Here is a 44104-nt window from a genome sequence, read left to right as displayed (position 1 = left end):
GTACCGCCGCGAAGACGGCGACCACGGCTTCGAGACCGACCGAGCCTACTGCGAGGCTGCAGCGACCTTCGTCCAGCCGATGCGCGCGGACATCTGCAACGACCGTCACAGCCTCAACCACACCACGGACTGTGACCTCTATCCGGAGGCCGAAAACGAGTGAGCTACGAGACGTACCCCGCGGGCGAACCCGTCACCGTCACCGCAGCCCTGACAGGCGGCGTCCACGGCGAGGAGGTGAACCCGGCCATCCCGGAGACGCCCACCGAAATCGGCGCGGCTGCCGCCGCGGCCGAAGCTGCCGGGGCGAGTACCGTCCACTTACACGCCCGGCAGAACGACGGCGAGCGCGCCTTCTCCACCGACCGGTTCCAGGACGTCACCGACGCGGTTCGCCACCGGACCGAAGACGTAATCACCCAACACTCGACTGGTGGAACGGGTGCGTCGACGGCGACTCGTGCCCAGCCACTTCGGACCGATCCGCTGCCGGAGATGGCGAGCCTCGATACGGGCCCACTGAACCGCTACGATCACCTCACCAGTGAAACCACTCGCGCGACCGTCGCGACGCTTCACGAGGAGATGCAGGACCGTGGAATCAAACCCGAACTGGAACTGTTCAAAAGCCGGCACGTCAACGAGACCCACCGGTTGCTGGAGCGGCGCAACCTCGACGAGCCGCTCTGCGCGACGCTGATAGTCGGCTCGGGGACGCTCACCCGACCACGTCCGCGGACCTTTCTGACTGCCATCGACGATCTGCCCGAGGGGACGCTGTTCAACACACTCGGGTTCGGCCCCCACCGGCTCGCCTTCCCAACCATGGGCGTCCTCTTCGGCGGCCACGTCCGCGTCGGCCTCGAGGACAACGGCTACTACGAGCGCGGGCGACTCGTCAAGCGGGTCGCCGACACCGCCGAGACGCCGGACCGGCCGGTCGCGACGACCGACCAGACCCGAGCGATTCTCGACTTCTAGTCGAGCAGGGCCGCAACCATCCCGTCCAGCCGTTCCAGTTCGTCGGCGTTGACGCCGTGACCCATGCCGTCGTAGATTCTGTTCGTCACGTCGCCGCCGAGTTCGTCCAGAACCTCGGCGGTCGCGTGGACGCGCTCCTCGGGGATGTGCGGGTCCACGTCGCTACAGCCGAGGAAGACCGGGGTCCCGCCGAGGTCGTCGCCGACCGAGAGGTAATCGTCCGGGTCGACGGTCTCACCGATCAGACCACCGGAGAGGACCGCCAGCCCACCGTAACGGCGAGGGGTGCGCGCGACGAACTCGCTGGAGAGACAGCCACCCTGCGAGAAGCCGACGAGCAGGACCCGCTCGTGTGGAATCCCGGCATTGACGGCCGTCTCGGCGGCGGCTTCGACCACCTCCAGCCCCGAGGAGCGGCCGGGTTCGTTGCGTTCGACGGGTGCGAGAAAGGAGTTAGGATACCAGGTACTGCGGGCGGCCTGCGGAGCCAGCAGGGCGACGCCCTCGCGGTGGACCTCCCGGCCGAGTTGCTGGACGATACTCTCGGCGCTCGCGCCGCGGCCGTGAGTCAGAACGACGGCGGCCCCGGCGTTGTCGAGGTCGGTGCCGGCGGTGACCAGCGGCTGGTCCTGATGTGGCCCACTCATCGCTCGGTCTCCGCCGGGGCGGGTGCCTCGATGTCGGCGAGATTGGTCGCGATGGTCTCGCGGTCCGGTTCGAGCCACGGCGGGAGCTTCAGACCACTCCCGAGTTCGTCGACCGACTCGTCGCGGGTGAAGCCCGGCGGGTCGGTCGCAACCTCAACGAGGACGCCGCCGGACTCCCGGAAGTAGATCGAGTGAAAGTACTGACGGTTCTTCTGTTCGGTGACGCGCTGGTCCTGTTCAAGTAGTTTCGCACGCCAGTCCATCTGGGTCTCCGTGTCCGGGGCGCGCAGGGCGACGTGATGCACGGTGCCGGCACCTTGGCGGCCGCGGTCGCCCGCCGGACGGTCGAGAACGTCGACCGCGGTCGCGCGTTCGCCGTCCGCCTCGTATCGGGTGCGCTGGCCCGCCTCGGCGACGTGCTCGAAACCCATCGATTCGAGGAGCGCTCCCGTGGCGTCGGGGGACAGGGAGTCGAGCGTCACGCCGTGGAAGCCGCGAATGGCGTGTTCCGCCGGAACCGGCCCGTCGGCCCACGGCTCGATATCGCTCTCGCCGGTGACCAGTTCCAGTGGCTGGCCGTCGCGGTCCTCGAAGGGAACGACGGTTTCGCCAAATCGCTCGACTGGCGCTTCGACCGCGAGCCCGTCACTCTCGAGATGGTCGACCCAGAACTCAACCGACCCGTCGGGAATCACGAACGCGGTGGCACTGGCCTGACCGCGACCGACGCTGCCGGGCTGGCCGCCCTCGAACGGAAAGAAGGTGAGGACCGTGCCGGGCGTGCCGACCGCGTCGCCGTAGTAGAGGTGGTAGGTGCGCGTGTCGTCGAAATTCACTGTTCGCTTCACCAGCCGGAGGCCGAGGACGCCGGTGTAGAAGTCGACGTTGGCCTGTGGGTCGCTCGCGATCGCTGTGACGTGGTGAACGCCAGGTGTCTGCATGGGCATGTCGTGGACTCCTGAGATACGAACACGTAGGTGACCCGCACTTATAGGCGCTCTCTGGCCGTGGTGATATCAGGTGACACCGACGTCACCGGTAGACGCCGTCAGACCGGCTGGCTATCGGCGCCGGCGGCTGTTGCCGGGTTCGGCCCTCACCCGTCGTCGCCAGCGCAGTCCAGCAGGTCGCCGAAGATGTCGGTGTCCACCGCCGACTCGTAGACCAGACCGGTAATCATCCCGCCAGTGTAAGAGGCGGCCTCGTCGAGGCCGTTCGTGGCGTGGTTGACCTTGTGGCAGTGGACGAGGTAGATACCGGGGCCTGCGCCGGCCCCGAACTCGACAGCGTGTCGCTCTGCCGGCGCGAGGTTGGTAATGTCCGCGTCGTAGCGTGCGGCCTCCGGAGCCTTCGAGCCGTCCTTCCCAACCACCTGGAACCGGTGGTTGTGGACGTGCATCGGGTGGGAGATGAACCTGCCGGCGTTCACCAGGTGGAGCCGGACCGTATCACCCTGACTGACGAGCGGCGGCGAGCCGTCCTCGGGGTGAACGGTTCGCGGTGCGGACCGCCCGTTGATGATGAACACGTCAGGCCTGCGCCGGTGCGGGCTGTCGTTCACGTCCTCGCCGTCGCACATCCGCGAGAGCTGGGAGTCCCAACTCCTCGTCGTGAGGAAGTACTCCCGGTCGAATCCCTCGCACTCGTCTAGGTCGACGCGGAACGTCCCGTACATCCTCATCTCGACGTGTTAGTGGGCCTGATAGTGGCAGTGATAGACGTGCGTCCCGGGCACGTTTACCGAAATCTCGTACGTGTTGGTCTCACCGGGGTCGACGGTGATGCCCGTCCTCGTCGGGACACCGTCGTCCTCCCAGGTCTTCCGGACCGCGCGGAAGTAGACGGTGTGCAGGCGCTTCCGGTTGGTGTTGTACAACCTCACTCCGATGATGTCGCCCCCCTGTGCGCGCAGGACGGGGCACAGGACGCTCGGATGACCGTCGCCGGCCTGAAACGCCCACACCCGCGGCAGTTCGATGATGGGGGCCACGATCGAGTCGCCGCCATGAACTGGGAGCCGCGCCGGCTGTGTCTCCAGCGTGACCTGATCGTCCTGTTCTGCGAGGTCAACCATCGCGGGCGGGGCCGTCGCTGGCAGCGAGGACTGGTTCGACTGAGCAGTCTGGGTTGTCTCCGGCGTCCCGGCAGCGTTCCCCGCTCGCGGGGCGCCCCGACACCCGGCCAACGCGACCGTCGTCGCCCCACCGATTGCTGTCACGAAGTCACGACGCGAGAACCGCGTTCCCGGCGCACTCGTATCCTGCTGTTGAAACGTCGGATATATACCCCGCGTGGAGATTCCCGTGCCCCGTGAATCAAATCGAACATGTTTGGCCCGTGAATATCGATGCGGTCGCGACTGGCGACCGAACCACGCCGACCAGGCGCGTTCCCGCGACGTACGTCCCCTCGTCGTGTGTGACTGGCCCGACTCCCCTCCCTGACGGCGACCCGAAACCGGCTTTTCGGTCCAGCGTACCGCATCCAACCCCGCCACGGCCCGAGGCCGCAACGGCGGCGGGGACACGGTATCGCCCACACCCCCGACCAAAAGTTATTTGTCACTCTCTTACATCAAGTTGGACAAGCTCGCTTGGTGTAGTCAAAGCGAAGTTGTAATAGCACCCATGACACAGGACACACTCGTACTCGTCGGGCAGGAGGGGACACACGTCAGGGAGACGCTGGCGACCCACGCGGACCGGATCGTGCGCAGGGGCGCGGTCGACGCGGCCCACGCTGTCACGTACGCCGAGGAACCGGGTCGGGAACTCCGCGAGCGGTTTCGGTCCCTCCCGGCGGGTACTCTCTACGTACTGCCGGCGTCGCTGGCCCACAGTCGCGAGACGACGGACGTACTGCCGCGAACGTTCCCCGCGTTCGACGGGACGATCCGATACTGTGAACCCATCGGGCAGAGTCCGGCGATTACCCGGTTGGTGACGGAACGAGCGACCGCGCTGGTCGAGGCCGACGACGACGCCACGCTCGTTCTCGTCGGTCAGGGAAGCAGTTCCCAACCTTACCACCGGCAGATGGTCGAGTATCACACCACCCGGATCGCCGAGCGGACCGACTACGCCGCCGTCGAACCCACCTATCTTCTCCAGAATCCCGCCGTCGAGTGCGTCCGGTACGCCGTCGGGACCGAACAATCGGTCGCAGTTCCGCTTTTTTTCACTGCGAACGCGACGACTGACCGCCGGATACCCACGAAACTCGAACTCGACCGGGGAGGGATGGCCTACGCCGACCCGCTCGGCGACCATCCGCTGGTCACCGACGCAATCGAAGGCGAGGTCACTCGCCAGCGTGCGCTGGCGACCGCCGAGGACGCGCAACCGGCCTCCTTCGAGGACGCGCTAGTCCAGGGTGCACGTTCGCTCGCCGCCGACGGTGAAGGCCCGCTCTAACCCCTAAGCACCCGGCGCTTGCGTCCGTTGCGTATCGTGAGCGGCCGACTGGTAACGGTAGGATTAGGGGTGGACTTGCTAACACTCTTGAATCGTGGCCGTCTCAATTACCGTATACGTGTATTTTTCGCAAACCGGCACCAAGCAAGATGCTCCCGTCGCCGAACCGCCCGCACCCGCGCTCGCGACGGGTGCGCCGTGAACCCGAGCCGTGTCGACTCGCTCGTTGACCTGACGTACGGCCTGCTGATCGCCCTCTCGGTAGCACTGATCGTGGTCGCCGACAGCGCCGTCGGTCTGGCGTTTGGCTTCGGTGTCCTCATCTCCTATCTCATTCACGTCGTCTGGAAGATGGCCCGGTTCGACCCGGACTGGATGACCACCGCGGTCAGAGAGAGCGTTCAAGAGACCGTCGACGAGACGATGGAGGAAGCTGTCGACGAGACGGTCGAAGCCAGGGTCGACGAGACGATGGAGAACACCGTTGGTAAGACTGTCGGCGAGACGGTCGAAGAAACCGTCGGTGACACTGTCGAGGAGAAAGTCGGTGACACTGTCGAGGAGACTGTTGGCGAGGCAGTCGAGGAGAAAGTCGGTGACACTGTCGGGGAGACCGTCGGCGAGGCAGTCGAAGAAACCGTCGGTGAGGCGGTCGAAGAGAAAGTCGACGAAGCGGTCGAAAAGAGGGTTGACCAAGCGGTCGAGGAGTCCGTCGAAGAGACGCTTGAAAAACAGTTGGACGGTAACGAGACTGACGGGGCCGACGAAACGATGGACGGAGACGAGGCCAACGGGGACGGAGCGAACTGATGGTCGGGCTACTGCTCGTGGTCGGTGTCCTCGTGGCGATGTTCGTCGCGTACAACATCGGCGGCTCCACGACGGGGCCGGCGTTCGGGCCAGCCGTCGGCGCGGACGCGCTCTCGAAGACGGGGGCTGCAGCTCTGATGGGTCTGTTTTTTTTCCTCGGTGCCTGGACCATCGGCCGGAACGTCGTGACGAAGCTCGGGACGGAACTGGTGGTCGAACCTGGTGTGTTCACCCTCGAAACGTCGATTGCGGTGCTGTTTTTCATCGGCATCGCGCTACTGGTGGGGAACGTCTTCGGTGTGCCGGCGTCCACGTCGATGACCGCCGTTGGCGCAATCGCTGGCCTGGCTCTGGCCGGCGACGTGCTAAACCTCGCCGTCATGGGAGAAATCGTCACGTGGTGGGTCGTCTCGCCGATCATCGGCTTCTGGGTGTCGCTAATTATCGGGCGTTACTTTTACGCGCGGCTCAATCGGGTGGTCGCGATGGAGCGAAGCGAGGGGCCACTGCTCGACGTCGACCGCTCGGGACCGGTCCCGATACCGCACCTCCACCGGACGACCAACCGGCGGGAACTGGTCGGGACGCTCACCGTCGTCGCAATCGGCTGTCTGATGGCGTTTAGCTCCGGGACCTCGAACATCGCCAACGCTATCGCACCGCTGGTCGGGAGCGGTGAACTGGCGATGGACCCGGCGATCATCCTCGGCGGGATTGCCGTGGCGATCGGTGCGTTCACCATCGCCCGGCGAACGCTCGAGACGATGGGCAGCGACATCACAGAACTCCCGCTGACGGCCGCAATCGTCGTCGCGTCGGTCAGTTCGGCACTCGTCGTGTTCCTCTCGACGCTCGGCATTCCCGCCAGTTTCGTCATCATCGCTACGATGTCGATCGTCGGACTCGGGTGGGGCCGAGCGACCCGGCCGGTGACCGTCCCCCAGGCAGTCAGGTCGGACAAAGCACCGCCGGTCACCGTCGACGCGCTGGCCGCAGACGAGGTCGGTGACGAACTCCCTGCTATCGGCGAGGAGGACCCCGAAGACATCCCGCGGCCGGGAGACCTGTTCAACCCTGCGACGACCGCCCGGGTCGTCCTGATGCAAAACGTGGTCCCCGCCATCGCGACGGTCGGGGCGTACCTCACGTTTCGATTCGTCCCGATCTTTGGGTTTTGAACTGCCGTCTGCCGGCGCCCTCTACTCAGGTTCGACGCACGACCAGCACCGACAGGTCCGAGAAGACCGTCTCCTCGGGGCCGTCACCACCGGCGTGATTCGCCAGTGACCCGAGCGTCGTCTCCGTGATCGACTCGTCGTCGTGCGTTAGCCGCTCGTAGACAAGTGCCGGCAGGTGCGGCGCCGCGCCGGCCTCGAGCAGGTCGGCAGCCACGTCGCCAGGCATCAGGTCGTACGGTCGTGGCAGGACGAGCAAGTGGCGGTCCCCGACCGCACTCCGGAGTCGAGTGCGGTCGGCCGACAGGTCGCCGCTCTTGTGAAGGGTCACGAACTCACTGTCTTCCATCGGCGTCCGAGCGTGCGAGGCCGCTATCTGGAGCGCGGAGATTCCGGGGACGACTCGCACTGGTCCCGCCCCGGCCGCGTCGACGGCCCGCTCGACCTTGCCGAGGAACTGGTAGCCCGAGTGATTCGGGTCACCCATCAGGGCCGCAGTTCCGCGGTCGCCGTCCGCCACACGCTCGGCGAAGCGGGCCAGCGCCTCGCCTTCGTCGCGGTAGCCACAGGTCAGCAGGTCCGCATCCGTCAGATCGGCCACGAACTCCACGACCGTCTCGAACCCGACCACCACGTCGGCCTCGCCGATCGCACGGCGTCCGCGTGGTGTCAGGAACTCGGTGTTTCCCGGACCGATGCCGACGGCGTGAACTGGGGTCTCCGACTCGACTGCCTCGGCTCCGTTCGCGGCGAACGTGGCCGGGTCGGGGCCCGAATCCAGATCGTACTCGTCGTTTTCGGTGTCGCTCATCGGTCGAGATCACCCCCGGGCAACTCGTCGTTCCGGTAATCGCTGGCGACGTGGACGAGTTCGTTCGTGAGTCCGGCCGCGAGCCCGCTCCCGCCGCGGCGACCGACGCTCGTGATGGCGGGTACGCCGTGTTCGGCCGCGACCGCCCGGAGTCGCTTTCGGCTCTCTGCGGCCTTGACGAAGCCGACCGGTGTCGCGACGACCGCTGCCGGTCGGGTGCCGTCTTCGATACAGTCGGACAGGGCCAGCGCCGCCGTCGGAGCGTTCCCGACGACGGCGATTGCGCCGTCGTACACACCCTCGCTGTCGAGTTCGAGGACGGAGGCGGCCGTGCGGGTCATCCCGGTCTCAGCGGCGAGGTCGGCCCCGTTGCCGATAGCCTTTCTGACCGGACAGTCGTGACCGCGGCCGGTGATCCCAGCTTTCACCATCGTGATGTCGGTGACGACCGGGCGCTCGTCCAGCACTGCTCGCGCGCCAGCGACGACGGGTTCGTCGTCGGTCGCTCCGGTGAACCGGACGAGGTGCTGGAACTCTGGGTCGCCGGTGGCGTGGACCGATTTCTGTCGCATCCGGTCCGCGAGTGTCTCGTCGGGCACCAGTTCCCGCACCCGGTCCATCGACGTCTCGGCGATCTCCATGGCGTTCTCGGTCGTCGCACCGAGGTCTGCGTACTCGTCGAACTCGGAGCCATCAGTCGTCATCACCGATCACCTCCTCGTGCTCGCGGGCTCCCTCCGCGCTCGCTCTCGCCTCCAGGTCCCCGTCGACTTCGAGATTCAGGTCCCGGAGACGGTCTTCGGTTGCCTCGTCGGCGTTCCAGAGGCCGCGCTCGATGGCCTCGAGCAGCGTGTCGGTGATCGAGTCGAGCGCCCACGGATTCACGTCTTTCAGCCACTCTTGACGGCCCTCGTCGAAGGCGAACTTCTCGGCCACGTCCGCCCAGAGGTGGTCGGAGACGACGCCGGTGGTCGCGTCCCAGCCCAACACCACGTCGACGGTGCTCGAGAGGTCACCAGCGCCCTTGTAGCCGTGTTCTTCCATGGATTCGATCCACTCCGGATTCAGGACGCGTGCGCGCATCGCCTTCCGGACTTTCTCCTCGTTGGTGTACACGTCCACGTTGTCGGGGTCGGCCGAGTCGCCGACGTACGATGCCGGTTCTTCGCCGCTTGTCTCGGCGACGGCAGTGATGAACCCGCCGTGGAAGGCGTACCAGTCCGAGGAGTCGAACTCGTCCTGCTCGGCCGTGTCCTCGATCTTGACCGTCGCGTCGACGTTGCCGAGGCGACGCTCGAAGGCGTTGTGAGCCTCGCTGACCCTGCCACGCGAACCCATCGCGTAGCCGCCCCACTGGACGTACACGTCGGCGAGGTCCGCGCGGTCGTCCCAGTTGCCCTCGTCGACGGCCTTGTTCGTCCCCGCGCCGTAGCCGCCAGGTCGGGTCGTGAACACGCGGTGTGTAGCCGCGTCGCGGGCCTCGCTCGCGTCGAGTCCCTCCGATTCCAGTTCTTCAGCCTCCTGCTCGACGTGTTTTTTTACGTAGTTTCTGTCGTGCGGTTCGTCCAGGTCGACGACGGCGTCGACGGCGTCGTGGATGACGCCGGCCGCGGCGGGGAAGGCGTCCCGGAACAATCCGGAGACGCGTGTCGTCACGTCGATTCGTGGTCGTCCGAGTTCGTCGAGCGGGATCGGTTCGACGCCGTCGACGCGGCCGGCGTCGGTCCAGACCGGTTCGACGCCCATCAGGGCCAGCACCTGCGCGATAGTCTCGCCCCGGGTCCGGACGGTGGGGGTCCCCCACACGACGACGCCGATCTCCTCGGGATACTCGCCCTCGTCCACTGCGTGACGCTCGGCCACGCCGTCGGCCACTTCGCGGCCCACGTCCCAGGCGCTCTTTGCCGGGACCTTCCGGGGGTCGAGCGTGTAGAAGTTCCGCGCGGTCGGGAGCAGGTCGACGCCGCCCCGTGTGGGCGCACCCGACCCGCCGGGTCGGACGTATTCGCCAGCCAGTGCCTCGACGGTCCGGGGAATCTCCTCACTCGCACCAGCCACCCGAGGCGCGGCCTCCTCACAGATGAACGTGAGTGCCTCTCGCAGGTCCTGGTGTGCACCCGAGTCGGCACGGGCGTCCCCGAGCGGGTCGATGTCGACGACGAGCAGGTTCATGTTAACCTCGCTGTCGCCGGCGTCGAGTTCGCTTTCGGGCACGTCGAACTCGTGGTCGGCGAGCGTCCCCACGAGGTCGAGACTCGTCTCGTACACCTCGTCGGCCGCCTGCGCGTAGGTCATGCCCAGGTCCTCGTCGTACGTGCCGGGTTCGTCGAGCATTCGCTGGTAGTCGACGCCCAGCACGCCCGCGACGGCTTCCCGGAGGCTCGGCCCGCCTGGATTGTCCAGCCGCGTGAGCGCGACCAGATACTCCGTCAGACGGTCGTCCTCTGGCGGTTCGCCCATCGTGTGCAGGCCGAGCCGAATCTGGGTCGTCTTCACGTCCGTGAGGTACTCGTGGATGCGCTCGACGAGAGCGTCAATACCGACGTCGTCGCCCGCAACCGCCCCCGCGGCGAGGGTCGAACCGGCCTCGTCGGGGCCGCGAACGTCCGCTTTCTCGTCGATTTCGCCGGCGACCCCGAGTTCGACGGCCAGGTCGAGGTCGTCGACGGTCTCGCGGATTCGCTCCGCGAGCTGTTCGCCGTCGTCCGTGCGTGCGTCTTCCATCCCGGCTTCTCGGTACCGGTCCGCCAGCTCCTCCAGGTCGGCCAGGTCGTCGTACGTTCCCGCGTTGCTCATTACCGGCGTGAGGTAGTCCACGACGGCCGCGTATGAGCGGCGTTTCGCCTGTGTCCCCTCGCCGGGGTTGTTGATGATGTACGGATAGATGTTAGGGAGAGCGTCGATCAACTGGTCGGGCGCGCTCTCGCCGTCGAGACCGACGGTCTTGCCGGGGAGCCACTCCAGACTGCCGTGCGTGCCGAGATGGACGACTGCGTCGGCGGTGAACTCGCGTTTCAGCCACTCGTAGAAGGCCACGTAGTCGTGTGGCGGCTCGAGGTCCGAGTCGTGGTACACCTTCGAGGGGTCCATGCCGAACCCGCGCGGGGGCTGGACGGTGACGAGGACGTTCCCGAACTCGACGCCCGGGATAGCGAAGGGTCGGTCTGGTGCTTCGCCCCACTCGTCCACCACGTTCTCGCGGAACCGCTCGTCCAACTCGTCGAACCAGTCGGTGTACCGGTCGGGTGCGACAGTATCGACGGACAGTTCCCGTACGTCGTCCGGCGCGACCCAGCGGTCGTCCAGCGTCAGCTGTGCAGTGAGGTCGTCGATCAGCGACTGGCCGCTCTCGGGGGTCTTCCCGCCGAGGTCGTAGTCCCTGGCCTGCAACTCGTCGAGCAGATTCACCGTACTCTCGGGACTGTCCAGCCCGAAGGCGGTGCCGATACCGTCGTCGCTGGGCGGGTAGTTGTGGAGGACGACGGCAACCCGCTTGTCCTCGTTGGGCGTGTGGCGAAGTTCGGCCCAGTTGACCGCCAACCGGGCGGCGTGGTCCACCCGGTCGTCAATGGGGAAGTGCTGTTTCGGGACACTCCCGATACCGGCGTCGTCGTCGGTTCGCTCTTTGCCGCTGATCGGGTGCGTGATGACGTTGCCGTCGAACTCCGGGAGCGCGACCGAGAGGGCGAGTTCGAAGCCCATGACCCCGGTATCGCTCGACTCGTACCGCGAACGCGAGCGCATCGTCGTCACCGTCTGGAGGACGGGGACGCCCAGTCGGTCGAGGAACACGTCCGCCGCCGAGTCGCCCTCGTCACTGGCACTGCGGCCGCGTTCGTCCATCGACAGCGAGAACATGAACGAGGAGAGAACGGCGTCGACGACCGGGTCGCCGCCGGCGTCCAGCAGCCACTCCTCGGTGACGCGCTCGGCGTCCCACTGGCCCTCGGCGTCGGTCGCGGGTTCACAGAAGATCGGCAGGGCGTTAGCTCCCTGTCGCTCGACGGCCCGAACCTGTGCGTCGACGTAGCGGGTGTTTTCGTGTGTCCAGTGAGACTCGTAGAACCAGATGGCGACGGTCGGCGCGTTCGGGTCGAAGGTCTCGACCAGTTCCTCGTAGCTCACTGCCGGGTAGTCGGGATGATAGACGCCTTCGGTCGGGAGCGCCACAGGGTCGTCGTAGGCCGGGTCGACCGCCGGGTCGTAGGTGGCGGCCAGGTAGCGCAGACAGTTCGCGACGTTCGCCGTCCCGCCTCGTTCCAGATACGCACAGACCTGCTCGCGCTCCGCGCCGGCGACCGTCGTGTCCTCGGCGGCGAAAGCGTCGCCAGTCGATTCGATTATCAGGGGGACGCCCGCCTCGGCGAGGCGTTCGCGGGCGTGGTCGTACCCCGGCATGCTGTCCTGACCGCCGTGCAACCAGAACACGACCGCCGTCGCGTCGGTCAGTTCGTCGACGAACGCGTCCACGTCACCCACGCCGTCGAGGTCTCCGTCCGAGCGCACGACCAGTTCCGTCTCGACCTCCGTGGCCGCGCGCTGGACCGCGCCTAGTTCGTTCTCCGTCGCAGTGTACAGTCCGATTTTCGGCATAACGTTGTTAAACCTCTGTTTACTTAACGCAAGTATGGTTGATTACGGCGACGGCAAAAAAGCTTCGCAGGCTCGGGTCGAACACGGGGTGAGCCGTCCGGCGTTCGGCGAGGTCGTCGGACAGTCGGCGTTCAAGCAGGCTTTACTCGTCGTCGCGGCGAACGACGACCTCGATGGGCTGCTCGTGACCGGTGAAAAAGGGACGGCCAAGTCGACGGCCGTCCGTGCACTGGCGGACCTGCTGCCCGACCAGCGCGCAGTCGCCGACTGCCCGTACGGCTGTCCGCCCGACGACCGAGACCGACAGTGCCAGGACTGCCGAAGCCGGGACGAGCCGCCGGTCGAACGGCGTCCGGTCCCTCTCGTCACGCTGCCGCTGGGCGCGACCCGGGACCGGGTGGTCGGGACGCTCTCGGTCGAGGACGCCCTCGACGGCAAGTCGGAGTTCGAGCCGGGACTGCTGGCGCGAGCCAACCGCGGCATTCTCTACGTCGACGAGGTAAATCTGCTCGACGACCACTTAGTGGACGTGTTGCTGGACGCGGCGGCGAGCGGCATCAACCGCGTCGAACGCGACGGCGTGAGCGTCACCCACCCCGCCGAGTTCACGCTCGTCGGGACGATGAATCCGGAGGAGGGCGACCTCAGGCCGCAGTTGCGCGACCGCTTTGCTCTCCAGGCGACGGTGACGGCTTGTCGGGAGCTCGACGACCGCGTGGCGATCATCCGCCAGGCACTCGGCGAGTCCGTAGGGTCCGACCCGGACGACAGCCCGGAAACCCGTCTCCACCGGGCGCTGGACGGACTGTCGGACGTGGTACTACCCGAGGAGTTCGCCACCGATATCGCCGAGCTGTGCCGTGACGCGGGCATCGACGGCCACCGGGGTGATATCGCGACCGCGCGTGCAGCACGGGCACTGGCGGCGCTAGAGGGCCGTGCGCGAGTAATCGAGTCCGACGTGCGCCGGGCGGCCGAACTGGCGCTGCCGCACCGGCTCCAGTCCCGGCCTTTCGAGGACGCCCCGGACCCCGAGGACGTACTCGACGACCACTTCGAGGACGAGACCGGCGGCGACGACCCTGGTGGAGACCAGAACGAGCGAGACGACGGGAGCACCGACACGGAGTCGGCCCCCGACGAGCGAGACGGTGGTGACGCAGACGACGAGGGCCAAGCCGACGAGAGGGACGACGGTGGTGACGCTGGCTCGGACTCCGACGGGCCCGAGTCGACCGACCGTGACGACGGTGACCGGTCCGACGAGCGGGGCGATGGCGACCGGTCCGACGGCTCGGACGACCGAGGCGAACCAGACTCCCGACCGACACCGACTGCAGACAGCGGTACGGGCGACCACGGGCACAGCGACGACGGCACGCAGCGTGCACCCGACCCGGACGAGGAACCCGAGGAGGACGCCCGACCGGCCACACCTTTACTCCCCGGTCAGCAACGGGCGGAGGTCGGTGACGCCGCCGCGCCGGACCTGTCGACAGCCGACCCACTCGGCCGAGACGGGGGGCAGGGTGGAGGGTCGCGTGCACAGTCGACACCGCGACCGGACGCCGAGGGGGCACGCGTGCGGACGAAACGGACCGAGGCGGCCGATTCGGTCGACGCGACGGCATCGGTCCGCGCGGCGGCGCGGCGGGGCGGTTCCGCGGTGGAATCGCGGGACCTTCGACAGTCGGTCCGCGCCGGTGACACGGGGGCGCTGGTTCTGTTCGTCGTGGACGCAAGCGCGTCGATGCGGGGCGCGATGCGGACGGCGAAAGGCACGGTGCTGGAACTGTTACAGGACGCCTACGAAGCCCGCGACGAGGTCGGGTTCGTCGCCGTGGCCGGCGACGAGGCCGACGTGGTACTCCCGCCGACCGACAGCGTGACGCGCGCGGCCCGCCACCTCAAAGACCTTCCAACGGGTGACCGGACGCCGCTGCCAGACGGGCTCAGGACCGCCGGTAGAGTGGTCGAACGTGCCGACCCGGACGCCGCAGTCGTCGTACTGGTCACCGACGGCAGAGCCAACGTCGCGGCGGGAAGTCCGACGGCTCAGACCCGCGCGGCCGCCCGGGAGCTGGCGACGCTTGACGCCAAGACGGTCGTAGTCGACGCCGGCGACGGCGGGCGCGCCGAAGTGACCGACCTCGTCTGCGACGCCCTCGACGCCGACCGCGTCCCCCTGTCGGCGCTGTCGGCCGACCGCGTCACCGCCGCCGTCGACCACAACTGAGGTTTGGCGCACTCGAAAGCTTTACAACTTAGCTTGTTGTCTTACAACTGTAGTTTACTATGGCGACAGCGAACACCGTTCACGAACGCATCGAATCGGCTCGGCCGGCGTTGACGACACCGCGGGTCGCGCTCGGGCTGACACTGCTCGCGATTCTTGGCTTCACGCTCCTGTTCGTCCAGGAGCCGTTGGTCCACGACTCGCTACACAACGCTCGGCACGCGGCCGGCATCACCTGCCACTGATGCTCCAGACGTATCTGGTGCGTGGATTGAAAGCCGGACTGGTCGCTGGCATCGCCCTCGGCCTGTTCGTGGCAGTCTTGGCGAATCCGATGATCGCTGCGGCGGAGGGCCTCGCCGGCGAACACGGTAGCCACGACGCCAGCGGCGGTTCCGACCACCACGCGGATGGGGGTGGACACGGACACGACGAGCACGGGAACGCCTCGGGCGTTCTCGGCGTTGTTTCCGCGTCCCTGCTCAGCGTCGGCGGCGGCGTGTTCTGGGGACTCCTGCTGGGCGTCGTCACCTTCGGACTCGCGTTCTACGTCCTCGAACCGGCGATTCCGGGCACCGGTGCCACGAAACACGCGCTCGCGGCGGCAGGTGGGTTCGTCACCGTCTCCGGTGCGCCGTGGCTCGTCTTGCCACCGCAGCCACCGGGCGTCGAGCAGGCGCTCTCGACGGACGCGCGTCTTAGCCTCTACGCCGGAATGATGCTCGCCGGACTGACTGCCTGTCTACTCGCCGGGTACGCGTACACCCGCCTCCGCGACCGCGGCCGGGTCCGCGCCCTCGTCGGCGCGGCAGTGCCGTGTTGCCTGCTCGTCGGTCTCGCGCTCGTTTTGCCGACGAACTCGACGACGCAGGCACTCCCGGCCGCGTTCGTCGCGGCTTTCCGGGCGCAGGTACTCTTCGGCCAGGTCGTGGTCTGGACACTGCTCGCAGCAACGCACGCCTGGCTCTCCGCGGGCGAGGATACCACCGCGACGCACGGGCCGACCAGCGCGGCCCCATCCGACCCACACCCCTCGTCCGACTGAGTGGCCTGGCCTGCCGACTCTTCTGTTCACGCTCCACAAAACTGTCCGCACAGCTGGTCACACGTCCAACTCGTCGAGACAATCGAAACCGAAGCCGCAGTTGTGTTCGACACCGGGAGCGGTCCCGATTACGCTCGCTGGTGGCTCAGTAGGCGGTAGGCACCCCGCTCCTCGGTCTCGTCGTGGTACGCGACCGGTTCCTCGACAGCGACCACGGTTTCGCCGTCGAGCGCCGCAGCCGTGATCACGCCGTCGGCGTCGACGCTCGACGCTGTGCCGTCGGCTACGTCGAACACACGGAGACCATGACGCTCTGCATCGCGCTCCCGAAAGTGCTGGGCGCTCGGGACGGCCACCCGGTCACCCGCCGTGCCGATACCGGCCGCGAATCCGCCGACACTGGCCCGCCACGACCGTTCACCGTCGGGCGTGACGCCGACCGCCGTGTGCTCGTTCGGGTGACGCGCGTCGGTCTCGCGTCCGTCCTCCGGGTAACTGTTCCCGGTCACGAACACCGCGCCCGCTGCCGTGGCGTGGACGTGGTTTGGGTACGCGTAGACACGCTCGCCGGCGACCGTCCGCGGGGTCGCCAGCGGAACGCGCCAGCGGTTGCTCCCGTCGTCGTTCAACCGGTAACCGCAGTAATCACCGTGACTCGCGACGGCGACGCCATCGGCCAGCAGGGAGACGTCCCCGACGCGTCGCCCGCCGTCGGTCCCGGGGTCCCAGGTCAGGCGCTCGTTCCCCGACTCACGGTCCAGCACCACCAGTCCACGCTGGTGATTTCCGGGACAGCGGTTGTACGCGACCGCCACGCGGTCGCCCCGCACTGCGAGGCTGATCGGCGAGGCGTCGGCCCGGTAGCGCCAGTCGACGGCGCCGTCGGGGCCAACGGCGTAGACGACACTGTGGAACTCCCTGCTACCATCGTCCGTGCGCTCGTACCGCCGAGCCGCGACGTAGAATCGGTCCGCGCCCGCGACCACGTCCGCGACGAACGGCAGGAGAAACCGGGTCTCGTCCTGAGGCTCGCCGACGTCGTTAGCCGTCTCGTAACGCCACAGCAGCTCCCCCGACCTCAGGTCGTGACAGCGGACCGCGCCGGCCGCGCCGCGCTCGCCGACGATAGCTGTGCCCTCGAAGGTACCGATGGACACGACGCTACCGTCGTCGGACGCGGAACCGTCGGCGGTCCACCGCTCGGTCAGCGTCCGGTCGAACGCGCGGAGGCGACCGTCGGCCGTCCCGGCGAGAACGACGTCGCCGGTGACCGCCACAGCGGACCGACGACCGAGTTGGCGCGATCCGGCGGGGGTGATCTCTCCGAGCGATGCGGTCGGTCGGCCACGGCTACTCATCGACCGGGAACGCTTCGTGGAGGTGATGATGGGCCTCACCGAACCCGTCGAGGACGCTCTCTGCCTGCTGAGTCAGCCGATGGATCGCTCGCTCCGCGTCACGGACGGCTACGAGTCGCCCTCTAGCGTAGTCGTACTCGGGGTCGTCGGAGTCCATCCGCGCGATCTCCTCTTCGAGGTCTACGAGGGCGGCGTCCAGGTGTCGTTCGATCTCCGGTAACGTCTCGGCGTTCGCGAGGGCTTCGATTGGACCCTCCATACTGCCCGCTAACTCCTGTTTCGCGTGTTCACGCGTGCTTTCGTCGCCGATACCGAGTGCCGTCATGACGCCCAGTCGCAGGGCTTCGAGTTCGTCACAGCTCATAATGTCTGGTCTACGAGGTCGGACACGATGCGGTCCCGGTCGAGATGGGACGAGACGATGCGGTCGGCGTCGTCCTCGTCGGCGCCGCCGTACCAGACGCCGTCCGGATAGACGGCAACCATCGGCCCCTCACCACAGCGGCCGAGGCAGGACGACCGGGTGACCCGGGCGTCGCACTCCTCGGAGTCCCGGACGGCCTGGCGGAGGCTCTCGAGTACGGCTGGCGCACCGTCGGCTGCACAGGTCTGGTTCGTACAGACCGCGACGTGCTTTTCAGGGGCGTCGTGGGTGTGTGGGTCGTCGTCCACGTCCTCGCGGTCGGCGTGCGTCTCCTGATGTGTCAATGCGCGTAACATGGCCCGCGCGCCGCCCACGTCTTCCTCGTACCCGTCGAGCTCCACCTTGTACTTGCAGGTGTCACAGGACATCTCGACACTCCCGCTTCGGGCCTCCTGCCACCGATCGCCCAGCACGTCGAGCAGTCGCGAGTCCGTTCCGAGGGGGTCACCCGCCGCCGCGTCGACGTATGGGTACTCCTCGTCGAACTCGTCGGCGTGGTCGCGGATGCGCTGGGTGAGGACGCCGTCCCCGAGCATGTAGGGGACGACGACGACGGCGTCGGGGCGACGCTTGGCCACCGTGTGCAGCGACTCGTCCAGTAACGGTTCGGTCACACCGATGAACGAGGCCTCGACCCGCGAGAACGCCCGCCCCTCGTCGAGCAGGCGGGCGAGTTTGTGTACGTCGCCGTTGGCGTCGGGGTCGCTCGAACCCCGCGCACAGACCACTGCGACCACGTCGTCGGCCTCCCGGTCCACGCCGAGTTCGGCTTCGATGGCCGCTGCGCGGTCGTCAAGCAGGTCCACGATTGCGGGATGAATCCCGAGGTGCGCGCCGTTGTTCACCGTCAGTCCGTCGTGTTCCGCCCGGGCCTGTTGGACGGCCAGTGGCACGTCGTTTTTGACGTGGCTGGCCGCGAACAGGGACAGTGGAACCACCGTGACCGCTGACACCGCACCCGCGAGTCCCGCGATGGCCTCGGGAATCGCCGGTTCCGCGAGTTCGAGAAAGCCCGCATCGACGGGGACGCCCAGTCGCTCTTCGAGGCCGACCGCCAGGTTCCGGACCTGCTCGTTAGACTTCTCGCGCCGGGACCCGTGACCCACCAGCAGCACCGCCTCGTCGTCGAACGGCCGCGTTCCGTCCGCACCTGTGGTGGTTCGGCTCACCGCTGGATGCCCTCCGCCTGTTCGAGGCTCCGCTCTAGTTTCCGCCGCCGCGACGGCGCGAACAGCCCCGTCTCCCCGCTCCCGTCGTAGAGCCACGGGCCGACGGTCGGAACGGCCGCGTCGTCGACGCCGAACCAGTAGCCGCCCGAGGCGGTCTCGGCGACCTCGTCGCAGGGCGCGTCGACGGGCACCCCGTCGAGCAGCCCCTTGATCGTCTCGAGTAGTCGCCGGTCGTCGGCGACGAACGAGAGCCCGACCGTCCCCGCCGAGCTTTTGAAACAGATGGTTCCACAGCCCTCCAGCAGGCCGCGCAGGAGCTGGCGGTCGTGGTCGGCGAACGTGTCGAACCGGTAGCCACCCGGCTGGCCGTCACGGGGCAGCCCGAACGCCGCCGCGGCGCGAGTCGGCAGGTCGCCGAACACCTGCACCGTGTACTCCTCCTCGGTGCGGGTGATCGACGTGTTGTGGGCGTACTCGCGCTCGCGGATGCGTCGGTCGACCTGCTCGGCTCCGGCGATGGACGCGAGTCGTCGGGCTGCGGTCTCGTCGTTGGTCCGGACGGTGACGCTGTCCTCGCCGAGGTCGCCGTCGCCGACGGTCCGCCCCCAGAAGTACGCCGTCTCCGGGTGGCTCGACAACAGGTCCGTCGGCACGCCAGTTTCGACGCTCATGGCTCTCCCCCCTCGGTCGCCGCCGACACGCTGATCGCGTCGACCGGACAGGCCGCGGCGGCCTGTTCGGCGTCGGCGAATCGGTCATCGTCGAACGTGACCGTCACCGTCTCGTCGGCGTCGTGGTGATCCTCGGCGGCATCGATGCCGGCCAGTCCGTCGTCGCGTTCCGTGAACCGGTCGTCCCGGACGAGACAGGCGAAGATCCCGTCACAGGCTGCCCGGTCGAGTGTGACAGTGTACGTCATCAGTAGTCGTATTTAGTCTCGTAACCCCGTGGGGTCACCATCCGGTCGTCCCAGACGTAGGTGTCCTCGTTACCGACGAGAAGGGTCGTGGTCATGTCTATCAGGTCGGTCTCGCCCAGGTCCGGTAACTCTCCGAGGTCGACGATTTCGACCCGTTCGTCCTCGCGGCCGGCAGCGTGGACGACGCCGACCGGTGTCCCGGAATCGCGGTGTTCCAGCAGTATCTCACAGCACTTCTCGAAGTTCTCGCGGCGCTTGCGGCTCCAGGGGTTGTAGATGGCGATTGTGAACCCCTCCTTGGCCGTGGCGTGGAGCCGCGACTCGATGGTCGGCATGTCGGTGAGGTGGTCCGACAGCGAGATGGAGACAGTGTCGTTCACCAGTGGTGCACCCACACGGGCAGCACACGACTGGGCGGCCGGGACGCCGGGCACCACGTCGAAGTCGAGCATCGAGGCTGTCGCACCCTTCGACTCGACGATCTCCAGCGCGAGACCCGCGAGCGCGTAGACGTTCGGGTCGCCGCTGCCGATGATCGCCACGTCGTTGCCGGCGAGCGCCCGGTCGATGGCCTCCTCAGTTCGGGAGACTTCGCCACACATCGGCGTGTCGTAGATGTCCTCTGCCGCCTCGGTGATCTCGTCGGGCAGCAGTTCGACGTAGGTCGTGTAGCCGACGATGTGTTCGGCGTCGGCCAGCGCCGTCTTCGCCCGGTCGGTCATCCCCGCTGGCTGACCGGGACCGAGCCCGACCGCGACCAGCTGGCCGGGGTCGGCGTCGAAGTCGTCGACGGTCGCGCCGACATCCTCCTCCTCGTCGGAACTCGCGCCACAACCGCTGGAGGAACTCGACGATGCGGACGCGCCGCACTTGGACTCGCCCCCGGTTTCCTGGGTGGCAGTCGTCGAGCCGCCGCATTTGGATTCGGTGCTGGCCTCGGCGGCCGCTTCCGGGGCACTCTCCGCTTCGCTCGCGTCGCAGTTCGATTCCGTCTCTGTGCTCGCGTCGGTCGTCGTCGTGTCGTCGGTACTCATGGGTCAGAAATCCTCCACGTCACGCCCGCCACGGGGCGTGACCAGGAACTCGCGGTGGTCGTTCTCCCAGACTTCGGTCTCGTGGGTGCCGATCAGAATGGACGACCCCATTCCGCCGACCTTCTCGTCGTGGTCGGTCACCTCGGCGAGGGTAGTGATGGTGTGTGTCTCGCCGTCCAGGTTGCGGCCGGCGTCGTCGCGGCAGGCGTCGTTGACGATCGCGACGGGCACGTCCTCGGCCCGCTGCTCCCGGACGACGTCGATGGCGCGCTCGTAGTCACGCCAGCAGTTGTAGAGGACGATCACGAACCCCGAAATCGCGGCCGCACGCAGTTTCTCGGCGATCTCCTCCCAGCCGCGCCACTTGTCCGACAGCGACACGGTACAGAAATCGTTCGAGAGCGGTGCGCCGAGGTTGGCCGCCCCGCCCAGCGCCGCCGTGACGCCAGGCACAATCTCGATGGGGATGTCCGTCGCCCCATCCTCCTCGGCCATCGTGAACAGCAGATCGCTCTTGCCGTAGACGTTCGGGTCACCGCCGGAGACGTGGGCGATATCTTCACCCGCGCGGACGCGCTCGAACGCCTCCCGAGCGAGTTCGACCTGTCGCCCCATCGTCGACCGGACGAGCGTCTGGTGGTCGCCGTTCGGACGCTCCAACACTGTGCCGGCCGAGTCGCCCGAGGCCGCACCGCCGTCCGTGGCCGCCGCCACTTCGGCGCTCTCGGGTGGGAGTGTCCCGTCTTTCCGGAGGAACTCCTGGTAGAGGTTCGAGGCGATCACACAGTCGGCTGTTCGAATGACGTTTTTGGCCCGCTGGGTCATCCCGCCTGGCAGGCCCGGCCCGATACCGACGACGTACAGCGTCCCGTGGTCGCCAGGTCCGTCTTCGGCCCGGGTCATCGGCCGATCGCCACCGTTACGGCCTCGTCGTACCGCTCCTTCTCGCGGAGCAGTTCGTGGTCGCGCCCACCCGCGATGGCGCTGGCCTCCGAGATGCCTGGCCAGCCGATCAGTTCCTTCGACCGGGATGGCGACGGGCCCTCGAACTCCACAAGGGTCTCTTTCTCGAAGGAGACGACGCCCAGGTCCAGAGCCGCCGCGGCCTCGAGCAGTCCGTCTTCCCCCTCTTTCCGCGTACCGGTCGCCACGAACTCCACGTCGCCGAGGTCGTAGTCGGTGCCGTCGAGGGCACGTTTCCAGGCTGTCTCGAACTGCTCGCTTTTCGCCCCGGAGACGCTGCCGGTCCCCAGCACCACGCCGTCGTCCCCGTTGCGCTTGAGGACCGTCACGTCGTCGTCGACTAGCACCGCTCGCGGGCCGTCGAGTCGCTCGACCGGTCCCAGCTCGTCGTCGAGCACCGCGAGGTTCGTCGCCACGGTGGAATCGCCGTTGACGACGTGGCTGTCGAGGGCCTTGGCCTGTTTCTCGACGCCCTGCTTGTCCGCGGCCTCCGAAGCCGTCGTCATCGCCGGGACCGCACCCATGGTCGCGAGGTCGTCCGCCACCTGGTTCGCGCCGTGGTGGCCGCCCGTAATCGGGATAGCCCAGGTCAGTTCCTCGTCGACGACGACGATAGCGGGGTCGTCCCACTTGTCGTCGAGTAGTGGTGCTGTTTTTCGCATCGCGATGCCGCTCGCCATCAGTCCGAGGAAACAATCGTACTCGCCCCAGTGTTCGGCGAACACGTCGCCGTGGTACTCGATCAGGTCGATGGTCTCGTAGCGGTCGCCGATCTCCGTGACGATCTCCTCCGCCGTCTCCCACTTGCGCTCGAAGGAGACGATTGCGATCTCCTCGGCAACCTCGCCGTCACTGTCCGGCGTCGAACAGTGGCCGCCACTGTCCGTCGATTCGTCGGAGTCCGTGTCTGTGCTCCCGTCGGCCGTATCGTCCGTGTCCGTACTCATCAGTCGTCTGCCTCCGTTCCGGTGTCTGCGTCCGCGTCGCCGTCGCTCCCACGCGATGCCCAGCCGTCGTAGAGATACGACCGCTCGTAGCCGTCGCCGGCGACCGCTTCGCCGATTATTACCAGCGCCGAGGCGCGATAGCCGGCCGCCTCGACCCGGTCGCCGATACTCTCGATGGTGCCTTCGATCACGTCCTCGTCCGGCCAGGACGCGTGATAGACCACTGCGACGGGCGTTTCGGGGTCTTTCCCCTGTTCCAGCAGTCGGTCCATCGTCTCCGCGACCGCGTGGGTGCCCAGGTAAACACAGGTCGTCACGTCCCCCATCTCGACGAACTCGGCGATGTGGTCCTCGTCTTCGTCGAGCGTCTTCCCCTGGGGCCGGGTGAAGGCGACGTGATTCGAGACCTCGTTGAGCGTCAACTGGGTCCGCAGGGTGGCGCTCGCGGCGAAGGCCGCGGTCACGCCGGGGACGAAGTAGGTCGGCACCCCCTCGTGTTCCAGCGCGTCCATCTGCTCTAAGGCCGCGCCGTAGATGGCGGGGTCGCCGCTGTGGAGTCTGACGACGTTCTCGCCGGCCTCGTGTGCGTCCCGCATGAGCGGAATCAGCTCTTCGAGGTCTTTGCCGATCGATGACACCGTCTCCGCGTCCGCACAGTAGGCGTCCAGCAGTTCGCTGTTGACCAGCGAACCGGCGTGGACCACCAGGTCGGCGGCTTCGACGAGCTCGCGGCCGGCGACGGTGAGCAGTTTCGGGTCTCCCGGGCCGGCACCGATGAACGGGATTCCCGCCTGCTCGTCGCCGGCGCTGTGTTCGTAGACGCGGTGGTCGCGGTCGGCGCGCCCGGCGGTGGCGTCGATGGCGTCCTGTGGGTCGGTCTCAGTCATCCGAACGCACCTCCGGGGACTCGTCGCCGGAGGCGACGCCCTCCGCACGCTCTTTGGTGATCGGACCGCCGCCGTTCCCAGCCTGCCCGAACGTCGCCGTCGCGAGGTCACGCTCCGCGTCGCTTCGGTTCGCGTATGCAAGAGTGTAGTAATCGCGCTCGTCGACCTCGGCGGGGTCGTCGGTCACGACCGTCTCGCCCTGCTGCATGAACAGCCGGCGACCGTACGTTACGTCGTAGCCGGCATCGACGAGCCCCTCGTGGGTCGCGGGCGCGTCCGTCACCTTGAACAGTATCATCCGGTCCGGACCGGTCGGTGACCGACCCTGGTCGGCTTCGCGAAGTGCGAGCCCGGAACCGGCCGGAATCTCGACGCCGAGCGCCGTGGCGAACGCCGTCATCGCACTGACGCCCGGCACGACTTCCAGTTCCACGTCGGGGTGGAACGCCCCGAGCGTTCGCCTGAGATGACCGAACGTCGAGTAGACGTTCGGGTCTCCGAGCGTGACGAAAGCGGCGTCGCCGTCGCGAGCGCGAGGGGCGATCTCTGCGGCGGCCTCCTTCCAGGCCGCCCGGAGTTTCTCCTCGTCGCGAGTCATCGGGAAGTCGAGGTCGCCGATACGTGCCTCGGGAACGTGTTCGGTCGCGACCGTCCGGGAGAGCCGGCCCGGCGAGTAGACCACGTCGACCGTCTCGAGGACGCGCCTGCCACGGACCGTCACGAGGTCGGCCTCGCCCGGCCCGAGACCGATACCGTAGAGCGTCATCGCTGACCTCCCGAAACTCCGCTCGCCTCCCCTACGGAACCACCACTAGACCGCAGGTCTGAGGAGGCCCGCGAGGCGTCGCTTCGTCTACCGCCGTCGGTGGCGACCGCTGTATCGCCCGCACTCCCGACGAGCATGTAGACTGGATTGTCCGAGTCGAAACTCGTCGCGCCGGCGAGTTCGTACCCGTGACTGACCTGGAACTGGACGACCTCGTCCAGCAGGTCCCGGTCGCGGAACGCCTCGGTGGCCGCGCCGGCGACTTCGAGTCGCGAGACGTTCATAATAACGCAGTCGACGCCGGCCGCCGCGGCGTGGTCGAGGACGGCCTCGTAGTTGCGGCTACCACCGAGAAAAAGCGCGTCGGCGTCGTCGGGAAGCCCATCGGGGGCCTCCACCGGACGCAGGTCGACCTCGGCGCTGGTCTCGTTGGCGTCGAGATTCTTGCGAGTCGCCTCGAGGCGGGATTCCTTGCGTTCGACGGCCGTGACGCGCCCGGCCCGCCGAGCCGCCTCGATCGTTACCGCACCGGTACAGGAGCCGACCTCGACGAAGTGATCCGCGTCCGTGAGCCCCAGTTTCGAGAGCAACACGGCCCGGACTTCGGGCTTGGTCGGCCCCGCCTTCGCATCGTGTGGGAGCGCTACGCGAGACATCACCGAATACAACTGGAGTCTCGAATAAAACAATTTTGGTTGTACTAACGAAACCTAGATTTTCAAACGTCGGGAGAACCACTCGATCCGCGAAACGAGCCCGGGAGCATGGCAAAAATACTTGAACTTTCAGGCCACAGCGAGAGTCATGACAGCGGACGAGTCCAGTGACGCGAACGTGCTCCGGAGCAAGCGGGACGCGACGCGCTACCAGATCCTCGTCCAGATCGCCGAACGACAGCCGGCGGTCAGCCAGCAGGAGGTCGCAGACGCCATCGGCATCACCTCTCAAGCGGTCAGCGACTACTTACAGGATCTCATCAAGCAGGGTTTCGTTCAGAAACACGGTCGGGGTCGTTACGAGGTGACCAAAGAGGGCGTCGACTGGCTCATCTCCCACACTAGCCGTCTCGAGGAGTACGTCACACACGTCTCCGAGGAGGTGATCGGTCAGGTCGAGATCGAGACCGCGCTCGCCGCGAGCGAGGTCGAGGAGGGGCAGGCGGTCTCGCTGTCGATGCACGACGGCACCCTCCACGCGACGCCGGGGACCACCGGCTCGGCGACGGCGGTCGCGGTCACCGACGCCACTGCCAACACGGACGTCGGCGTTACCGACTTCGAGGGTGTGCTGGACTACGAACTCGGCAACGTGACCATCGTCTCGCTCCCCCGTGTCGACGACGGTGGGAGTCGCGTCGCCGACACTGACCGCGTGGCCACCCTCGCAGACGACCACGACCTGCTCGCGGTCGCCGGCACCGAGGCGCTGGCCGCCGCCAGCGCCGCAGGCCGCGAACCGGACCTGCGATTCGGGACCGCCAACGCCGTCCGCGAGGCCGCGACTCGCGGATTGGACGTCCTCCTGCTGGTCGTCGAGTCCGACCTCGCGGGCCACACGGACCGGCTCCGCGAGGACAACGTCAGTTACGAGATCGTCGACGCTGCGGAGTGACAGGGCGAGGCCGTTCGAGCCTTTTTTCTCCAGCACGTCGAGCGAGTCAACCTGTCCGCGGTGCGGCGCACGGCGCACCCGTCTCCTCGACGACCCGACGATCGATGCCTCCGGTCCCGACTCCCGTGCACGGAGGTGGGCCGGCACCGCCCACAACGGTTGTGTCGAACGGGTTCGGACGGAGTATCGAACATGTTCGGAACCACCTACTGAGTGGTGTACCCGAACGGTTCAGACGTCCCGTGCCACGAGCGAAATTGCGCGTTCGACTGCCGCAGGCAGCCTGGATCGGTGACCTCTCGACGGACTACCCGGACGTGGAGTCCCGGGTGCTGTCGGTACTTCCGACCGGAGAGACGGGCGTCTGGCTGGTCGGACTCAGCGGCCCGACCCTCCGGGAGGTGGCCCGGCGTACGTCGGACCGCGAAACCGTCGTGTCGCCGGACCTGCTCGGCGAGTCCGACGACCGAGCCGCTCTTGTTGTTCTCGGTCACGGAGTCGTGGGTGCCGCTGGAACCGCCGGTCGAGACGTTCGTCGCGGAACCCGACGACGGGTCGCTCGCAGAAGCCGGGTAAGGCTCGACACGCTCGTTCGGACAACGTGAGAGCGTCGGCGGCCAGCTTGACCGACGGGGTGTGAAACCGGGACGCGGTCTCGTCTCCGTCGACGGCGGACGGCCGACCGCCAGCGGAGAGTGGTGGCGACGGCTTCGGAGACGGGCTCCCTCGACTATCCCACGGGGCCAACACCGAGGCGGTGGCGGCGGAACTCGACATCTCACCGTCGGCGCTCGATATCGACTTCTGTGTCCGACGGCAGTGTTAAGATGCCCCGGGCAAACGTGGCATGATATGTCACACCACGGGACCGGTTTCATCGGCCGGGTTTTCGATCTCCAGCGACGGGCTATCCGCGAGGGCCGCATGGCTGTGTGGAACGCACTCGTCTTCCAACGCCGGATCGACGACGCGGTGCTGGCCGGATTGAAATCGGAGGCGGCCACGCGCACGGCGGCCGTCGAACTGTGCACCGACGCCGTTCGGGACGGTGCCGACCGGCTCGACGATACCCTCCCGAGCGCCGCGTCCGTCGACGAGCGGAGCCCGCTCCGGCGGCTGGCTGCGCGACCGCTCGACGCCCTCGTCGCCGCCAACGCGGCTGCCGGCGACACGTTTCTGAGCGCCGCGGACGAGGCGTTCGACCGGTACGAACGCGGGCTCCGGACGGTGTTGCTCGCGCTCAACCGACGAGTCAACGCCCTCCTCGTCAAACACGAGGCACTCGAACGACGACTCCGGGAGTACGTCGAGCATCTCGACGACGACCGAGCGGAACAGGTGGCCGAGTTCCGCCGTCAACTGTCGACGCTCCAGACGGACCTCCGGACGATGCAGGGGCGCCTCGTCCGTGACGAGCCCGAACCGGAACCGGCCCCGCAGTGAGCCAGCCGACCGCGAGACAACAGTGTCGTACCACTGGTATTCAAACGGCTGGGCATCGATGGGTTTCACATGGCGGATGACAACAATCCAGTGAGTCAGGCGTTCGAACTCCAGCGGAAAGCGCTCGAACGGAGTCAGAAGGCCATGGAGCAGGGTATCGAGTTCCAGGAGCGACTCAACGAGGCGATGGTGGGCGGCGTCGAAGGCGGTGCCGAGGCGTCCGAACGTGGCTCCGAGATGACGCGTGAGGCGATCCACAGTTCACTGGACGCCATCGAGGGGATGATCCCCGAGGGTGAGGCGAACTTCGACCAGGTCCGGGAGACCATCGACGAGCAGTTCGACGCCGCCGAGGAGGCGACACAGGAGGCCAGCGAGCAGGCCGTCGAGTTCACAGAGGCCGGCTTCGAGAACGCCGAATCGGCCGCCGAGTCCTACGTCGAGTCGGTCGACCAGCAGGTCGAACAGCTCCGGGAGGCACACGAGGACCTCGAAGGCCAGACGCTCTCGTTCCTCGAACAGACCGAAGAACAGCTGGAAAAACTCCAGCGGGAAACCGACGGTTCACCGTTCGACGGGTTCGAGCAGCTCCAGACCCAGATGGAAGAGCTTCGCGAGCGGCTCTCAAAGTGAGGCCCGGCCGAGCGGACTCGCGTTTTGACCACTGGCGACCCCGTGGACACCACAGCGACCTCTCGCCCGGCCGATCGTTCGTCGGTCCCGAGCCGTCGAACCGTCCACCGCCGACGTCACTGACGCCGCAGCCGATGCCGACCGCATCGAGAGAGACCAGCGTGCGAGTGGTGTCGGCGTGACGGTGACCGGCAGGCTCGGGCGCGTTCTCTCCGGCCCGTCGGCAGACGCCGACCGGGCTCCAGTCGCTCGATTCTCGGACTTAAGGACTACGCTTAAGAGTGCGGCGCACGACCGCTCACGTACAACCATGGCAGACGAAACGCCAGTCAGCGAGATCATGAGCGCTCCGGTCAAGACGGTCGGAAAGAACGCGACCGTCGAAGAGGTGGCGCGCGTGTTCGCGGAAGAGGGTGTCGGCTCACTCATCATCGGCGAGGACCCCGTCGACGGCATCATCACCGAGTACGACGTCGTCGAGTCCATCGGTCAGGGAGAGAACCCGGCGGAAACGACCGTCGGGCAGTTGATGTCGGAGCCAGTCGTGACAATCCGACCCGGCGACACCGTCGAGAACGCCGGCGACCGGATGGGTAACAATGGCGTCAAGAAACTGCCCGTTACCGAGGACGGCAAACCCACAGGAATCGTCACGACAACGGACCTGGCACACTTCCTGCCCCATCACAGGCTCGAAATGGCTAGCCAGACCGAAGAGGACGTCCCCGACGGCGAGTTCGAGTAATCACCGCAGTCCCGGCGAGTGTGCCGCCCGTGAGAAACGGTCGTCACAACTCAAGCCTGCGAACGCCACCCTCAGAGAGAACATCCTTACTGGCCGCCCCAGTCTAGCCGACACGACTCGTCACAGAAGTGCGCCGATTCGACCTGTTCTTCTTCGATCCACGTAATAACACGGTGGCCCGGCTCGTCGACGACGACATCACCACATGTCTCACAGACGGGTGCGTCGTCCTCCGATATCCCTTCGCCGATATCCGATGTCGGATCGACCATTGCGTGTACCTGTGCAACCGACGTACTTAATCCCACATATCGCCGCCGAGCGACGAGGCCCGACGACGCCAACGGTCGGTGTTCACCGGCCGCTCCCGTGGGGGCTCAGATCGAGCGCTCGTAGTCGGGATCGAACATCTGTGCCGACATGGGGGCAGGGTCGTCCTCGGTGAGGTTGTACTCGCTGAAGTCGGTGACGCCAGCCTCCGCCAGCAGTTCCTCGTCGTAGACCGCGTTTCCGGTGTACTCGGCGGGGTCCCGGGAGAGCATCTCCATGACGGTGTCGGCGACGATCTGGGGGGTCCGCCAGTCGTCCTCGGTGCCCATGCCGAAGTAGCGGGTCGCCCGCGTGTCGATTGCGGTCACCGGCCAGAATGAGTTACAACCGACGTCGTAGCCGCCGAGTTCCTCCGACAACGAGAGGGTGATGAAGGACATCCCCATCTTCGACCAGGAGTATGCAGCCTTGCCGGGCGAACGGTCGATGTCCACCGGCGGCGCGTTCGCCAGGAGCCAGGCGTCCTCCTCGGTGTCTTTCAGGTGGTCGATGAACGCCCGGGAGACCAGGTAGGTGCCACGGACGTTCACTTCGTTCATCAGATCGTAGCGGTTGGCCGGCATCTCCTCGACGGTGGCCATCTGGATGGCGCTGGCGTTGTTGATGACGATATTGATTTCACCCATCTCTTCGATAGCCTCCTCGACGGCCGCTTCGACGGCTTCCTGGTCCCGGACGTTCAGCTGGATGGCGTGGGTGTCGACCCCTTTCTCGGCGCACTCCTCGGCCGTCTTGTGAATCGTGCCTTCCAAGTCGGTGTCGGTATCGTCGACGGTCTTCCCGGTCGAGACGATGTTACAACCGGCCTCGGCGAGTTCGAGGGCGAGCGCCTTGCCGATGCCGCGGGTAGTTCCGGTGACGAACGCAGTCTGACCGCTCAGGTCTGGTGTCTCTATCATCCGTGTCCGTTCCACTCTGGCATACCTCATATAACTCCTGCAACGGCAGCCGATAGGGCGGGCGGTGGACCGCGACCGAACAGCGTGAAATTAAGTCCCGGCCTCACAAAGATGCATCCATGTTGTCAGCCGTCGTCGCTACCGCCAAGCGACTCGTCGTCTGGACCGTCGCGCTCGCGGCCGTCGGTATCACCGTCGGCCTCGCGACTGGAGCCGTGCCCTGACCGACGCCCGTAGACCGCTTCCGCCGTCACCGATCCCGCGTTACGTGCTCCCCAGGTTCGGTCGTCGCGCCTGTCGAGAGGGTCACGCCCGGATTCAGGCTCGTATTGATGCCGGTTTTAGCCCCGTCACCGACGACGACACCGAACTTCCGGCGACCGGTCGAGACGCGGTCGCCCTTGACCGTCAGCTTCACTGGGTCGTCGTCGTGACGGAGGTTCGCCACCTGCGTCCCCGCCCCGAGGTTCACGTCCCGGCCGAGGACGCTGTCGCCCACGTAGGAGAGGTGGGGCACGTTCGTCCCACGCATGACGACGCTGTTTTTGATTTCGACGCCGTTACCGATGTGGGTGTCTTTACACAGCAGCGTCGAGCCCCGGATATACGCGTTGGGGCCGACGTCCGCGCCGCTCCGAATCAGCACCGGTCCCTCGACCACCACGCCCGGTTCGACGGCCGCGCCGTCCTCGACGACGACCGGACCGCGGACGTCGGCGTCGTCGCTCACTTCGCCCCGGATGTCCGGCACGATGTCGCCGAGTTTCCACTCGTTTGCTTCGAGTAGTTCCCACGGGCGGCCGACGCCGAGCCAGCGCTCGACGCCGACCGTCCGCAGGTCGAACTCCCCGATTACCCGCTGTAGCACGTCCGTAATCTCGTGTTCTCCCCGCTCGCTCATCGGCACGTCGAGCCAGTCTCGTGCCTCGGCGGGGAAGACGTACGCGCCGACGTTGATCCGGTTCGACGGCGGGTCGTCTGGCTTCTCTACGACGCCCGCGACGGTGCCGTCCTGTACGTCGAACACACCATAGGGCGTGGGGTCCTCGACGGCGTGGGTGCCCACGGCTGGCCCGCCGGAAAAAAGCTCTGTGAGGGCCGCCGGGTCGTAGAGGTCGTCACCGTTCAATACGGCGAACTCCCCTTCGAGGTGCTCCTGAGCGGCTTTCACGGCGTGGGCCGTCCCGAACTGTTCGTCCTGGGCGGCGTAAGAGACCGGAACACCCCGGTAGCGCTCGCCGAAGTAGTCGCGGACGGTCGCCCGTTCGTACCCCACGACAAAGACGAGTTCGTCGACGCCGGCCGTCACCGCCGCGTCGGCGGTGTGGGCCGAGAGCGGCCGGTCGGCCACTGGCAACATCGGTTTCGGCAGCGACGCTGTCAGCGGACGCATCCGCGTCCCCTCTCCGGCGGCGAGGATCACAGCCTGCATATTCGGGCCTGCCGCTGGCACGCATATATCCCTACCGACTGTTCGTCCCCGTCAGGATCGTCGGTCCGCTGGCGCTCCTGATGAGCCACCACCATCGGGACCCCCCGCTCCGCGACGGACCGCCCCGGCGATGAAGTCGTACAAAGGGAGACGAACTCGAACTCGAACATGCCGGGACAACCGCGTCCGCTTACACCACTGGTCGCGGGTCGTGACTCGTCCGCTAGAAGTCAAGCCTCTGTGTGGCGACCCAGTCGACACTCGACGGGTGAGCGCGTTCCCGGGTGAACCGCTAGACGGAAGGGGCGGGATTTGAACCACGCGAAGCCCATTGCGGGTTGACCGATAGCCGGATTTCTGGCATGTCCAACCACCGGCGCTCTACCACTGAGCCACCCTTCCAGGCGTTAGTTGATATGTCTCCGAGTGGTATCAACCCTGCGGTGCCCCCGAAATCGACCGGGTGTTCACCGCGTGATTACGGTCGAGCGACGGCGTCGCTCTGACCGTCCCACCAACGGGGTCATCACGAGGGCTTCGAACGCGTTTTACCGCCCACCGCGTCGTCGCGCTCGGACCCTCACCGGTGGCCGCATCAACACTGAAAACTGCGGCCAAGCGTTTATTTTGCAGGTGAGTTTCGTCAGAGACGATGGATCTCCGAGGGTGCATCGAGTTCGTCAGGCAGTTTCGGAAAGAACTCGTCCTATTCAACGTTCGAGGCGACGATGCGATGGAGGAATCCCTCGCCGCTCACTTCGACAGTCAGAACGTGGTCGTCACCGCCAGGCGAACCGCTTCGGGCGCTCCGGAAAACGTCGCCGTGCTCAGCGACCGGGACGGCGTACTCGCGACTGTCGACTTGGAGACGCTTCGGGGACTGTGTGATCTCGCTGCAACCGGCCCTCACACTCTTGGAGTCGCGGACGTGGAATACGAGGCGGTCCTCGGACATCTCAAGGAAACGACATTCAGTTCGTACGACGCCGAACAGATGGTCTACGCCTCCCGGGAGATCGAAGACAGAGCACGCCGTGTCGGCCACGGCGAGGTTCACGCGGGCTTTCAGTTCATCTCGACCATCGACGACCAGGTCCCGATTTACACCGACCTGTCTCGCCTGGGTATCGACACCCACGTGTACGGTGTTCCCGATACCACACCGCCGGATATCGGCCCCGGGCACGTCCACCCCGTCGACGCGGAAGAAATCGCCGAGACGTGGTTCGTCGTGTTCGACGGGAACGGCGACGACGGGCAGAAATCCGCACTGATCGCCGGTGAACAGGCCGCGGGAGAGTTCTACGGCGTGTGGACGTACGACCCGAAACTCGTCGACGAGGTCCTGGGCCATCTCGAAGCGACGTACACAGCCACCGGGGGCGGTCCAGGCAGTTCCGACGGCGGCTGACTTCCACTTATCAAATTGAATATTTGGCCCAAGCGAATATATAATACCACGATTGACTTACTCTATGGGTAACACAGGCGAAGAAGCCAACAGTGAGGCGTCAGCCGTCGAGTGGCAGGACGTCTCGGAGAAGGCAGCCGATTCCGCGCCCGAGTTCGGACGTGACGACTTCGGGCAGGGGAGCCTGAACGAGCAACTGAACGTCGATTCACTCGTCGACGAAATCGGGCTCGACGGGTCCGAAATCGCCTGGCGAAAGGAGTTCATCGGCTTCGACCAGGACGACGTCGCGCGACTCCAGCAGTACGAGGATGCGTTCCGGTCGAACGCCGAACAGGTCGCGGACGACTTCTACGACAACGTCACCGACAACGAACAGACTCTGGCGGTCATCGGACGCTCGGACAAGGGGGTCGAACAGCTCAAGCGGACGCAGTCCGCTTACCTCGTGACCCTCGCTAGCGGGGACTACGGTCAGGAGTACTTCCACGACCGTGCTCGCATCGGTAAAATCCACGACCTGTTGAACATGCCGATGAAACATTATCTCGGCCAGTACAGCGTCTACTACGACCTTATCTTCTCTATCGTCCGTGACCGCCTCGTGGATACGCTCACGGACCGGTTGGCCGGCCCGGAACGGACGGGCCGACCCGAGACAGCCACCGAGCCGAGCGGACCGAGCGACCGCTCTGGGGACGCCGCCTCCGTGGAGACGACCGAAGCGATCATCGAGGCGGAGGTCGACGACGGGATTCAGGACCTGCTCTCGATCATGCGTATCATCAACCTCGATATGCAGGTCGTCACGGACACGTACATCCACTCCTACAGCCAGCAACTGGAGGCGGAAGTCGAACGGAACGAGCGGTTGATGAGAGAGGTTCAGGACGAGGTGCAGAACCCGGTCGGGGAACTGAAAACGTCGTTCGAGGACGTGGTCGAGAGTACGGTCGAAGTGTCCGATACGACCGAGACCCAGGCCGAGCAGACGGACGAGATCGCTTCGGAGGTGTCTGGCCTCTCGGCGACCATCGAGGAGGTGGCATCGACGGCCGAGCAGGTAGAGACCACCAGCGACGAGGCAGCGGACCTCGCACAGGAAGGCAAAGCCGCCGCTGACGACGCCACAGAGGTGATGGCCGGTATCGGCGAGGCCGTTCAGACGACCCGCGAGGACATCGACCAGTTACAGGACAGTGTCCAGACGATCGACGAGTTCGTCACTGCGATCAACGACATCTCCGACCAGACGAACATCCTCGCACTGAACGCTCAGATTGAGGCCGCGCGTGCCGGCGAGGCCGGCGAGGGGTTCGCCGTCGTCGCCGAGGAGGTCGAGAGCCTGGCGGAACAGTCCAAAGAGCACGCGAACACCGTCGAACAACGGGTCGAATCAGTCAAGACGGACACCGAACGCACCGTCGAGAGCCTCACCGATATGACCCGGCAGGTCGAAACGGGGATCGACCGGGTACAGGACGCGATGGACAGTTTGAACGAAATCGTGGCGATCGTGTCGGAAACCGCACAGGGCATCAGTGAGGTGTCCAAGGCTGCCGACGACCAGGCGGCGAGCAGCGAGGAGATCGCCTCGATGATCGACGAAGTGGCCCTGCAGTCCGAGCGCGTGGCCGGTGAGATCGACGACGTCGCTGCACTGAGCAGGGAACAGGCGACGATGATCGACGACATCGAGGAGACCATCGCCAAACTGACCGAAACCGACGCCGCCACCGACGGCGGCCCGGCGGGGGAGACTACCGGCAACCCGTCTCCCCGTGACGCGCTCCCCGATGCGGTGCCAGATTCCGTCGTCGAATCACTCACCGACGCGCAGGTCTGCGACCTCGCTCGCGGGGACCTCGACCCGACGGACCTGTCCTGAAGACGGCACCCAAGACACCGAGCCCGACAGCCAGCGCGAAACCGTGCGCTGTCCCACCGGTTCGGGCGTGAACGTACGACGTGCCCGAACGAGCGTGCAGCACCCTTTTTGCCCTGGCTCGATGCCGACCCGGTGACGAGACGGCGAGAACGCCCGGAGCCGTTCGGGAGCGACGTAATCAGAGCCCGAACTCACGGGCCCGCCGTCGGACTTCCTCGGCGACGCTCCGGCGTCGACGACCGTCTCGGCGCCCGTGACGACCGTCCCCGCCGGTAACATACTGTTTCTACGTTCGGGGCTCCCGAGCAAAAAGCTCCCGACAGAACCAATTGTCTGCCGGCCCATACAGACGTTATGTGTGGCCGTACCTCCCTGTTCGCGCCGGCGGCTGAACTCCGAAGCCGGTTCGACGTGACCGTACCCGAGGAGTACCAGCCGCGGTACAACATCGCACCATCGGAACCCGTCGCGGTCGTCACGAACGAGGCGTCCGACCGAATTGACCGCTTTCGCTGGGGACTGCTCCCCGACTGGGCCGACGCCGACGACGAGGGATTCATCAACGCCCGCTCAGAGACCGCTGCGGAGAAGCCAGCGTTCGCGGACGCCTGGGAGTCCCGACCCTGTCTCGTCCTCTCCTCTGGCTTCTACGACTGGAAACCCGTCGAGCGCGGCCCGAAACAGCCATACCGGTTCCACCGCGAGGACGATGTCGCCTTCGCGATGGCCGGGCTCTGGGAGCGCCGCGAGACCGACGCGGGCACCCTCGATACCGTCACCGTCCTCACGACCGAACCGAACGGAGTGGTGGAGCCGATTCATCACCGGATGCCCGTCGTCCTGCCCCGCGACGAGGAGGACACCTGGCTGACCGCCGGTCCCGACGAGCGCGAGGCACTCTGCCGACCGTACCCGGGCGACGACTTCGCCGCCTACCCGATTTCGACGACCGTCAACGACCCCGGTAACGACTCCCCGTCTATCATCGAACCCGACGAGTCCGAGCAGTCGGGACTGAGCGAGTTCGTCTAATCCGAGTAGAACGACCAGGTCCGTCTCGAGTGGCGACAGCGGGTCACACAGGACGTGTTCTTCGGCACTGGCCGGGCACGCCGGGGCGGGTGGACTACCGCCGGTTCGCCGGCTCGCACGACCTGGCTCTGCGGTAGCGGAATGCGCTCAAAAAGGTGGCCGCTCAGTAGGAGCGTTCCTTCGGCTCGTAGGTCTTGTCCTCGCCTTCGAGGACGACGGGTTTGTAGTACAGCTTCGGGCTCCCGTCGTTCCAGGAGAGCATGGTGTGTTTGATCCACTCGTCGTCCTTGCGTTCCTGATGTTCCTGCCGCCAGTGAGCACCGCGGAACTCCTCGCGGGCGAGTGCGCCGAGGGTGATGGCTTCGGCCACGTCGATGAGGTTGCGCGTCTCGATAGTGTGGATGAGGTCGGTGTTGAACGTCCGTGACGGGTCACGCACGTACACGTCTTGGTACCGCTCGCGAGCAACGCGGATGTCCTCGAGCGCCTCTTTCAGGTTGTCCTCGCTGCGGAACACGTTGACGTTCTGGGTCATCGTCTCCTGCACGTCGGCCCGGACCTCGGCGTGGTTGACGCCGTCGTCCTTCTCGAGCAGGTCGGTGACACGTTGCTCTTCGACGGTGACGTGATGACCGATGACCTCCGAGGGGTCCACGAGTGCCCCGTCGGCGGCCACGTCCTCGTCGCCGACGCCGATGGCGCCAGGCGAGACTGGCGTGTCGACTTCTTCCTCCTCGCTCATGGCCGAGGGTCCGGTCCCGATTCTGGCTTCGCCGAGGTCGCGGCCGCCAGCGTGGTAGCCGGCGCGCGCCCCGAAGACCAGCAGTTCGGGCAGCGCGTTGCCGCCGAGACGGTTCGCGCCGTGCATACTGACGCAGGCACACTCGCCTGCTGCGTAGAGCCCGTTGATGCAGGTTTCACCGTTCTCGTCGACTTCGATGCCCCCCATCGCGTAGTGCTGGCCGGGCTTGACCGGCATGGGCTCTTCGAGGCCGTCGACGCCCTCGAAGTCCTCCGCGAGGTGCAGGATGTTTTCGAGCCTGTCGAGGATGCGGTCCTCACCCAGGTGGCGCATGTCGAGGTGGACGTACTCGTCTTCGATGCCTTTGCCCTCGTTGACTTCTGTCAACTCGGCACGGGACACCACGTCACGGGACGCGAGTTCTCCCTCGTTGTTCGCGTACCCTTCCTCGAACATGAACCGCTCGCCGTCGCCGTTGTACAGGATGCCACCCTCGCCACGGACACCCTCGGAGATGAGAACGCCGGTAGAGGGAAGCGTCGTCGGGTGGAACTGTATCATCTCCATGTCCTCGACGGGGACGCCAGCGCGGTAGGCCATCGCCGGCCCGTCGCCGGTGTTTGCCACCGCGTTGGTGGTGTGGTCAAACGCCTGCCCGAGACCACCGGTGGCGAGAATCACGCCGCCGGTCGCACGGAAGCCGCCGATCTCACCGGACTGGATGTCGTACGCGACACAGCCGTGACACACGCGGTCCTCGGGGTCGTCGTGGTCGGTCACGGCGAGACGGCTCACGTACCACTCGTCGTACACCTCGATGCCTCGCTTGACCACCTGCTCGTACATCGTGTGGAGCATGTGGTGGCCGGTCTCTGCGCCCGCGTACGTCGTCCGCGGGAACGAGAGACCACCGAACGGTCGCTGGGAGACGCGCCCGTCGTCCTCACGGGAGAACGGCATCCCCCAGTGTTCCAGGTTGATGACCTCGTCGGGGGCGTTCTTCGCGAACGTCTCGATCGCCGGAGCGTCACCGAGGAAGTCTGACCCCTTCATCGTGTCGTAGGCGTGGTCTTCCCAGGAGTCGGCGTCCCGGAGCGCAGCGTTGATACCACCCTCTGCCGCGCCCGTGTGACTCCGGACCGGGTGGAGCTTCGTCACGATGGCCACGTCGGCACCTTCCTCGTGGGCCGCGATCGCTGCGCGCAATCCTGCTCCGCCACCGCCGATAACCAGAACGTCGTGTTCGTACATGACTTTTAGTGTTGTTGTAGTCGCTTAGGATTACCAGAACTTCAAGTTGTTCTTCACCGCTTCCCGCTTCAGCTCCTGAATGTGTTCGGTGAGCGGAATGTCCTTCGGACACACTTCTGTACAGGAGAACTGTGTCTGACAGCGCCAGACACCGTGTTCCTGCTCGATGATGTTGAGTCGCTGCTGTTTGCGGTCTTCGCCCTCGCGTTCGTCCATCGCGAACCGATAGGCCTTGTTGATCGCCGCCGGACCGAGATACTCGTTATCGCCGGCCGCGATGTTACACGAGGACATACACGCGCCACACCAGATACAGCGAGTGGACATCTTGATTTTCTCGCGGTTCTCACGGTCCTGACGCTGTTCTTCGAGTTCGCCCTCCGGGAGTTCGTCGGCGTCGAAGAACGGTTCGACGGCCTCCATCTGGTCGTAGAAGTGCTCCATATCGACGACCAGGTCCTTGACGACTTCTTGATGCGGGAGCGGTTCGATTCGGATCGTCGAGCCCAGGTGGTCCTCGAGGTCCGCAATCTGGGTTTTACAGCCCAAACGCTGGGTACCGTTGACGAACAGCGCGTCGGACCCACAGATCGCCTGCCGACAGGAGTGCCGGAATGTCAACGAGGTGTCGTAGTGGTCGCGGGCGTAGATCAGCGCGTCGAGCACCGTCATCCCCTTGAAGAAGGGGACGTGGAAGGTGTCGAAGCGGGGCTCTTCCTTGCCGGCGACCTCGGGGTCGAACCGGAAAACCTTGATCTCGATTGTATCGTCCGCGTCGTCGATCTCCTCCCGGGCCTCCTCTTTGAGGTCCCGCCGGGACGCGCGCTGACGCTTCTGTTCCATACGCCGCGACTGGCGCGACGACGCTGATTCGGTCTCGGTCTCTGCCTCGGTCTCCTTTTCTTTGAGTTCAGTGCTCATGAGAGTATCCCTGCCATGTACAGCGAGGTTCGGACGCCCTGCAGGATCAACACGCCGCTGGCGACGACGAGGACCCACTTGACCGTTGACCTGCGCGTACCGCTCAGGCCCTGGTTGACAAGGGCGTTGTAGACGCCGTTGACGCCGTGGAACGTCGCGGTCACGAGAAACGCGATCATCGTGCCGAAGTAGCCGACCTGTTGCATCCGCGCTTGCGTCCCGAGGAACGTGACCTCGGCGGCGTGGTTGACGAAGTGTAACAACATGAAGTGAAATGCGAGGACGCCGATCAGGAACACAGCCGTGATCCGCTGGAGGAACCAGCGCGTTCCCTTGTACTCGAACGAAGAGTAGTGTTCAGCCATCTCAGAACGCCCCCGCGAGGAAGGTCGGCACGCTCGCGACGACGATGGCCGCCGAAACCGCGAGCGACGCGTAGAAACTCTTGTCCTGTGCCTCTAGCCCGACACCGAGGTCGACGAACAACAGGCGGACGCCGTTGAGGATGTGGAACACGGCGACAGCGAGCAGCCCGACCTCGAGTACACGAACAATTGCCAGCGATTCCAGCGAGCGGATCGTCTGCGTGTACATTTCGGGACTCTGGGTCGCAGTGCTCAACACTGCGATGTGTGTAAACAGGTAGCCGATGAGCACCCAGCCGGAGAATTTGTGGAAGATCCAGGCCCACATGCCGGCCGAGAACTCCTTCCACCGGCCGAAGTCCTCGATGGTGCCCCGGTCGTACGACTGGCTCATAACGTTCGTGGTCAAGTACTGGGGGTGTATAGTAGTTTCTACCTCGCCCCCGGCTCGCAACTTGTATGAACCCAACCGTCCGTTCGACGACGTGTTTCCCCTCGTTCGTCCACCACGGTTCGGAGACGACTGTGCACCGCAACCACGCCCGACCCCGCCCGCGCGGTCCAAACACATATTTGCCCCGACAATCTCCATCAACTGATCGGAACATCATGCGCAGACAAACGCTGGCAGCAGTGGCGGTCGCGGGACTGATGACCACGGCGGGATGTGGCTTCCTCCTCGGAACGGAGTCACTCTCTTTCACCGCCTCGGAGGCGACCGTCTCCGGCGCCTCTCTCGAAGACACCGGTTACGAGGAGACCAACGTCACCGAGCGGAACGTCACCCGGGAGCCAACCGTCGCGGGCCAGACCCGCGAAGTCGTCGTGACCAATTGGCTCGCCCAGTACGAGCGACAGGTCGGCCTCGAACGGTTCGGTGAACAGCGCGCGGCCGTGTTCGTCGCGTTCTCCAGCCCGCAGATCGAGGTCGCTGGACAGACGCTGAATCCCCTCTCGGAGCTGTCCGAGAAGGACATTCTCACCCGATTCGAAACCGGCTACGAGGGTATCTCAGTCGGCAACCAGACCGGCAGTCAGAACGTGTCGGTGCTCGGTACTGACCGCTCGGTCAAGCAGTTCGAGGGGACCGCGACCCTCGTCGGACAGGAGGTCGACGTGGTCATCCACGCCGGGAAGTTCAAACACGGGAGCGACTACATCGGCGTCGTCGCCATCTACCCCGAGCGGGCCATCGGTGAGGAGGACGACGTCGTGACGCTGCTGAACGGCCTCGAACACCAGGACTGACCGGCCGGCGAACCACCGAGACAGTTCACGCAGCGGAGTCGCTCCGCGACGGCGGTCACCGTTCGATTTCACCGCTACTCCGCGTTCGGCTGTTCTAGTTCGACGGCCCGGAGCGTGTCGGCGTCGAGTCGAACGAGATGACAGAGCGGGTTTCCCGGGTACACCAGCGGATTTTCGAGGACGCCGACGATGACGCCGTCGAACGGCGCGCAGACGGTGTCGGACTCGGCTTTGAACGGGTTCGTTATCGTGCATATCCGGTCACCCTCGTGGACCAGCGAGCCCTGCGTGCGGTGCATCTCGACGACCCCGCCAGCGTTGGCACGGAGCCAGGTCTTTTCGTCGTGATCGCTGACGATGGTTCGCCACCCCGGCCAGTGGACTGCGTCGGTCGGACGGAGCCCATATTCGGCGAGGACGCTCACCACTCCGTCGAGTGCACGGTCGATCAGGTCGCGCTGGAAGCGGTGGGCCTCGCCCATTTCGACGGTGACCGTCGGCACGCCGGCGTCGGTCGCCTCTCGGCGGAGTGAACCGCTCGGCCCCTGACTGGAGATGATGACGTGGGACGCGAAGGCCTTCGCGAGGCGCGCGACCTGTGGGTCGCCGGTGTCGGCACGGATGTGAAGCATGTTGGTCCGACCGCGAGTGGAAGTGTGGAAGTCGATCCCCAGGTCGCAGGGCTCGATGAACTCTGAAAAAATGGACGCGGCTATCCGACGGGCGCTGGTGCTGTTTTCATCGCCGGGGAAAGAGCGGTTGAGGTCGCGGTCGTAGATGGGGAGATAGCGCTCCTGGGTCATGAATCCCGGGACGTTCAGGACGGGTAGACAGACGAGCGTCCCTTCGATCCTACCGTGGTCCCACTCCTGTGCCACCTCGCGGACGACCTCGATGCCGTTGAGTTCGTCGCCGTGGACTGCCGCGCTCAGAAAGACGGTCGGGCCCGGTTGCTCGCCGTTGATAATCGTCACTGGGATGCGAATCGGGTCGCCAAAGTACGTTTCGCTGACCGGAAACCGGATATCGTCGGTTTCGCCGGGCTCGACCCGGCCACCACTGTATCTGAATACCCCCTCGGCCATAGCCACGTCTGGGATGGGCAAGCATAAAAACCGTTCACACAGTTCGAACTCACGAACCCGCGCCGCCTGCCCGCTCACCGCTCAGCACGGAGTCGAAGACGACCTGTGCGGCCGTTACCGTGTCGGGATATCCGCAGCGGTCACACGTCGACGTGACCCGACACGCAGACCGCCGTCGGCGCCGACGAGGAAACGGGTGACGGGTGGTTACTCGCCGACGACTTCCGCCACGCTGTTGACGATGTCCTCTTCGACACGCCACAGATAGAGGCTCGCGTGGCTCCTGTGTGGTCGCCAGCGCTCGGCTTCCTCGACCATCTCGGTCCGCGAGAGGTCGGCGTCGAAGAGACGCTGCATCCCCTTGCGAACCCCGAGGTCGCCGACGGGGAACACGTCGTCACGGCCGAGCGAGAACAGCAGTTGCATGTTCGCGGTCCATGTTCCGACGCCGGTCACGTCGGTCAGTTCGGTCCGCACCGCGCTGTCGTCCATCCCCTCGAATGTGGCCTTGCTCCAGCCCCGCTGTTCGAAGGCCCAGGCCACGTTGTTGACGTAGCGGGTCTTCTGTCGGGAGAGGCCCGCGTCTCGAAGCAGGTCGTCGTCAGCCGCGAGGACGCCGTCCGGCGTCACCTCGACGGTGTCGAACAGCCGTTTCCGGGTGGCCGCGGCCGAGGCCATCGATACCTGTTGGCGGAGAATCGACGTAACGAACCGTTGGAAGAACGCCTCGGCTGGCTCGATGGTCAGCCGACCGTAGGTCTCGACCAGCGGCCCGAGATACGGGTCGGTCGCCAACTCGTCGTGTGGGCCTGTCACGTTCTCACGTAGAGCCCGAGCGGTAAAGTGCGTTTCCTCAGCAGTCGGCCAGCCAGTGCGGTTCGGAGTCTGTGTCGCTCGTCCGTTTCACCGTGTTGCCCGTGTCGCCGTCCGCGTCGACCCGTTCGGTGATTTCCGCGGGGACGCCTTTTGCCGTCGCATCGGCCGGCACGGACTCGGCGACGACCGTGCCAGCACCGACGGTCGCGCCCTCGCCGACCGTAATCGGCCCCAGGAGCGTGGCCTTCGCACCGATCGTCGCGCAGTCCTCGATGGTCGGGTGGCGTTTCGCCCGGCGCATGGAGTTCCCACCGAGCGTCACGCCGTGGTACATGAGTACGTCGTCACCGATTTCGGCGGTTTCGCCGACGACGACTCCCTGCCCGTGGTCGATAAACAGCCGCCGGCCGACGGTCGCGGCCGGGTGAATCTCCACGCCGGTCAGAAGCCGGGCGACCTCCGAGAGCGCGCGGGCAGCTAGTCGGTGGTCGCTGGTCCAGAGAACGTGTGCGATGCGGTAGAGCCAGACGGCGTGGAGGCCCGGATAGAGGAGCGCGACCTCCAGTGCGCTCTTGGCTGCAGGGTCTTTCGCCAGCGCGGTGCGTACGTCTTCGGTGAGGTGCTTCCTGATTTCCTCGAGTCGCTCGAACATTGTGGTGTGTAGTGTGGAGTGATAGACTGACGATGCGTCCACCGTGTGGAGAAGGAACTCAGCACCGACAACAGCCACAGCTAGCGAGGCTGATTTCGAGTGAGTCGGTCGCACGCGAACGTCGGACGCACATGATACTACAACTCGTTGCTGCTCAGATATAAATGCTGTCCGGAACAGAGGCAGTCGACTGCCGCGCCGCCGTCCACTCTAGCCGTCGAGAACCGTTCGTCACTCAACTGTCTATGAATACTAAAAACTGGTGTCGCTGATACCGAGAACGAAACGCCCAGGTCGGACCCCGTCGGGCTACGAGAGACCCTTGCCGAGGAGTTCGCGACCGATGATGTTCTTCTGGATTTCGGTGGTGCCCTCGTAAATTTGGAGGATCTTGGCGTCGCGGTAGAACCGCTCGACGTCGAAGTCGTCGACGTAGCCGGCTCCGCCGTGGACCTGGACGGCCTCGTTGGCCACGTCGACGGCGACACGGGAGGCGTACTCCTTGGCCATCGACGCCAGTTTCGTGATATCTTCGTCCTGGTCGACAGACCACGCGGCCTTGTACGTCAGGTTACGAGCGGCCTCGATATCGGTGTGCATGTCCGCGAGTTTGTGTTGGATGGCCTGGAACTCGGCGATGGGCTGGCCGAACTGCTCGCGCTCCTGAGCGTACTCGAGTGCTCGCTCTGCAGCCCCGCGAGCGAGACCGACACCCTGTGCGGCCACGCCGGTCCGAGTGTCGTCGAAAAACTGCATCTGCTGGAGAAAACCCATGCCTGGCGTCCCGACGAGATTTTCCTCCGGAACTCGCACGTCGTCGAGGATCAACTCGGCCGTGTCGCTGGCGCGGATGCCAAGCTTACCGGTGATCTTGTCGGCCTCGAAGCCGTCACGGTCCGACTCGACGATGATCTGGGAGAAGCCGTTGTAGCGCCCCTCGGCCTCGGGGTCGGTCTGGCAGAGGACGACGAAGAAGTCACCGACGGAACCGTTAGTGATCCACATCTTGTTGCCGTTGACGACCCACTCGTCGCCGTCTTTCTCCGCGCGAGTGGAGATGGATGACACGTCCGAGCCGGTGTCGGGCTCGGAGATGGCCGCACCCATGACAGCCTCACCCGCCCCGATGGGTTCGAGGTACTCCTCTTTCTGGTCTTCCGTCCCGAACTCCATGATCGCGTCGGCACCGAACGAGGCCGACTGGAGACAAAGCGCGATTCCGGGGTCGATGGCGAACATCTCCTCCGAGATGACCGCAGCCTCGAGCATCGAGTAGCCCGCGCCGCCGTACTCGATGGGTATCTGTGCCCCCATCAGCCCCATTTCGGCGGCCTTGTCCATAACCGCCTGCGGATATTTCTCCTCTCGGTCGTACTTGTTTGCAACCGGTTTGATCTCGTTTTCACCGAACCGCTGGATTTC

At 65.9% G+C, this 44104-nt stretch carries 43 protein-coding genes, 1 tRNA gene and 1 pseudogene; 16 read left to right on the top strand and 29 right to left on the bottom strand.

Annotated elements, in window-relative coordinates; genetic code table 11:
• Window positions 1-159 precede the first annotated feature (159 nt).
• On the top strand, window positions 160-981 hold the full coding sequence (locus tag Q0964_RS18240; protein ID WP_299270730.1) for a beta-keto acid cleavage family enzyme: 822 nt from the start codon (window positions 160-162) through the stop codon (window positions 979-981).
• Here Q0964_RS18240 and Q0964_RS18235 read toward each other — a convergent pair.
• The 3 genes and pseudogenes from Q0964_RS18235 to Q0964_RS18225 all read right to left on the bottom strand — a co-directional run bounded on the left by Q0964_RS18235 (window position 978) and on the right by Q0964_RS18225 (window position 3912).
• Window positions 978-1628, bottom strand: coding sequence for an alpha/beta hydrolase (locus Q0964_RS18235; RefSeq protein WP_299270727.1), 651 nt, complete (start codon window positions 1626-1628; stop codon window positions 978-980). The two genes, Q0964_RS18240 and Q0964_RS18235, sit on opposite strands and share 4 nt — an antisense overlap.
• A complete protein-coding gene (locus tag Q0964_RS18230; protein WP_299270724.1) occupies window positions 1625-2575 on the bottom strand; it encodes a ring-cleaving dioxygenase in 951 nt (316 codons plus the stop codon). Before Q0964_RS18230 ends, Q0964_RS18235 begins: the two co-directional genes overlap by 4 nt.
• 149 nt (window positions 2576-2724) lie before the next feature.
• A pseudogene (locus tag Q0964_RS18225) lies at window positions 2725-3912 on the bottom strand (multicopper oxidase domain-containing protein).
• Between the two features lie 343 nt (window positions 3913-4255).
• Between Q0964_RS18225 and Q0964_RS18220 the strand changes: the two are divergent.
• The 3 genes from Q0964_RS18220 to Q0964_RS18210 all read left to right on the top strand — a co-directional run bounded on the left by Q0964_RS18220 (window position 4256) and on the right by Q0964_RS18210 (window position 7029).
• Window positions 4256-5041, top strand: a complete 786-nt coding sequence (locus tag Q0964_RS18220; RefSeq protein ID WP_299270721.1) for a CbiX/SirB N-terminal domain-containing protein — start codon at window positions 4256-4258, stop codon at window positions 5039-5041.
• Between the two features lie 198 nt (window positions 5042-5239).
• The gene (locus tag Q0964_RS18215) at window positions 5240-5851 is read left to right on the top strand and encodes a hypothetical protein (protein ID WP_299270719.1); all 612 of its coding nucleotides are present in this window, start codon (window positions 5240-5242) and stop codon (window positions 5849-5851) included.
• Window positions 5851-7029: an inorganic phosphate transporter gene (locus Q0964_RS18210; protein WP_299270716.1), complete on the top strand. Its 1179-nt coding sequence runs from the start codon at window positions 5851-5853 to the stop codon at window positions 7027-7029. The genes Q0964_RS18215 and Q0964_RS18210 overlap by 1 nt, the downstream gene beginning before the upstream one ends.
• Window positions 7030-7054: 25 nt before the next feature.
• Here Q0964_RS18210 and Q0964_RS18205 read toward each other — a convergent pair whose 3' ends face one another.
• The 3 genes from Q0964_RS18205 to cobN are packed head-to-tail and all read right to left on the bottom strand — an operon-like array spanning window position 7055 to window position 12430.
• Entirely contained in the window at window positions 7055-7837 is a 783-nt protein-coding gene (locus Q0964_RS18205; RefSeq protein ID WP_299270714.1) for a cobalt-precorrin-7 (C(5))-methyltransferase, read from the bottom strand.
• On the bottom strand, window positions 7834-8541 hold the full coding sequence (locus Q0964_RS18200; protein ID WP_299270711.1) for a precorrin-8X methylmutase: 708 nt from the start codon (window positions 8539-8541) through the stop codon (window positions 7834-7836). Before Q0964_RS18200 ends, Q0964_RS18205 begins: the two co-directional genes overlap by 4 nt.
• Window positions 8531-12430 (bottom strand): cobaltochelatase subunit CobN, encoded by a 3900-nt coding sequence (cobN, locus tag Q0964_RS18195; RefSeq protein WP_299270708.1) that lies wholly within the window; start codon window positions 12428-12430, stop codon window positions 8531-8533. The genes Q0964_RS18200 and cobN overlap by 11 nt, the downstream gene beginning before the upstream one ends.
• A 34-nt stretch (window positions 12431-12464) precedes the next feature.
• Here cobN and Q0964_RS18190 point away from each other — a divergent pair, with 34 nt between their 5' ends.
• Genes Q0964_RS18190 through Q0964_RS18180 form a run of 3 tightly spaced genes read left to right on the top strand, consistent with a single transcriptional unit; the run spans window position 12465 to window position 15711 of the window.
• Complete coding sequence (locus tag Q0964_RS18190; protein WP_299270705.1) at window positions 12465-14666, top strand: ATP-binding protein; 2202 nt, start codon at window positions 12465-12467, stop codon at window positions 14664-14666.
• Window positions 14667-14725: 59 nt separating this feature from the next.
• Window positions 14726-14911 (top strand): CbtB domain-containing protein, encoded by a 186-nt coding sequence (locus Q0964_RS18185; RefSeq protein WP_299270702.1) that lies wholly within the window; start codon window positions 14726-14728, stop codon window positions 14909-14911.
• Entirely contained in the window at window positions 14911-15711 is an 801-nt protein-coding gene (locus tag Q0964_RS18180; RefSeq protein WP_299270699.1) for a CbtA family protein, read from the top strand. Before Q0964_RS18185 ends, Q0964_RS18180 begins: the two co-directional genes overlap by 1 nt.
• 128 nt (window positions 15712-15839) lie before the next feature.
• Here Q0964_RS18180 and Q0964_RS18175 read toward each other — a convergent pair whose 3' ends face one another.
• Genes Q0964_RS18175 through cbiT form a run of 11 tightly spaced genes read right to left on the bottom strand, consistent with a single transcriptional unit; the run spans window position 15840 to window position 24834 of the window.
• On the bottom strand, window positions 15840-17069 hold the full coding sequence (locus Q0964_RS18175) for an outer membrane protein assembly factor BamB family protein (protein ID WP_299270696.1): 1230 nt from the start codon (window positions 17067-17069) through the stop codon (window positions 15840-15842).
• Complete coding sequence (locus Q0964_RS18170) at window positions 17062-17433, bottom strand: DUF3209 family protein (RefSeq protein WP_299270694.1); 372 nt, start codon at window positions 17431-17433, stop codon at window positions 17062-17064. The genes Q0964_RS18175 and Q0964_RS18170 overlap by 8 nt, the downstream gene beginning before the upstream one ends.
• Complete coding sequence (locus tag Q0964_RS18165) at window positions 17430-18662, bottom strand: CbiX/SirB N-terminal domain-containing protein (RefSeq protein WP_299270691.1); 1233 nt, start codon at window positions 18660-18662, stop codon at window positions 17430-17432. The genes Q0964_RS18170 and Q0964_RS18165 overlap by 4 nt, the downstream gene beginning before the upstream one ends.
• Window positions 18659-19333: a cobalamin biosynthesis protein gene (locus tag Q0964_RS18160; RefSeq protein ID WP_299270688.1), complete on the bottom strand. Its 675-nt coding sequence runs from the start codon at window positions 19331-19333 to the stop codon at window positions 18659-18661. The genes Q0964_RS18165 and Q0964_RS18160 overlap by 4 nt, the downstream gene beginning before the upstream one ends.
• Window positions 19330-19581, bottom strand: a complete 252-nt coding sequence (locus Q0964_RS18155) for a ferredoxin (protein WP_299270684.1) — start codon at window positions 19579-19581, stop codon at window positions 19330-19332. Before Q0964_RS18155 ends, Q0964_RS18160 begins: the two co-directional genes overlap by 4 nt.
• Window positions 19581-20615, bottom strand: a complete 1035-nt coding sequence (cobJ, locus tag Q0964_RS18150; protein WP_299270681.1) for a precorrin-3B C(17)-methyltransferase — start codon at window positions 20613-20615, stop codon at window positions 19581-19583. Before cobJ ends, Q0964_RS18155 begins: the two co-directional genes overlap by 1 nt.
• A 3-nt stretch (window positions 20616-20618) precedes the next feature.
• The gene (locus tag Q0964_RS18145; protein WP_299270678.1) at window positions 20619-21518 is read right to left on the bottom strand and encodes a precorrin-3B C(17)-methyltransferase; all 900 of its coding nucleotides are present in this window, start codon (window positions 21516-21518) and stop codon (window positions 20619-20621) included.
• Window positions 21515-22525, bottom strand: a complete 1011-nt coding sequence (cbiG, locus tag Q0964_RS18140; RefSeq protein WP_299270674.1) for a cobalt-precorrin 5A hydrolase — start codon at window positions 22523-22525, stop codon at window positions 21515-21517. The genes Q0964_RS18145 and cbiG overlap by 4 nt, the downstream gene beginning before the upstream one ends.
• A complete protein-coding gene (locus tag Q0964_RS18135) occupies window positions 22525-23412 on the bottom strand; it encodes a cobalt-precorrin-4/precorrin-4 C(11)-methyltransferase (protein ID WP_299270671.1) in 888 nt (295 codons plus the stop codon). The genes cbiG and Q0964_RS18135 overlap by 1 nt, the downstream gene beginning before the upstream one ends.
• Window positions 23405-24178: a cobalt-factor II C(20)-methyltransferase gene (locus Q0964_RS18130; protein WP_299270668.1), complete on the bottom strand. Its 774-nt coding sequence runs from the start codon at window positions 24176-24178 to the stop codon at window positions 23405-23407. Before Q0964_RS18130 ends, Q0964_RS18135 begins: the two co-directional genes overlap by 8 nt.
• Complete coding sequence (gene cbiT, locus Q0964_RS18125) at window positions 24175-24834, bottom strand: precorrin-6Y C5,15-methyltransferase (decarboxylating) subunit CbiT (RefSeq protein ID WP_299270665.1); 660 nt, start codon at window positions 24832-24834, stop codon at window positions 24175-24177. The genes Q0964_RS18130 and cbiT overlap by 4 nt, the downstream gene beginning before the upstream one ends.
• A 148-nt stretch (window positions 24835-24982) precedes the next feature.
• Between cbiT and Q0964_RS18120 the strand changes: the two genes are divergently transcribed.
• From Q0964_RS18120 to Q0964_RS18100, 5 genes are all read left to right on the top strand, one after another.
• Window positions 24983-25789 carry a DUF7839 domain-containing protein gene (locus Q0964_RS18120; protein ID WP_299270663.1) on the top strand — a complete coding sequence of 269 codons (807 nt, stop codon included), beginning with the start codon at window positions 24983-24985 and terminating at the stop codon, window positions 25787-25789.
• A 242-nt stretch (window positions 25790-26031) separates the two neighbouring features.
• The gene (locus tag Q0964_RS18115; protein ID WP_299270660.1) at window positions 26032-26394 is read left to right on the top strand and encodes a hypothetical protein; all 363 of its coding nucleotides are present in this window, start codon (window positions 26032-26034) and stop codon (window positions 26392-26394) included.
• Window positions 26395-26641: 247 nt separating this feature from the next.
• Entirely contained in the window at window positions 26642-27232 is a 591-nt protein-coding gene (locus tag Q0964_RS18110) for a hypothetical protein (protein ID WP_299270657.1), read from the top strand.
• Window positions 27233-27301: 69 nt separating this feature from the next.
• Complete coding sequence (locus Q0964_RS18105) at window positions 27302-27865, top strand: hypothetical protein (RefSeq protein WP_299270654.1); 564 nt, start codon at window positions 27302-27304, stop codon at window positions 27863-27865.
• 310 nt (window positions 27866-28175) lie between these two features.
• Window positions 28176-28610, top strand: coding sequence for a CBS domain-containing protein (locus Q0964_RS18100; protein WP_299270651.1), 435 nt, complete (start codon window positions 28176-28178; stop codon window positions 28608-28610).
• Between the two features lie 86 nt (window positions 28611-28696).
• On the opposite strand, the gene Q0964_RS18095 is transcribed toward Q0964_RS18100, so the two are convergent.
• From Q0964_RS18095 to Q0964_RS18080, 4 genes are all read right to left on the bottom strand, one after another.
• Window positions 28697-28882 (bottom strand): DUF7576 family protein, encoded by a 186-nt coding sequence (locus Q0964_RS18095; protein ID WP_299270648.1) that lies wholly within the window; start codon window positions 28880-28882, stop codon window positions 28697-28699.
• Between the two features lie 105 nt (window positions 28883-28987).
• A complete protein-coding gene (locus Q0964_RS18090; protein WP_299270647.1) occupies window positions 28988-29839 on the bottom strand; it encodes an SDR family oxidoreductase in 852 nt (283 codons plus the stop codon).
• Window positions 29840-30089: 250 nt separating this feature from the next.
• Entirely contained in the window at window positions 30090-31271 is a 1182-nt protein-coding gene (gene glmU, locus Q0964_RS18085) for a bifunctional sugar-1-phosphate nucleotidylyltransferase/acetyltransferase (RefSeq protein ID WP_299270645.1), read from the bottom strand.
• 297 nt (window positions 31272-31568) lie between these two features.
• Window positions 31569-31673 (bottom strand) — tRNA-OTHER (locus Q0964_RS18080).
• Window positions 31674-31923: 250 nt separating this feature from the next.
• Here Q0964_RS18080 and Q0964_RS18075 point away from each other — a divergent pair.
• From Q0964_RS18075 to Q0964_RS18065, 3 genes are all read left to right on the top strand, one after another.
• A complete protein-coding gene (locus Q0964_RS18075) occupies window positions 31924-32682 on the top strand; it encodes a DICT sensory domain-containing protein (protein WP_299270642.1) in 759 nt (252 codons plus the stop codon).
• A 184-nt stretch (window positions 32683-32866) separates the two neighbouring features.
• Complete coding sequence (locus Q0964_RS18070; protein WP_349254486.1) at window positions 32867-34570, top strand: globin-coupled sensor protein; 1704 nt, start codon at window positions 32867-32869, stop codon at window positions 34568-34570.
• Between the two features lie 354 nt (window positions 34571-34924).
• Window positions 34925-35602 carry an SOS response-associated peptidase gene (locus Q0964_RS18065; protein ID WP_299270636.1) on the top strand — a complete coding sequence of 226 codons (678 nt, stop codon included), beginning with the start codon at window positions 34925-34927 and terminating at the stop codon, window positions 35600-35602.
• A 163-nt stretch (window positions 35603-35765) separates the two neighbouring features.
• On the opposite strand, the gene Q0964_RS18060 is transcribed toward Q0964_RS18065, so the two are convergent.
• The 4 genes from Q0964_RS18060 to sdhC are packed head-to-tail and all read right to left on the bottom strand — an operon-like array spanning window position 35766 to window position 39275.
• Window positions 35766-37595: an FAD-binding protein gene (locus tag Q0964_RS18060; RefSeq protein ID WP_299270633.1), complete on the bottom strand. Its 1830-nt coding sequence runs from the start codon at window positions 37593-37595 to the stop codon at window positions 35766-35768.
• Window positions 37596-37625: 30 nt separating this feature from the next.
• The gene (locus tag Q0964_RS18055; RefSeq protein WP_299270630.1) at window positions 37626-38516 is read right to left on the bottom strand and encodes a succinate dehydrogenase/fumarate reductase iron-sulfur subunit; all 891 of its coding nucleotides are present in this window, start codon (window positions 38514-38516) and stop codon (window positions 37626-37628) included.
• Complete coding sequence (locus Q0964_RS18050; RefSeq protein WP_299270625.1) at window positions 38513-38881, bottom strand: succinate dehydrogenase hydrophobic membrane anchor subunit; 369 nt, start codon at window positions 38879-38881, stop codon at window positions 38513-38515. Before Q0964_RS18050 ends, Q0964_RS18055 begins: the two co-directional genes overlap by 4 nt.
• A gap of 1 nt (window position 38882) precedes the next feature.
• The gene (gene sdhC, locus Q0964_RS18045; RefSeq protein WP_299270623.1) at window positions 38883-39275 is read right to left on the bottom strand and encodes a succinate dehydrogenase, cytochrome b556 subunit; all 393 of its coding nucleotides are present in this window, start codon (window positions 39273-39275) and stop codon (window positions 38883-38885) included.
• Between the two features lie 215 nt (window positions 39276-39490).
• Here sdhC and Q0964_RS18040 point away from each other — a divergent pair, with 215 nt between their 5' ends.
• Window positions 39491-40129 (top strand): DUF6517 family protein, encoded by a 639-nt coding sequence (locus Q0964_RS18040; RefSeq protein ID WP_299270620.1) that lies wholly within the window; start codon window positions 39491-39493, stop codon window positions 40127-40129.
• 74 nt (window positions 40130-40203) lie between these two features.
• Here the strand turns inward: Q0964_RS18040 and Q0964_RS18035 are convergent, their stop codons facing one another.
• The 4 genes from Q0964_RS18035 to Q0964_RS18020 form a co-directional block, all read right to left on the bottom strand.
• Entirely contained in the window at window positions 40204-41214 is a 1011-nt protein-coding gene (locus Q0964_RS18035) for a succinylglutamate desuccinylase/aspartoacylase family protein (protein WP_299270618.1), read from the bottom strand.
• A gap of 207 nt (window positions 41215-41421) precedes the next feature.
• A complete protein-coding gene (locus tag Q0964_RS18030) occupies window positions 41422-42030 on the bottom strand; it encodes a DNA-3-methyladenine glycosylase family protein (RefSeq protein ID WP_299270616.1) in 609 nt (202 codons plus the stop codon).
• Window positions 42031-42067: 37 nt separating this feature from the next.
• Window positions 42068-42682 carry a serine O-acetyltransferase gene (gene cysE / locus Q0964_RS18025; protein WP_299270614.1) on the bottom strand — a complete coding sequence of 205 codons (615 nt, stop codon included), beginning with the start codon at window positions 42680-42682 and terminating at the stop codon, window positions 42068-42070.
• Between the two features lie 309 nt (window positions 42683-42991).
• Window positions 42992-44104, bottom strand: a 1113-nt coding sequence (locus tag Q0964_RS18020; RefSeq protein ID WP_299270611.1) for an acyl-CoA dehydrogenase family protein, incomplete at its 5' end; no start/stop codon positions are given.

It is taken from the genome of Halorientalis sp., assembly GCF_028275115.1.
Classification (GTDB): Archaea; Halobacteriota; Halobacteria; order Halobacteriales; family Haloarculaceae; genus Halorientalis.
The sequence above is the reverse complement of the archived record's forward strand: the minus strand, read 5'-3'. Positions and strand labels throughout refer to the sequence as shown.

Excerpts from the sequence above, each read along its gene's own strand:
- Q0964_RS18040 (WP_299270620.1), top strand. The coding sequence starts at position 39,491 with ATGCGCAGACAAACGCTGGCAGCAGTGGCGGTCGCGGGACTGATGACC.
- Q0964_RS18075 (WP_299270642.1), top strand. The coding sequence starts at position 31,924 with ATGGATCTCCGAGGGTGCATCGAGTTCGTCAGGCAGTTTCGGAAAGAA.
- cbiT (WP_299270665.1), bottom strand. The coding sequence starts at position 24,834 with ATGTCTCGCGTAGCGCTCCCACACGATGCGAAGGCGGGGCCGACCAAG.
- Q0964_RS18180 (WP_299270699.1), top strand. The coding sequence starts at position 14,911 with ATGCTCCAGACGTATCTGGTGCGTGGATTGAAAGCCGGACTGGTCGCT.
- Q0964_RS18130 (WP_299270668.1), bottom strand. The coding sequence starts at position 24,178 with ATGACGCTCTACGGTATCGGTCTCGGGCCGGGCGAGGCCGACCTCGTG.
- Q0964_RS18110 (WP_299270657.1), top strand. The coding sequence starts at position 26,642 with ATGTCACACCACGGGACCGGTTTCATCGGCCGGGTTTTCGATCTCCAG.
- Q0964_RS18170 (WP_299270694.1), bottom strand. The coding sequence starts at position 17,433 with ATGAGCTGTGACGAACTCGAAGCCCTGCGACTGGGCGTCATGACGGCA.
- Q0964_RS18120 (WP_299270663.1), top strand. The coding sequence starts at position 24,983 with ATGACAGCGGACGAGTCCAGTGACGCGAACGTGCTCCGGAGCAAGCGG.
- Q0964_RS18050 (WP_299270625.1), bottom strand. The coding sequence starts at position 38,881 with ATGGCTGAACACTACTCTTCGTTCGAGTACAAGGGAACGCGCTGGTTC.
- Q0964_RS18155 (WP_299270684.1), bottom strand. The coding sequence starts at position 19,581 with ATGACGTACACTGTCACACTCGACCGGGCAGCCTGTGACGGGATCTTC.
- Q0964_RS18185 (WP_299270702.1), top strand. The coding sequence starts at position 14,726 with ATGGCGACAGCGAACACCGTTCACGAACGCATCGAATCGGCTCGGCCG.
- Q0964_RS18175 (WP_299270696.1), bottom strand. The coding sequence starts at position 17,069 with ATGAGTAGCCGTGGCCGACCGACCGCATCGCTCGGAGAGATCACCCCC.
- Q0964_RS18095 (WP_299270648.1), bottom strand. The coding sequence starts at position 28,882 with ATGGTCGATCCGACATCGGATATCGGCGAAGGGATATCGGAGGACGAC.
- sdhC (WP_299270623.1), bottom strand. The coding sequence starts at position 39,275 with ATGAGCCAGTCGTACGACCGGGGCACCATCGAGGACTTCGGCCGGTGG.
- Q0964_RS18060 (WP_299270633.1), bottom strand. The coding sequence starts at position 37,595 with ATGTACGAACACGACGTTCTGGTTATCGGCGGTGGCGGAGCAGGATTG.
- Q0964_RS18230 (WP_299270724.1), bottom strand. The coding sequence starts at position 2,575 with ATGCCCATGCAGACACCTGGCGTTCACCACGTCACAGCGATCGCGAGC.
- Q0964_RS18210 (WP_299270716.1), top strand. The coding sequence starts at position 5,851 with ATGGTCGGGCTACTGCTCGTGGTCGGTGTCCTCGTGGCGATGTTCGTC.
- Q0964_RS18145 (WP_299270678.1), bottom strand. The coding sequence starts at position 21,518 with ATGACCCGGGCCGAAGACGGACCTGGCGACCACGGGACGCTGTACGTC.
- Q0964_RS18100 (WP_299270651.1), top strand. The coding sequence starts at position 28,176 with ATGGCAGACGAAACGCCAGTCAGCGAGATCATGAGCGCTCCGGTCAAG.
- cbiG (WP_299270674.1), bottom strand. The coding sequence starts at position 22,525 with ATGAGTACGGACACGGACGATACGGCCGACGGGAGCACAGACACGGAC.
- Q0964_RS18035 (WP_299270618.1), bottom strand. The coding sequence starts at position 41,214 with ATGGCCGAGGGGGTATTCAGATACAGTGGTGGCCGGGTCGAGCCCGGC.
- Q0964_RS18205 (WP_299270714.1), bottom strand. The coding sequence starts at position 7,837 with ATGAGCGACACCGAAAACGACGAGTACGATCTGGATTCGGGCCCCGAC.
- cobJ (WP_299270681.1), bottom strand. The coding sequence starts at position 20,615 with ATGAGTACCGACGACACGACGACGACCGACGCGAGCACAGAGACGGAA.
- cobN (WP_299270708.1), bottom strand. The coding sequence starts at position 12,430 with ATGCCGAAAATCGGACTGTACACTGCGACGGAGAACGAACTAGGCGCG.
- Q0964_RS18135 (WP_299270671.1), bottom strand. The coding sequence starts at position 23,412 with ATGACTGAGACCGACCCACAGGACGCCATCGACGCCACCGCCGGGCGC.
- Q0964_RS18200 (WP_299270711.1), bottom strand. The coding sequence starts at position 8,541 with ATGACGACTGATGGCTCCGAGTTCGACGAGTACGCAGACCTCGGTGCG.
- Q0964_RS18065 (WP_299270636.1), top strand. The coding sequence starts at position 34,925 with ATGTGTGGCCGTACCTCCCTGTTCGCGCCGGCGGCTGAACTCCGAAGC.
- Q0964_RS18105 (WP_299270654.1), top strand. The coding sequence starts at position 27,302 with ATGGCGGATGACAACAATCCAGTGAGTCAGGCGTTCGAACTCCAGCGG.
- cysE (WP_299270614.1), bottom strand. The coding sequence starts at position 42,682 with ATGTTCGAGCGACTCGAGGAAATCAGGAAGCACCTCACCGAAGACGTA.
- Q0964_RS18190 (WP_299270705.1), top strand. The coding sequence starts at position 12,465 with ATGGTTGATTACGGCGACGGCAAAAAAGCTTCGCAGGCTCGGGTCGAA.
- Q0964_RS18090 (WP_299270647.1), bottom strand. The coding sequence starts at position 29,839 with ATGATAGAGACACCAGACCTGAGCGGTCAGACTGCGTTCGTCACCGGA.
- Q0964_RS18235 (WP_299270727.1), bottom strand. The coding sequence starts at position 1,628 with ATGAGTGGGCCACATCAGGACCAGCCGCTGGTCACCGCCGGCACCGAC.
- Q0964_RS18055 (WP_299270630.1), bottom strand. The coding sequence starts at position 38,516 with ATGAGCACTGAACTCAAAGAAAAGGAGACCGAGGCAGAGACCGAGACC.
- Q0964_RS18160 (WP_299270688.1), bottom strand. The coding sequence starts at position 19,333 with ATGAGCGTCGAAACTGGCGTGCCGACGGACCTGTTGTCGAGCCACCCG.
- Q0964_RS18220 (WP_299270721.1), top strand. The coding sequence starts at position 4,256 with ATGACACAGGACACACTCGTACTCGTCGGGCAGGAGGGGACACACGTC.
- glmU (WP_299270645.1), bottom strand. The coding sequence starts at position 31,271 with ATGCAGGCTGTGATCCTCGCCGCCGGAGAGGGGACGCGGATGCGTCCG.